The organism is Woronichinia naegeliana WA131, from assembly GCA_025370055.1.
GTDB classification, from domain to species: Bacteria; Cyanobacteriota; Cyanobacteriia; order Cyanobacteriales; family Microcystaceae; genus Woronichinia; species Woronichinia naegeliana.
On record CP073041.1, the window covers coordinates 5,823,913 to 5,881,583 of the forward strand.

The 57,671-nt window shown below is 40.1% G+C and carries 57 protein-coding genes, 1 other RNA gene and 14 pseudogenes (2 of these 72 only partly in view); 37 read left to right on the forward strand and 35 right to left on the reverse strand.

Translation table 11 applies throughout. The features are described from left to right. Nucleotides 1-196, forward strand: a pseudogene (locus KA717_29520) (ISKra4 family transposase) (it extends 413 nt beyond the left edge of the window). Nucleotides 197-206: 10 nt separating this feature from the next. Here the strand turns inward: KA717_29520 and KA717_29525 are convergent. After that, entirely contained in the window at nt 207-368 is a 162-nt protein-coding gene (locus KA717_29525) for a hypothetical protein (GenBank protein ID UXE59817.1), read from the reverse strand. Between the two features lie 141 nt (nt 369-509). On the opposite strand from KA717_29525, the gene KA717_29530 reads away from it, so the two are divergent. Beyond that, nucleotides 510-1,622 (forward strand): transposase, encoded by a 1,113-nt coding sequence (locus KA717_29530; GenBank protein UXE59818.1) that lies wholly within the window; start codon nt 510-512, stop codon nt 1,620-1,622. Here the strand turns inward: KA717_29530 and KA717_29535 are convergent. The 7 genes and pseudogenes from KA717_29535 to KA717_29565 form a co-directional block, all read right to left on the reverse strand. After that, on the reverse strand, nt 1,619-1,894 hold the full coding sequence (locus KA717_29535; GenBank protein UXE59819.1) for a transposase family protein: 276 nt from the start codon (nt 1,892-1,894) through the stop codon (nt 1,619-1,621). The two genes, KA717_29530 and KA717_29535, sit on opposite strands and share 4 nt — an antisense overlap. A gap of 70 nt (nt 1,895-1,964) precedes the next feature. Then, nucleotides 1,965-2,159 (reverse strand): annotated as a pseudogene (locus KA717_29540) (transposase). A gap of 227 nt (nt 2,160-2,386) precedes the next feature. Continuing rightward, nucleotides 2,387-3,724, reverse strand: a pseudogene (locus KA717_29545) (IS5 family transposase). A 102-nt stretch (nt 3,725-3,826) separates the two neighbouring features. Then, nucleotides 3,827-4,906, reverse strand: coding sequence for an ISL3 family transposase (locus tag KA717_29550; protein UXE59820.1), 1,080 nt, complete (start codon nt 4,904-4,906; stop codon nt 3,827-3,829). Between the two features lie 167 nt (nt 4,907-5,073). After that, nucleotides 5,074-5,691 carry a hypothetical protein gene (locus KA717_29555; GenBank protein UXE59821.1) on the reverse strand — a complete coding sequence of 206 codons (618 nt, stop codon included), beginning with the start codon at nt 5,689-5,691 and terminating at the stop codon, nt 5,074-5,076. A 209-nt stretch (nt 5,692-5,900) separates the two neighbouring features. Beyond that, nucleotides 5,901-6,652 (reverse strand): annotated as a pseudogene (locus tag KA717_29560) (IS1 family transposase). Nucleotides 6,653-6,890: 238 nt separating this feature from the next. Beyond that, nucleotides 6,891-7,286: pseudogene (locus tag KA717_29565) on the reverse strand (transposase). 124 nt (nt 7,287-7,410) lie between these two features. On the opposite strand from KA717_29565, the pseudogene KA717_29570 reads away from it, so the two are divergent. After that, a pseudogene (locus KA717_29570) lies at nt 7,411-8,747 on the forward strand (IS5 family transposase). A gap of 229 nt (nt 8,748-8,976) precedes the next feature. Here KA717_29570 and KA717_29575 read toward each other — a convergent pair. Continuing rightward, nucleotides 8,977-9,954 (reverse strand): annotated as a pseudogene (locus tag KA717_29575) (IS5 family transposase). Between the two features lie 176 nt (nt 9,955-10,130). On the opposite strand from KA717_29575, the gene KA717_29580 reads away from it, so the two are divergent. Beyond that, entirely contained in the window at nt 10,131-10,367 is a 237-nt protein-coding gene (locus KA717_29580; GenBank protein ID UXE59822.1) for a hypothetical protein, read from the forward strand. Between the two features lie 241 nt (nt 10,368-10,608). Here the strand turns inward: KA717_29580 and deoC are convergent, their stop codons facing one another. After that, complete coding sequence (gene deoC, locus KA717_29585) at nt 10,609-11,280, reverse strand: deoxyribose-phosphate aldolase (GenBank protein UXE59823.1); 672 nt, start codon at nt 11,278-11,280, stop codon at nt 10,609-10,611. A 6-nt stretch (nt 11,281-11,286) separates the two neighbouring features. Continuing rightward, nucleotides 11,287-11,544 (reverse strand): hypothetical protein, encoded by a 258-nt coding sequence (locus KA717_29590; protein UXE64812.1) that lies wholly within the window; start codon nt 11,542-11,544, stop codon nt 11,287-11,289. 210 nt (nt 11,545-11,754) lie between these two features. On the opposite strand from KA717_29590, the gene hypF reads away from it, so the two are divergent. Next, a complete protein-coding gene (gene hypF / locus KA717_29595; protein ID UXE59824.1) occupies nt 11,755-14,253 on the forward strand; it encodes a carbamoyltransferase HypF in 2,499 nt (832 codons plus the stop codon). Here the strand turns inward: hypF and KA717_29600 are convergent. Continuing rightward, entirely contained in the window at nt 14,201-15,655 is a 1,455-nt protein-coding gene (locus KA717_29600; protein ID UXE59825.1) for an aminotransferase class I/II-fold pyridoxal phosphate-dependent enzyme, read from the reverse strand. The two genes, hypF and KA717_29600, sit on opposite strands and share 53 nt — an antisense overlap. A gap of 156 nt (nt 15,656-15,811) precedes the next feature. Here KA717_29600 and KA717_29605 point away from each other — a divergent pair, with 156 nt between their 5' ends. Beyond that, nucleotides 15,812-16,513, forward strand: a complete 702-nt coding sequence (locus KA717_29605) for a response regulator transcription factor (protein UXE59826.1) — start codon at nt 15,812-15,814, stop codon at nt 16,511-16,513. Here the strand turns inward: KA717_29605 and KA717_29610 are convergent. Further along, on the reverse strand, nt 16,480-16,674 hold the full coding sequence (locus KA717_29610) for a hypothetical protein (protein UXE59827.1): 195 nt from the start codon (nt 16,672-16,674) through the stop codon (nt 16,480-16,482). The two genes, KA717_29605 and KA717_29610, sit on opposite strands and share 34 nt — an antisense overlap. A gap of 203 nt (nt 16,675-16,877) precedes the next feature. Between KA717_29610 and KA717_29615 the strand changes: the two genes are divergently transcribed. The 4 genes from KA717_29615 to rnhA all read left to right on the forward strand — a co-directional run bounded on the left by KA717_29615 (nt 16,878) and on the right by rnhA (nt 18,964). Beyond that, on the forward strand, nt 16,878-17,327 hold the full coding sequence (locus KA717_29615) for a barstar family protein (GenBank protein ID UXE59828.1): 450 nt from the start codon (nt 16,878-16,880) through the stop codon (nt 17,325-17,327). A gap of 130 nt (nt 17,328-17,457) precedes the next feature. Then, nucleotides 17,458-17,964 (forward strand): TIGR02652 family protein, encoded by a 507-nt coding sequence (locus tag KA717_29620; protein ID UXE59829.1) that lies wholly within the window; start codon nt 17,458-17,460, stop codon nt 17,962-17,964. A gap of 25 nt (nt 17,965-17,989) precedes the next feature. Beyond that, nucleotides 17,990-18,433 (forward strand): VOC family protein, encoded by a 444-nt coding sequence (locus KA717_29625; protein UXE59830.1) that lies wholly within the window; start codon nt 17,990-17,992, stop codon nt 18,431-18,433. A gap of 42 nt (nt 18,434-18,475) precedes the next feature. Continuing rightward, nucleotides 18,476-18,964, forward strand: a complete 489-nt coding sequence (gene rnhA / locus KA717_29630; protein ID UXE59831.1) for a ribonuclease HI — start codon at nt 18,476-18,478, stop codon at nt 18,962-18,964. 27 nt (nt 18,965-18,991) lie between these two features. Here rnhA and KA717_29635 read toward each other — a convergent pair whose 3' ends face one another. From KA717_29635 to KA717_29645, 3 genes are all read right to left on the reverse strand, one after another. Further along, on the reverse strand, nt 18,992-20,233 hold the full coding sequence (locus tag KA717_29635; protein ID UXE59832.1) for a DUF445 family protein: 1,242 nt from the start codon (nt 20,231-20,233) through the stop codon (nt 18,992-18,994). Nucleotides 20,234-20,321: 88 nt separating this feature from the next. Beyond that, on the reverse strand, nt 20,322-20,957 hold the full coding sequence (ubiE, locus tag KA717_29640) for a bifunctional demethylmenaquinone methyltransferase/2-methoxy-6-polyprenyl-1,4-benzoquinol methylase UbiE (protein ID UXE64813.1): 636 nt from the start codon (nt 20,955-20,957) through the stop codon (nt 20,322-20,324). A gap of 229 nt (nt 20,958-21,186) precedes the next feature. Further along, nucleotides 21,187-21,393, reverse strand: a complete 207-nt coding sequence (locus tag KA717_29645) for a hypothetical protein (GenBank protein ID UXE59833.1) — start codon at nt 21,391-21,393, stop codon at nt 21,187-21,189. A gap of 480 nt (nt 21,394-21,873) precedes the next feature. On the opposite strand from KA717_29645, the gene cobS reads away from it, so the two are divergent. After that, nucleotides 21,874-22,698, forward strand: coding sequence for an adenosylcobinamide-GDP ribazoletransferase (gene cobS / locus KA717_29650; protein ID UXE59834.1), 825 nt, complete (start codon nt 21,874-21,876; stop codon nt 22,696-22,698). A 5-nt stretch (nt 22,699-22,703) separates the two neighbouring features. Here the strand turns inward: cobS and KA717_29655 are convergent, their stop codons facing one another. The 3 genes from KA717_29655 to KA717_29665 are packed head-to-tail and all read right to left on the reverse strand — an operon-like array spanning nt 22,704 to nt 25,180. Further along, entirely contained in the window at nt 22,704-23,153 is a 450-nt protein-coding gene (locus KA717_29655) for a PPC domain-containing protein (protein ID UXE59835.1), read from the reverse strand. Nucleotides 23,154-23,202: 49 nt separating this feature from the next. Continuing rightward, entirely contained in the window at nt 23,203-24,018 is an 816-nt protein-coding gene (locus KA717_29660; GenBank protein UXE59836.1) for a DUF4276 family protein, read from the reverse strand. Next, on the reverse strand, nt 24,011-25,180 hold the full coding sequence (locus tag KA717_29665; GenBank protein UXE59837.1) for an AAA family ATPase: 1,170 nt from the start codon (nt 25,178-25,180) through the stop codon (nt 24,011-24,013). Before KA717_29665 ends, KA717_29660 begins: the two co-directional genes overlap by 8 nt. 374 nt (nt 25,181-25,554) lie before the next feature. Between KA717_29665 and ssrA the strand changes: the two genes are divergently transcribed. Then, nucleotides 25,555-25,937, forward strand: a transfer-messenger RNA (tmRNA) gene (ssrA, locus tag KA717_29670). A gap of 90 nt (nt 25,938-26,027) precedes the next feature. On the opposite strand, the gene KA717_29675 is transcribed toward ssrA, so the two are convergent. Together KA717_29675 and KA717_29680 are read right to left on the reverse strand one after the other, a co-directional pair. Then, nucleotides 26,028-26,189 (reverse strand): hypothetical protein, encoded by a 162-nt coding sequence (locus KA717_29675; protein ID UXE59838.1) that lies wholly within the window; start codon nt 26,187-26,189, stop codon nt 26,028-26,030. 230 nt (nt 26,190-26,419) lie between these two features. Continuing rightward, nucleotides 26,420-26,893 carry a hypothetical protein gene (locus KA717_29680; GenBank protein ID UXE59839.1) on the reverse strand — a complete coding sequence of 158 codons (474 nt, stop codon included), beginning with the start codon at nt 26,891-26,893 and terminating at the stop codon, nt 26,420-26,422. 261 nt (nt 26,894-27,154) lie between these two features. Here KA717_29680 and KA717_29685 point away from each other — a divergent pair. Then, nucleotides 27,155-28,480 (forward strand): annotated as a pseudogene (locus KA717_29685) (IS4 family transposase). Here KA717_29685 and KA717_29690 read toward each other — a convergent pair. Then, nucleotides 28,472-28,777: a hypothetical protein gene (locus tag KA717_29690; GenBank protein ID UXE59840.1), complete on the reverse strand. Its 306-nt coding sequence runs from the start codon at nt 28,775-28,777 to the stop codon at nt 28,472-28,474. The pseudogene KA717_29685 and the gene KA717_29690 sit on opposite strands and share 9 nt — an antisense overlap. A gap of 117 nt (nt 28,778-28,894) precedes the next feature. Here KA717_29690 and KA717_29695 point away from each other — a divergent pair, with 117 nt between their 5' ends. Then, nucleotides 28,895-29,284 carry a hypothetical protein gene (locus tag KA717_29695; protein ID UXE59841.1) on the forward strand — a complete coding sequence of 130 codons (390 nt, stop codon included), beginning with the start codon at nt 28,895-28,897 and terminating at the stop codon, nt 29,282-29,284. Nucleotides 29,285-29,353: 69 nt separating this feature from the next. Here the strand turns inward: KA717_29695 and KA717_29700 are convergent. Next, nucleotides 29,354-29,485 (reverse strand): annotated as a pseudogene (locus KA717_29700) (transposase). Nucleotides 29,486-29,641: 156 nt separating this feature from the next. Beyond that, a pseudogene (locus KA717_29705) lies at nt 29,642-29,782 on the reverse strand (transposase). Between the two features lie 443 nt (nt 29,783-30,225). Here KA717_29705 and KA717_29710 point away from each other — a divergent pair. Beyond that, nucleotides 30,226-31,269, forward strand: a complete 1,044-nt coding sequence (locus KA717_29710) for an IS630 family transposase (protein ID UXE59842.1) — start codon at nt 30,226-30,228, stop codon at nt 31,267-31,269. 419 nt (nt 31,270-31,688) lie between these two features. On the opposite strand, the pseudogene KA717_29715 reads toward KA717_29710, so the two are convergent. Next, a pseudogene (locus tag KA717_29715) lies at nt 31,689-32,381 on the reverse strand (transposase). Nucleotides 32,382-32,520: 139 nt separating this feature from the next. Between KA717_29715 and KA717_29720 the strand changes: the two are divergent. Both KA717_29720 and KA717_29725 read left to right on the forward strand, forming a co-directional pair. Then, nucleotides 32,521-32,676, forward strand: a complete 156-nt coding sequence (locus KA717_29720; protein UXE59843.1) for a hypothetical protein — start codon at nt 32,521-32,523, stop codon at nt 32,674-32,676. Between the two features lie 129 nt (nt 32,677-32,805). Then, on the forward strand, nt 32,806-33,948 hold the full coding sequence (locus KA717_29725; protein ID UXE59844.1) for a transposase: 1,143 nt from the start codon (nt 32,806-32,808) through the stop codon (nt 33,946-33,948). A gap of 45 nt (nt 33,949-33,993) precedes the next feature. Here KA717_29725 and KA717_29730 read toward each other — a convergent pair. Further along, nucleotides 33,994-34,654: pseudogene (locus KA717_29730) on the reverse strand (transposase). 102 nt (nt 34,655-34,756) lie between these two features. Next, nucleotides 34,757-35,290 carry a hypothetical protein gene (locus KA717_29735; protein UXE59845.1) on the reverse strand — a complete coding sequence of 178 codons (534 nt, stop codon included), beginning with the start codon at nt 35,288-35,290 and terminating at the stop codon, nt 34,757-34,759. 77 nt (nt 35,291-35,367) lie between these two features. Between KA717_29735 and KA717_29740 the strand changes: the two are divergent. The 5 genes and pseudogenes from KA717_29740 to KA717_29760 all read left to right on the forward strand — a co-directional run bounded on the left by KA717_29740 (nt 35,368) and on the right by KA717_29760 (nt 40,615). Continuing rightward, nucleotides 35,368-36,649: pseudogene (locus KA717_29740) on the forward strand (ISKra4 family transposase). 763 nt (nt 36,650-37,412) lie between these two features. Continuing rightward, complete coding sequence (locus KA717_29745; GenBank protein ID UXE59846.1) at nt 37,413-38,492, forward strand: IS1 family transposase; 1,080 nt, start codon at nt 37,413-37,415, stop codon at nt 38,490-38,492. Nucleotides 38,493-38,904: 412 nt separating this feature from the next. Continuing rightward, on the forward strand, nt 38,905-39,075 hold the full coding sequence (locus KA717_29750; GenBank protein UXE59847.1) for a DUF4160 domain-containing protein: 171 nt from the start codon (nt 38,905-38,907) through the stop codon (nt 39,073-39,075). Next, nucleotides 39,059-39,307, forward strand: a complete 249-nt coding sequence (locus KA717_29755) for a DUF2442 domain-containing protein (GenBank protein ID UXE59848.1) — start codon at nt 39,059-39,061, stop codon at nt 39,305-39,307. The genes KA717_29750 and KA717_29755 overlap by 17 nt, the downstream gene beginning before the upstream one ends. A gap of 264 nt (nt 39,308-39,571) precedes the next feature. Beyond that, a complete protein-coding gene (locus KA717_29760; GenBank protein ID UXE59849.1) occupies nt 39,572-40,615 on the forward strand; it encodes an IS630 family transposase in 1,044 nt (347 codons plus the stop codon). A gap of 211 nt (nt 40,616-40,826) precedes the next feature. On the opposite strand, the gene KA717_29765 is transcribed toward KA717_29760, so the two are convergent. Beyond that, nucleotides 40,827-41,201 (reverse strand): hypothetical protein, encoded by a 375-nt coding sequence (locus KA717_29765; protein UXE59850.1) that lies wholly within the window; start codon nt 41,199-41,201, stop codon nt 40,827-40,829. 331 nt (nt 41,202-41,532) lie between these two features. Next, nucleotides 41,533-41,688, reverse strand: a complete 156-nt coding sequence (locus KA717_29770; protein UXE59851.1) for a hypothetical protein — start codon at nt 41,686-41,688, stop codon at nt 41,533-41,535. A 415-nt stretch (nt 41,689-42,103) separates the two neighbouring features. Between KA717_29770 and KA717_29775 the strand changes: the two genes are divergently transcribed. Beyond that, entirely contained in the window at nt 42,104-43,210 is a 1,107-nt protein-coding gene (locus tag KA717_29775) for a radical SAM protein (GenBank protein ID UXE59852.1), read from the forward strand. Nucleotides 43,211-43,310: 100 nt separating this feature from the next. Here KA717_29775 and KA717_29780 read toward each other — a convergent pair whose 3' ends face one another. Then, on the reverse strand, nt 43,311-44,588 hold the full coding sequence (locus KA717_29780) for a glutamyl-tRNA reductase (protein UXE59853.1): 1,278 nt from the start codon (nt 44,586-44,588) through the stop codon (nt 43,311-43,313). Nucleotides 44,589-44,864: 276 nt separating this feature from the next. Then, nucleotides 44,865-45,344, reverse strand: a complete 480-nt coding sequence (locus tag KA717_29785; GenBank protein ID UXE59854.1) for a transposase — start codon at nt 45,342-45,344, stop codon at nt 44,865-44,867. A gap of 168 nt (nt 45,345-45,512) precedes the next feature. Here KA717_29785 and KA717_29790 point away from each other — a divergent pair, with 168 nt between their 5' ends. The 4 genes from KA717_29790 to KA717_29805 all read left to right on the forward strand — a co-directional run bounded on the left by KA717_29790 (nt 45,513) and on the right by KA717_29805 (nt 48,168). Then, nucleotides 45,513-45,707, forward strand: a complete 195-nt coding sequence (locus KA717_29790) for a transposase (protein UXE59855.1) — start codon at nt 45,513-45,515, stop codon at nt 45,705-45,707. A gap of 17 nt (nt 45,708-45,724) precedes the next feature. Continuing rightward, entirely contained in the window at nt 45,725-46,900 is a 1,176-nt protein-coding gene (locus KA717_29795; protein ID UXE59856.1) for an IS4 family transposase, read from the forward strand. A 159-nt stretch (nt 46,901-47,059) separates the two neighbouring features. Beyond that, nucleotides 47,060-47,302, forward strand: coding sequence for a hypothetical protein (locus KA717_29800; GenBank protein ID UXE59857.1), 243 nt, complete (start codon nt 47,060-47,062; stop codon nt 47,300-47,302). After that, nucleotides 47,290-48,168, forward strand: coding sequence for an ISKra4 family transposase (locus KA717_29805; GenBank protein UXE64814.1), 879 nt, complete (start codon nt 47,290-47,292; stop codon nt 48,166-48,168). Before KA717_29800 ends, KA717_29805 begins: the two co-directional genes overlap by 13 nt. Here the strand turns inward: KA717_29805 and KA717_29810 are convergent. From KA717_29810 to KA717_29825, 4 genes and pseudogenes are all read right to left on the reverse strand, one after another. Then, nucleotides 48,165-48,602: a hypothetical protein gene (locus KA717_29810; GenBank protein UXE59858.1), complete on the reverse strand. Its 438-nt coding sequence runs from the start codon at nt 48,600-48,602 to the stop codon at nt 48,165-48,167. The two genes, KA717_29805 and KA717_29810, sit on opposite strands and share 4 nt — an antisense overlap. Before the next feature lie 244 nt (nt 48,603-48,846). Continuing rightward, a complete protein-coding gene (locus KA717_29815; GenBank protein UXE59859.1) occupies nt 48,847-49,047 on the reverse strand; it encodes a hypothetical protein in 201 nt (66 codons plus the stop codon). Nucleotides 49,048-49,336: 289 nt separating this feature from the next. Beyond that, nucleotides 49,337-49,486 (reverse strand): annotated as a pseudogene (locus KA717_29820) (IS630 family transposase). A gap of 114 nt (nt 49,487-49,600) precedes the next feature. Next, the gene (locus tag KA717_29825; protein UXE59860.1) at nt 49,601-50,755 is read right to left on the reverse strand and encodes an ISL3 family transposase; all 1,155 of its coding nucleotides are present in this window, start codon (nt 50,753-50,755) and stop codon (nt 49,601-49,603) included. Nucleotides 50,756-51,009: 254 nt separating this feature from the next. Between KA717_29825 and KA717_29830 the strand changes: the two genes are divergently transcribed. From KA717_29830 to KA717_29875, 10 genes are all read left to right on the forward strand, one after another. Continuing rightward, nucleotides 51,010-51,498, forward strand: a complete 489-nt coding sequence (locus KA717_29830) for a glycine zipper domain-containing protein (GenBank protein UXE59861.1) — start codon at nt 51,010-51,012, stop codon at nt 51,496-51,498. Between the two features lie 5 nt (nt 51,499-51,503). Next, on the forward strand, nt 51,504-51,698 hold the full coding sequence (locus KA717_29835; protein UXE59862.1) for a hypothetical protein: 195 nt from the start codon (nt 51,504-51,506) through the stop codon (nt 51,696-51,698). Between the two features lie 92 nt (nt 51,699-51,790). Further along, nucleotides 51,791-52,030: a hypothetical protein gene (locus KA717_29840; GenBank protein ID UXE59863.1), complete on the forward strand. Its 240-nt coding sequence runs from the start codon at nt 51,791-51,793 to the stop codon at nt 52,028-52,030. Nucleotides 52,031-52,112: 82 nt separating this feature from the next. Continuing rightward, nucleotides 52,113-52,598 carry a hypothetical protein gene (locus tag KA717_29845; protein ID UXE59864.1) on the forward strand — a complete coding sequence of 162 codons (486 nt, stop codon included), beginning with the start codon at nt 52,113-52,115 and terminating at the stop codon, nt 52,596-52,598. A gap of 170 nt (nt 52,599-52,768) precedes the next feature. Next, nucleotides 52,769-54,385 (forward strand): alpha/beta hydrolase, encoded by a 1,617-nt coding sequence (locus KA717_29850; protein ID UXE59865.1) that lies wholly within the window; start codon nt 52,769-52,771, stop codon nt 54,383-54,385. Then, a complete protein-coding gene (locus tag KA717_29855; GenBank protein UXE59866.1) occupies nt 54,360-55,553 on the forward strand; it encodes a neuromedin U in 1,194 nt (397 codons plus the stop codon). The genes KA717_29850 and KA717_29855 overlap by 26 nt, the downstream gene beginning before the upstream one ends. A 123-nt stretch (nt 55,554-55,676) precedes the next feature. Continuing rightward, nucleotides 55,677-56,072 (forward strand): hypothetical protein, encoded by a 396-nt coding sequence (locus KA717_29860; protein UXE59867.1) that lies wholly within the window; start codon nt 55,677-55,679, stop codon nt 56,070-56,072. Between the two features lie 82 nt (nt 56,073-56,154). Further along, nucleotides 56,155-56,406, forward strand: coding sequence for an energy transducer TonB (locus tag KA717_29865; protein UXE59868.1), 252 nt, complete (start codon nt 56,155-56,157; stop codon nt 56,404-56,406). A 42-nt stretch (nt 56,407-56,448) separates the two neighbouring features. Beyond that, on the forward strand, nt 56,449-56,937 hold the full coding sequence (locus KA717_29870) for a DUF1269 domain-containing protein (protein ID UXE59869.1): 489 nt from the start codon (nt 56,449-56,451) through the stop codon (nt 56,935-56,937). 142 nt (nt 56,938-57,079) lie between these two features. Further along, nucleotides 57,080-57,671, forward strand: partial view of an NAAT family transporter gene (locus KA717_29875; protein UXE59870.1) — the 5' portion only. It continues 89 nt past the right edge of the window; only the first 592 of its 681 coding nucleotides appear in the window; the start codon lies at nt 57,080-57,082; its stop codon lies off the right edge, out of view.

A 57,671-nucleotide genomic window follows, 5' to 3' on the forward strand; every position in this document is an offset into this window, starting at 1 on the left:
GAAGAAACATGAAAGCAGAATGCCAGATTATGGACTCTATCAAGACTTAGGTATCTGCATTGGCTCAGGAAGTGTAGAGTCAAAAATCAAACAAATTGGCAAGAGAATACAAATAGCAGGGGCTTGTTGGAAGTCAGAAAACGTTCCTCAAATATTGAGATTACGCTGTGCTTATCTCAATGAAGCTATTGCCTGAGTACTTTTACTCATTGCAAATCTGGGATGCTCCCCGCATTTAGTCCTTTTTCCCTATCATAAGAACCTCTTTTCGTTTTTCCATCTATCTGTATCAGCTCTATGTCCATTTTCTCCGTTAGACTGCTTATCCAGCTCAGAAAACTTTTTTCTAGTTCTTCTGTTTCCAACATTCCAAATACTCTTCCAAAGGTATCGTGAGAGGGAATTCCCTTTGGTAACTCTACTTACATCTTGCAGCAGAACAAAAGAACGACTGGCGGAAAGGGTCAAGAAAGTGGAAAAAGGAGTAGAAGTGAAAAAACAGCAAAACAATGGAAACCATTCTTATACAAGCCCAGACCCTAGTTTATACATTGCTAGGTTTGATGCCGACCTCCTATCAACGCGATAGTTTGCAGGCAATGTTGGGGCTATTCCTAGAAGCTCAAGGTCATCCTCTACCCCAACATAGTCAAACAAAATCACCCTCGGCCTTAAGCCGATTTTTGAATCAGTATGATTGGGGTACTCGCCAAATTATCCGAGCAGTGCGAAAAGCAATTCTCAAAGAACTACTTACCTATGCTCCAAGAGGAAGACGACCTTGGTTGCAGGTGATTGTGGACTTAACGACACTGGAGAAATGCGGAAAATTTAAGGCTTTTGAGCATTTAATTCATGTTCTTCACGGGAAGAGGGGTTTACATCTTTTGGTGATTTATCTGGTGATAGGAGAATTTCGAGTCCCCTGGGGATTTCGAGTTTGGAGAGGTAAAGAAACAAGAAGTCCCGCTCAACTCGCGGTGCGATTAGTGGATAGCCTACCTAAAGAACTCCTGAGTGCTTTTCGGGTTGTCATTTTAGCCGATACCGCCTTTAGTAGTGTGCAATTCCTTCAAGCGATGAAAAAACGCCGTCTTGCGGTTATCGTCGGTGTGCGTTGTGACCGTAAATTAGCTGATGGTCGTCAGCTTCGTGATTTGCTCAAAAAAGGACAACAGGTCACTCTTGATGGATTATCTTTCCCTGTTACTATCTCTTGGTTCTACCTCAAACGTAACGGCAAACTCGAAAAACGCTTCGTCTTATCGACTCGTCCTCTTAAGTCCAGTACCATTATCTGGTGGGGACGGCGAAGATGGAGTATTGAGGGCTTTTTCAAGACCGTAAAACATCGTTTTGGTTTACATCGTTTTGGTCAACAAACTCTTCTGGGGGTTTATCGCTGGTTGCTTCTTTCGATGATTAGTTTTCTTCTTGCCCATTGGGTTTATCTTTCTACTGACTCCTCTAAACCACCTGATTGGGGTCAAGCTTCTGCTTCTGCTCTTCAGACACTTTTTCCTGATGTTGCTCTTTGTTCCCTTTTTTCTCAAGTCGAGCGATTACGTCCACTTTTGCAATCTTTTGGACTCCAACTTCAGTTAGTTGCTGTCACAACTTAGAACATGAGTTTTGGTGCAAGATGTAAGTCTAGAAACATTTCTAGCCATTCTCGTTTGGCTTTGCCATAGGCTTCAATTGCTACGAAGCCATCTGCCCCTGACAATACTGCCAATATTCCTATGGTGACAATTGCTGTTAAGTTATGGTCTTGCCTTCTCCCTGTTCTCGGTTCTTTTAGGCACTGAAAATGTTTCAGTATGCTTCTTTTGATAATTTTGACTTCTTTTTCTTGTTGTGGGGTTAGAACTCTTGCGCCGAAGCCTTTTGCCATCTTTGACCTCACTCACTTACTTTTTTTAAATAATAGCCTTTTCTGGTTCTACCAGAGTTGCTAGGTAAAATTAATAAACAGAAGCAAAACTTAGCTCACATCGTAGCACAAAGTTGTCGAAGTTTCTAAACCCATAACTGCGTCTCTTAATTACCTTTAGCTTATTATTTATTCCTTCTACAACCCCTTGAGTTGTTCTATTATCAAAATAAGCCACTATCTCCCCTAACCATCTTCTTATTACCCCACAACTCTTCGGTAAATAGGGCTTGCTGAAAAAGTCAAAAAACGAAAGAAATGTGGGTTAGGGAAGTATGGACTGAAAAAGCATAGATAACTTATCCTTATGGAAACAAATCAAAATACAGATTTTGTTTAATCTATTGTTCCTTTCTGTCTAAAAAGGTCAACACAAATCACTCCTCACAAAAGAGAGGAAAATTAACACCATTTTTCACAAGAAAAACGACTCTACAACTTTTTACTTTTTGTCTTCTGAAGTAGAGTAGAAAGATTCATTACCAAAAAGTTCATCGCAATTACCGTTTCCGAGGTCTCAGGTAGTTTGGCCATCACTCGACCAAGACTAAATTTCCTCTTTCCCTGTCCGAATTTACCCTCAATGGCATTACGCACTCTTTCATCTGAGCGTGCCTCTTTCTTTTTTTCTTTGCTCACCTCTTTCGGCGGTCTTCCCAATCGGGGACCACTCATTCTTATATCCCTTTCTTTACAATAAGCTCGATTCGCTTTTGTTCGATAGATTTTATCCACATGAACCGATTCCGGATAACATCCTGTTTCCCTTTTATATTCTTCTATTCGCGCTTGTAAATCTCCCGATTCGTTGTAATTATCCCAACTTAATTTGTCTAAGAAGACAAAGCCATTCACATTACTTGCCGATATTTTAGCTCCAAACTCTACTGCTTTTCCCGCTTTTCCACGCACTATTGGACGCACGTGAGGTTGGCTTACACTCACAATTCTGTTTTCTACTTTATTTGTCTTTTTTTCATACATTTCTAACTGTTGCTCATACACTTTTCCTATCGTTACAAGCTCTTCTTGCTCTTTTTTCGTTAGTTTTTCTAACTTTGCTCCCTCTTCTATCATTTTTTCTATATCAGACAAGTTTCTTTTTATATATCCTAGTTGTTTTTTTGTTCCTTTTCTTCTTTCTTTTTTTGACACACGACGTTTTTTTGCTATGGCTAAGTACTCTTTTCTTGCCACTTCCCTATAAGTCCTCGGCTTTTCTTTCCTTTTCTCTTTTATTTCTTCATACAGCTTATCTATTATTTTTTCTGTTTTTTCTCTGGCATCATTCAATATTCCTATATCCGTTGGATATTTTATATCTGCTGGTGTACAAGTCGCATCTAACAATAACTTTCCTTCATTTTCTTTTTTTTCTGACGCTACACCCGTCGCTTTTTTTTCTATTTCTTTATTAATTTTATTTATTAATTCCATTCCTATTTTTTTACGAAAATGAACCATCATTGACGCATTAAATGCTTCTTTGCTACTATAGCTTTCCATTCCTATAAAGTACTGTAAATAAGGGTTCTCTTTTATTTGTTCTACTGTTTCTCTGTCACTTTTTCCTGAAATTTCTTTGATAATTAATGCTCCTAATGCCATTCTAAATGATTTGGCTGGGGCTCCTTTTTTTTCTGTGAAGTTTTTTGCATATTCTTCCTCATATTCTTCCCAAAGAATCATTTTTGACATTTCTATCCAACGATTTTCTTCGTCTAACTGCCCGCCGAACAGATTTTTCAAGTTTTCTGGTGTTTCAATTGAGTACTGTTGCTTTCGGTACATCTGCTTTCTCTCTTCTTAATGCAATGGTTTTGAGGCATTCTACCCTATTTTCGTGCATTCTAGCGGTTCTTAATTCGCCTACTATTTTTCTCCGTAAAGGTTTCAGCTTTTTTCAGCAAGCCCTAAATAGTATATCGCTTTTCGCATCCAGTTGGTTATTCTTAATAAACCATCCGCCCAGTTTTCACAGGTGTTAAATATCTGTCTTAGCTTTTCTTTTAGGCGATACGTACTCCCCAGCTCCTCATAATTTTTGAGGATATCATCCATTTTTTTCACCTCTTCTTCTTCCAAGTCTTCCCGATTTTTCAGTAAGACATATTTGCTATTTTTAAGTATTTCTAACTGGCTTTTTAATTCCTGTTTCTTCTTTTTGTTTTTTGCTTTTTTGATCCTTAATTCCATTTCTCTTTTCGCACTTCTTCTCGCTTTATCTAACTCCTCATTAATCTGCTTCATTACATGAAATCTATCCACCACTACCTCCGCTTCTGGCATCATTTCTTCCGCCACTTTTTGATAGGGTCTCCACATATCTATGCTTACCTCCTCAATACCTAAAAGCACTTCTTCCCCCCATTCTTTCATGTATTTTATCAATTCTTCCTTGTTTCGCTTTTCTAATATCCCTAACAGCTCCCCCGTTTCTATATTTACTAATACTGCACAATAATTCTGCTTACCTTTTTCTAACGCTATTTCATCTATCCCTAACTTTTTCAGCCCTACTGGCTTCCCCTTTTTTAGTTCTTCTCCTTTGTCTTTTAGCATTGTTTGAATTTCTTGCTCACTCACTTCATTATTGAGCGCTGTATTTTTTATGTCACTATTGATGACTTCTTTGATAATCTTCTCTACCATTCTATTGGTAAATTTTCTGTTTTTCTTCACATAGCTTAATTCTTCGACAAATTTATGACCGCACTTTTGACATCTCATTTGACGACGATTAATATTTAAATGAACCATTTTACCCATCATCGGTAAATCTCTAATCAACTGGCTATCATTTCTATTTACTCTACCCGTTTTGCTTTGACATTTAGGGCATTCTACTATTGGACATTTATTCTCCACTGAAATGACTAGACCGAACTCAGGTATGAATCCAAAATTGATGACTTTTACATCATCTAAGTCTAAACATTTAGTTAAAAGGCTTAATTCACTATTAGAAGGCATAGGTTAACTTTATTAAAATACAATGATAACTGAAAGGCAATAAAATGCTTTTGGAGAAAATCCAAAACTTTATATTATGCTTTAAAACCATTTCTGAGAAAGGATTACAGCAATTATAGCATAAACTTCCCATGAACTTTATTGAAGTTTTATAATCTAGTTTTACCTCATAAGTTCGGTAGAGCCCCTTTTCTTCTCTTAGATGACTGCTTCTTTTTTACACTATATTTCTCTCTTTTTGTCTGTATTTTTTGTAACAAATAAGATGCGATTACCCTGAGACCAGCACCAGCGAGACCTTTGTGAATATGCTGAGGACTATGTTCAAATAAAACAAAGAGGGGACAAATTTCCTCGGCTCCCTCACTAAACATATGCTGTTCCTGGGGAGGCATTAACCATTCGTAGTCTTTACCCAAGTAAATCTGGCTTTTGCGCCAACGGATTAATAGATCGGAAAGGGTTTCATCCGGCCGGTGAATAAAAACTAAAATCTCGGCTCCGAGCTTAATTTGCCATTCTGGATCACACATCAAAATTGCCAGATCACAGGGGAGAGATTGGGACTCTGAGTCAGCATTAGAAGGGCCAAAATTATCTTCTGAACTTTTAGAAGAACGAATACGGACAATGGGGAAGGGGATAGGAATAATGCTTTGTTCAGGATGGCGCAGACTGGGTAATTTTTCGAGATAAGGTAGATGTTGACGCAATAGTGCGATCGCCCCTTCTCGTCCACAATATTCCGCCAATAAGGATTCATAATCTGACTGCTTAACCGACACGGCAACCCCCTCGATTCAAGTAGTATATAGCCTGCAAAATATCAATGCTACAGTTATTTTATCTTGAGTGCTTGATCCTTCCTATTGCATGAGCAAGTTCTTGTTGAATCTCTATCGTATTTAAAATTCCTAAAATTTTCAATCTTGTCTTATTAGATTACACCAAGGATAGGGAAAAGCGGTAGTGTTCTGAATCTGTGGAAGCACATCTAAATAAGACATCCAAATTCAAAGCGATTGATAAATAATCCAAGGACAATATCGTGCATCACAATAGATTTGGAGAAACAAATCGTTTTTCTCGCTAATCTCTTTATTCGAGTTCTCAATGTCAAGTGCTTTCGTTCGATTTTTTGAGTATTATACTTACCCACCTCATGCAATGCTGGCTCAATATGTCGTTCGTAAGCCCCCCATCCATCTGTATAATATTGAGTAATACCAAAAGGTTCTAACAACTCTTTTAGCCTTAGAAATGCTTCGTCTTTGTGACCAGACAAAACATAAGCTAATATCTCACCTGTCTTATGAGCAATAGCGTGCCATAACCATCTTTGCTCTTTTTTGCTCTTCACAAAACCCCACATTTCGTCGAGTTCTGCTTCCACGTCATTCCATTGGCAGAGCGTTACAATACTCTGACTGGGTTCCAGTTCTGCTAGTTTTTTTTCGTTGACGAATACTAAACTAGACTCTTTTTTTTTAGTTCACTAATCACTGTTGGTGGACTAATCCTCAGCACACGGGCTGTATCCCTTATGCCACTACCATTCATTGCCATTTCGGCAATCTTTTCCTTTACTTCTGGCAAATAACCTTTATAAGTATAGTTTAAGATAAATGTGCAACGCTTACATTCTGTATTACGACATCTGTAACGCTCTTTCCCCTCCCCAGAGGGGCCGTGTTTCACAATATCCGTACTTTGACAACTTGGGCAAACAATTGCTTTGAATAGCATGGCACACCAATTTTAAGATTTACATTTATTTAGGGCTTGCTGAAAAAGTCAAAAAACGAAAGAAATGTGGGTTAGGGAAGTATGGACTGAAAAAGCATAGATAACTTATCCTTATGGAAACAAATCAAAATACAGATTTTGTTTAATCTATTGTTCCTTTCTGTCTAAAAAGGTCAACACAAATCACTCCTCACAAAAGAGAGGAAAATTAACACCATTTTTCACAAGAAAAACGACTCTACAACTTTTTACTTTTTGTTTTCTTTTTTGTCTTCTGAAGTAGAGTAGAAAGATTCATTACCAAAAAGTTCATCGCAATTACCGTTTCCGAGGTCTCAGGTAGTTTGGCCATCACTCGACCAAGACTAAATTTCCTCTTTCCCTGTCCGAATTTACCCTCAATGGCATTACGCACTCTTTCATCTGAGCGTGCCTCTTTCTTTTTTTCTTTGCTCACCTCTTTCGGCGGTCTTCCCAATCGGGGACCACTCATTCTTATATCCCTTTCTTTACAATAAGCTCGATTCGCTTTTGTTCGATAGATTTTATCCACATGAACCGATTCCGGATAACATCCTGTTTCCCTTTTATATTCTTCTATTCGCGCTTGTAAATCTCCCGATTCGTTGTAATTAGGGCTTGCTGAAAAAAGCTGAAACCTTTACGGAGAAAAATAGTAGGCGAATTAAGAACCGCTAGAATGCACGAAAATAGGGTAGAATGCCTCAAAACCATTGCATTAAGAAGAGAGAAAGCAGATGTACCGAAAGCAACAGTACTCAATTGAAACACCAGAAAACTTGAAAAATCTGTTCGGCGGGCAGTTAGACGAAGAAAATCGTTGGATAGAAATGTCAAAAATGATTCTTTGGGAAGAATATGAGGAAGAATATGCAAAAAACTTCACAGAAAAAAAAGGAGCCCCAGCCAAATCATTTAGAATGGCATTAGGAGCATTAATTATCAAAGAAATTTCAGGAAAAAGTGACAGAGAAACAGTAGAACAAATAAAAGAGAACCCTTATTTACAGTACTTTATAGGAATGGAAAGCTATAGTAGCAAAGAAGCATTTAATGCGTCAATGATGGTTCATTTTCGTAAAAAAATAGGAATGGAATTAATAAATAAAATTAATAAAGAAATAGAAAAAAAGCGACGGGTGTAGCGTCAGAAAAAAAAGAAAATGAAGGAAAGTTATTGTTAGATGCGACTTGTACACCAGCAGATATAAAATATCCAACGGATATAGGAATATTGAATGATGCCAGAGAAAAAACAGAAAAAATAATAGATAAGCTGTATGAAGAAATAAAAGAGAAAAGGAAAGAAAAGCCGAGGACTTATAGGGAAGTGGCAAGAAAAGAGTACTTAGCCATAGCAAAAAAACGTCGTGTGTCAAAAAAAGAAAGAAGAAAAGGAACAAAAAAACAACTAGGATATATAAAAAGAAACTTGTCTGATATAGAAAAAATGATAGAAGAGGGAGCAAAGTTAGAAAAACTAACGAAAAAAGAGCAAGAAGAGCTTGTAACGATAGGAAAAGTGTATGAGCAACAGTTAGAAATGTATGAAAAAAAGACAAATAAAGTAGAAAACAGAATTGTGAGTGTAAGCCAACCTCACGTGCGTCCAATAGTGCGTGGAAAAGCGGGAAAAGCAGTAGAGTTTGGAGCTAAAATATCGGCAAGTAATGTGAATGGCTTTGTCTTCTTAGACAAATTAAGTTGGGATAATTACAACGAATCGGGAGATTTACAAGCGCGAATAGAAGAATATAAAAGGGAAACAGGATGTTATCCGGAATCGGTTCATGTGGATAAAATCTATCGAACAAAAGCGAATCGAGCTTATTGTAAAGAAAGGGATATAAGAATGAGTGGTCCCCGATTGGGAAGACCGCCGAAAGAGGTGAGCAAAGAAAAAAAGAAAGAGGCACGCTCAGATGAAAGAGTGCGTAATGCCATTGAGGGTAAATTCGGACAGGGAAAGAGGAAATTTAGTCTTGGTCGAGTGATGGCCAAACTACCTGAGACCTCGGAAACGGTAATTGCGATGAACTTTTTGGTAATGAATCTTTCTACTCTACTTCAGAAGACAAAAAGTAAAAAGTTGTAGAGTCGTTTTTCTTGTGAAAAATGGTGTTAATTTTCCTCTCTTTTGTGAGGAGTGATTTGTGTTGACCTTTTTAGACAGAAAGGAACAATAGATTAAACAAAATCTGTATTTTGATTTGTTTCCATAAGGATAAGTTATCTATGCTTTTTCAGTCCATACTTCCCTAACCCACATTTCTTTCGTTTTTTGACTTTTTCAGCAAGCCCTAATTATCCCAACTTAATTTGTCTAAGAAGACAAAGCCATTCACATTACTTGCCGATATTTTAGCTCCAAACTCTACTGCTTTTCCCGCTTTTCCACGCACTATTGGACGCACGTGAGGTTGGCTTACACTCACAATTCTGTTTTCTACTTTATTTGTCTTTTTTTCATACATTTCTAACTGTTGCTCATACACTTTTCCTATCGTTACAAGCTCTTCTTGCTCTTTTTTCGTTAGTTTTTCTAACTTTGCTCCCTCTTCTATCATTTTTTCTATATCAGACAAGTTTCTTTTTATATATCCTAGTTGTTTTTTTGTTCCTTTTCTTCTTTCTTTTTTTGACACACGACGTTTTTTTACTATGGCTAAGTACTCTTTTCTTGCCACTTCCCTATAAGTCCTCGGCTTTTCTTTCCTTTTCTCTTTTATTTCTTCATACAGCTTATCTATTATTTTTTCTGTTTTTTCTCTGGCATCATTCAATATTCCTATATCCGTTGGATATTTTATATCTGCTGGTGTACAAGTCGCATCTAACAATAACTTTCCTTCATTTTCTTTTTTTTCTGACGCTACACCCGTCGCTTTTTTTTCTATTTCTTTATTAATTTTATTTATTAATTCCATTCCTATTTTTTTACGAAAATGAACCATCATTGACGCATTAAATGCTTCTTTGCTACTATAGCTTTCCATTCCTATAAAGTACTGTAAATAAGGGTTCTCTTTTATTTGTTCTACTGTTTCTCTGTCACTTTTTCCTGAAATTTCTTTGATAATTAATGCTCCTAATGCCATTCTAAATGATTTGGCTGGGGCTCCTTTTTTTTCTGTGAAGTTTTTTGCATATTCTTCCTCATATTCTTCCCAAAGAATCATTTTTGACATTTCTATCCAACGATTTTCTTCGTCTAACTGCCCGCCGAACAGATTTTTCAAGTTTTCTGGTGTTTCAATTGAGTACTGTTGCTTTCGGTACATCTGCTTTCTCTCTTCTTAATGCAATGGTTTTGAGGCATTCTACCCTATTTTCGTGCATTCTAGCGGTTCTTAATTCGCCTACTATTTTTCTCCGTAAAGGTTTCAGCTTTTTTCAGCAAGCCCTATTTATTATTACTCTTTTCCACAGGTTTAGAACACGACAGGGAAAAGCAGCCATGGTGAGAGCCGCCTTCTTTAATTATTTAACGTCCTGGTTTCAACGCCAGACTCGTTTACGCAATGTACTTCTCGTTCCCTTCACCGTTCAATTGGTGGGAGCGGTTTCCCTGGTGGGTTTTCTCTGGTTTCTAACCGGCAATCAGGCCGTCAATGATTTAGCGGTACAACTTCAGGGGAGAGCTAGTAAGCAGGTAGAAGAACATCTCAATAAGGGTTTCCGAGATCATGATTGATTTTTTATGAAACGCTGAAAGTTTTATCAGATAAGGAGTCTAGAATTTAGATGCGTTTGCCATGGGGTTTCAGACCCAAATTTTTGATGATCTGGATGATGACATTTTCCTAGAAACGATTGGTATCAGTTTACCGATAAAAGCCCTTTGTGCTGGCATTAATTTAATTTAGAGTGACGATCGCCCCTGGAAAGCTAACATCGAGACCGTATTGAAACTAACCTTGACAAGCAGGGTAAAGTTACACCGATTCATTTTGTTGTTTCACTAAATCAACTCCTCGTGATGTTCCCAAACGAGTTGCACCCGCCTCGATTAAGGCTAATGCCTGTTCAATTGTCCGAATGCCTCCACTGGCTTTAATACCAACTCGTCCCTTAGTAATTTTTTGCAGGAAACTCACATCGGCGATCGCGGCTCCCCCAAACCATCCAGTACTAGTCTTCAGATAACTGGCTCCGGCATCCATACAAATTTCGGCAGCTAAACGGGTTTCGGCATCGCTTAAGCGCGAGATTTCGAGAATCGTTTTAACCGTTTGACCGGTTTCTTCACAGATTTGGGCTACTTCTCGATAGATTGCGTCTGTTTGTCCGGCTTTCACCCAACCTAAATTAATCATCACATCTAATTCTGTTGCTCCCCATTCAACCGCTTCCTGGGCTTCGTAGAGTTTAACCGCAGAAGTGGTGGCTCCGGCTGGAAAACCAATGACAGTACAAATTGGAATCCGTTTACCCCGTAGGAGTTCGGCAGCTTGGCGCACGGCAGAAGGATAGATGCAGGCACTGGCAAAACCATACTGTTCGGCTTGGCTACAGCATTGCTCTAACTGTTCCGGCGTGGCGGTGGGATCAAGCAGGGCATGATCAATGTAGGTGGCAATATCAATTTCACGATTGCTGGAAGTCATAATTAATTAGCTTTCATTGTCTTTAGGTGATCTTAGGTCAGAAGGCGGGCGATCGCTGCTCCATCCCCACCAACTTTGCCCACATTCACACTGATAAAACTCTTGCCATTTACGCCGATAATCTTCACTGATCACCGGCGATCGACGATTAATCCAAACTTTTTGGGCTTTTCGAGGCGTTTCGCGGCAATGGGGACAGCAAAAATGACGAGCGTGGGTAGCCGAATTGATCCAATCGGGGGGAGTGGGGCTAAAAGCTTCTATATTCATGGGCAGGAAGAATCATTCTCTAGTTGGTAATTAACGTTGCTGCTTTTCTGCTCTCTAGCCTACCTTAAAATCTTTTGAAATTCTTTACATTTCTCCTGCTCTTGGGGATTGGACAGCAGACACGGCGGGTTTAGGTTACAGTGGTGGCGCAATGATTTTTAGCTTCATCTTAATGGCCTTTTACTTTGTTTGACACTTAATTTGATGAAAAGATTATCAATTCTGGTGCAAGGTGCGGTGCAGGGCGTAGGTTTTCGTCCCTTTGTTTTTCGATTGGCAGAATCTTGGCAATTAAAAGGTTGGGTGAATAATTCTTCCCAGGGAGTCACCATTGAAATTGAAGGTGAGTCAGACATTTTACAGTTATTTCTCATCGCTTTAGAACAAGATAAACCACCGCGATCGCAGATTGATCAAATAATAGTTACAGAATTAGAATTAATTGGTTATCAAAGCTTTGAAATTCGAGCTAGTAGTGGCGGTGAAAAAACGGTGACAGTTTTGCCAGATTTATCCACCTGTAATGATTGTTTAGCAGAAATTTTTGATCCTCAAAATCGTCGTTATCATTATCCTTTTACCAATTGTACAAACTGTGGGCCAAGGTATAGCATTATTGAAGCTTTACCCTACGATCGCCCCTTGACCACGATGAAAGGATTTCAGATGTGTGCAGTGTGCTTGGCTGAATATGATAATCCCCGCGATCGCCGTTTTCATGCTCAACCCAATGCTTGTCCTCACTGTGGCCCTCAATTAGAATATTGGGATCAAAAGGGAAAGATTTATAGCATCGGAGAAGCGGCTTTATTAGCAACAGTTAAAGCGATTAAAACAGGAAAAATTTTAGCAATTAAGGGTTTAGGTGGCTTTCATTTAGTGGTTGATGCGAGCAATTTTGAGGCGGTACAAAAATTACGCGGTCGCAAACAAAGACCCCATAAACCGTTAGCCTTGATGTATCCTAATCTAGAGCAAATTAAGCAGGATTGTTGGGTCAATGATCAAGAAGAGAAATTGTTATTGTCGGCAGCATCTCCCATTGTTTTGTTGAAAAGAAAATTTGATCCTTCTCAATCCTCCTCGGAAAGTTTAAATTCCTCTCAATGCCCCTTAAAAAGCTTAAAGCCCCCTCATTCCTCCTTAGAAAGGTTAGAGCCCCCTCAATCCCCCTTAAAAAGGGGGAAGAATAAGAGTTTGGCGGAGAATATTGCGGTTGATAATAGTTATTTAGGCGTGATGTTACCCTATACCCCTTTGCATCATTTATTGTTAAAAGTATTAGATTTTCCGATTGTGGCTACAAGTGCTAATTTATCCGATGAATCACTCTGTACTGATGAGCAGACAGCTTTAAGTAAACTCAACAGGATTGCAGATAATTTTCTGGTTCATAATCGCCCGATTTTTCGTCCTATTGATGATTCGATTGTACGTGTTATTGCTGATCAAACAATGGTGATTCGTCGTGCGAGGGGTTATGCTCCCTATCCAGTGAAATTAGATGATCGTGATGCTATTTCTCAACCGATCTTAGCTGTTGGAGGACATTTAAAAAATACGATTGCGATCACCCGTCAAAATCAAGTTTATCTGAGTCAACATATTGGCGACTTATCCAATGCTTTAACTTATCAATCTTTTTTAAAGACGATTGAGAGCCTGACCAATTTATACGATTTTCAGCCAGAAATGATTGCTCAGGATGCTCACCCAGAATATCGTTCTAGCCAATATGCCCAATCTCAACCTTTACCCTGTTATCGCGTTCAACATCACTATGCTCATATTTTGTCTGTTGTTGCAGAACACCGCTTAAAATCACCCATTTTAGGTATTGCCTGGGATGGCACTGGTTATGGTTTAGATAACACACTATGGGGTGGAGAATTTATCCAAATTCATGATAATCATTGGCGGAGAATTGCCCACTTTGAAACCTTTCCTCTGATTGGTGGAGAAATGGCGGTCAAGGAACCCCGTCGTATTGCCCTATCCCTATTAACAACAGCAAATTTAGAGCTACCTCAATCTTTAAAACAAGCCTTTTCTGAAGATGAATTAAAGCTATTCACTCAAATGTTAAACCGTCGTTTAAACTGTCCCCTGACCTCTAGTGTGGGTCGTCTTTTTGATGGCATTGTGGCCCTGTTAAATCTTTACCCTACTGTTACCTTTGAAGGCCAAGCCGCGATCGCGTTAGAAAACCAAGCCATGATTCAACAACAACGCCTTTCCAGGGAGGATTTAGGGAAATTAAACTCCAAGGGAAACTTAGGAGAATCCAATGATTTATTAAGCTATCCTTTCACCCTAAAACCCAATAGCAAATCAGAACCCATCATCATTCAGTGGCAGCCCCTATTAATCTCCGTTTTACAAGACCTAAAAGAAGCTCTGCCCATTTCTCAAATTGCCACTAAATTTCACCATACTCTAGTCGAAATTGCGATCGCGATCGCTCATCAAGTCGGAATCCAGCAAGTTGTCTTAACGGGTGGTTGTTTTCAAAATGCCTATCTCCTTGAAGCCACCGTTTCTAAACTAAAAGCAGAAAAATTTTTTCCTTACTGGCCGCAAAATGTGCCTCCTAACGACGGTGGATTAGCTCTAGGTCAGGTTGTAGCAACTTTACGAGCAATTAAAATGACTACTCAACAATCACCTGAAATTGTTCCAAACTATCATCCTGACAACCACTAATCATGCCCCCCAGTTTCATCACCTGCTGTAAATAATTAATAGCCTCTTCTGTAATCACTTCCCCTGGAATTAAGACTGGAATCCCTGGCGGATAGGGACAAATTAACTCGGCACTGATGCGAGCGATCGCCGCTTTTTGACTCACGGTTTCTGTCTCAGCAAAAAAGGCAGCACGGGGAGATAACAAACTAGGCGAATGGGGTAAGGGTGGCAACGTTAACAAAGGATTGGAGAGGAGAGAATAGCGATCACCTAAAATGGTAAAGGCTTGCCATAAAGCCTCTAGATCCTGAACTGTATTACCAAAAGTAATGATAAAAGTTAACTGTCTAAGGGTGGGTAACTCTGCTGTCACCTGAAATTCTTGACGTAGGATCTCATCTACTTCAAAACCCGTTAGCCCCCATTGACTCACATCGACGGTTAAACGAGTCGGATCTAAATACTGAAAACCAGGCAAAGCTTGAACAGGATGAGTTAATAACCTTAGACCAGAAATTTTGCTCAACTTGTCTCGAACGGTGTAGGATAATTCGAGGGTTTGGCTTAACAAAATATTCCCTTCCGTCACCATTTGATAACGGGCCACATCCAAAGAAGCTAATAGTAAATAGTTTGGGCTAGTGGATTGCACTAATTGCAATGCTTGGCTGATGCGTTCCGGTTTAACTCTTGAACCTTGACAATGGAGCATTGAAGCTTGACTCAAAGCCCCTAACAATTTATGGGTTGATTGAATAGTCAGATCGGCTCCCAAACTCAAGGCCGAAGGGGGTAAATCGGGATGAAAATGAAAATGGGCAGCGTGGGCTTCATCTACAATGACGGGCAGATGATGAGCCTGGGCAATCTTAATTAACTGGGCTAAATTCCCCCCCACCCCGTGATAGGTGGGATACAGTAAAAGCACTGCTTTAGCATCAGGATGACGTTGTAAGCTACAAGTTAATGTCTCTGGGGTAATGCTATAGGCCAAATCCCAAACTGGATCGTAGGCTGGCTCTATAAAAATGGGAATCACTCCGGCATGAATTACTCCCGCGATCGCCGATTGGTGGCAATTTCGAGGCAACAATAACTTATCCCCTTCTCCACAGGTCGCTAAAATAGCGGCAATTAATCCGCAAGTGGAACCATTCACTAAAAACCAGGTTTGATCCGCTCCCCAGGCCTCAGCCGCTAAAGATTGAGCCGTTTGGATCACGCCCCTCGGTGCAAACAGATTATCCAATTCCGGCAATTCCGGCAGATCTGCTTGAAAAGTACGGTTTCCTAAAAAATCTGCTAATATCCTAGAGATCCCTTGACCTCGTTTATGACCAGGTGCGTAAAAAGCCGCATCCGGTTGGCTGACTAATTGTTTCAGAACTTGAAGAATAGGAATTTGCTGTTGTTGATACATTTTGTCTTGGGTAGCACGATATTTGATTTCTAGGTAACATTAACCGCTAGAATCGAAGCTTAAGTCTTACTGATGATTTCAGGGCAAATTTATAGGGACATCACCGTTTAATGAATCCTCATGGTCTTCAATCCCTCTCAACAAAAAATTCTTGTCGTGGACGATGACCCAGCCATTCGTCACCTGGTATCACGTTTTTTAAGTTTTAATCAATATAAGGTTGAAGTTGCAGAGGATGCGAAGACAGCAAGAGTTCTATTTGAACGTTTTCAGCCAGACCTAGTAATTTTAGATGTTAATCTACCTGATGATAGCGGCTTTAATCTTTGTCGGGAGATGCGGAAACCTCAGACTATAATTTTAATGCTGACTTGTCTTTCTGGTACTGATTATGTTCTGGAGGGATTTGAGCAGGGGGCTGATGAATACCTAACCAAGCCCTTTAATTTAGAAATTCTCAAAGCTAAAATTGGTGCATTATTTAAACGTCAAGTTCCCCTAGAAAACCCGCCGTCAACGCTTCAAAAAGGGCTAACCTTTGGACGGATGGTCATTGATAATGAACGCTGTGAGGTGACAGTGGCTGGACAATTAATTCCTCTGACTCTATTGGAATTTGAATTGTTGTATTTTTTAGCAACGCATCCTGAAAAAGTGTGGGGCCGAGCCGAGCTAATTTCGGCCGTTTGGGGAACTACTGATGATGTGAAAGCCGAGCGGAAAGTGGATGTTCACATTGGTCAGATTCGCCGCAAAATTGGGGATCCTGAAGGAGATTGTATTAAAACCATTCGCAGTAAAGGTTACGTTTTTGAATTACCCAGTTACCTTTCGGAGCCAAAGGGATCGAGCCATTGACGGGCTAGGGCAAAATCTAGACAGGAACGAGCGATCGCAAAACCAATGAAACTTTCCATGAGTCCGAGTAAGAGAGAGAATCCTTCATTGAGGGACGATTCCAGTCCCTCTAGAAGACCACGACGGTAGTGATTCGATGGTAGTGGTGGTCTAAAGAGCATATAGAGCAAAGCTCATGTAGAATATCAACTAATATAAATATTTGTCAAATCTAGCCCCTAAATTAACTTTTTTATGACTCCCCTTTTTGCACTCTACCGACCTCAGGTGCGCGCGATCGCGGTGCTAGGCGAATTATTACGGGAGAAAAACGAGAAATTTATTACACTCAAGATCATTACCGCAGTTTCTATCGCGTAAAACCATGACGACAAACTCTCTACTGGCACTCTTGCAACGCCAATGTCCGCCTAGACTTTATCGGATTGATATCGCGATCGCCCTTGAAGAAAGCTTAACCCTTTGTGAACAAATGAGATGGCAGGGCTTTGTTGTTGATGGCAAAAATGCAGACAATAAAGAAAATTTTCTCAAAGCTTGGGCGGACGGCCTAGATTTTCCTCATTACTTTGGTTATAACTGGGATGCCTTTGAAGATTGTTTATTAGACTTGGGATGGTGCGATCGCAAACCACGACTGGTAATTTATACTAACCCTGAAAACTTAGCCAATCATGATCCTAAAACTTGGAAAACGGCTCAAGAAATTCTCGAAGTTGCCATTAAGTATTGGCAGTCAAGATTAACCCCATTGAGTATTTTATTGGTTACCCAGGATATCAGCTTTCAAGCTATCCCTCTATTGGCATCCTAATCTCCCTTGCCAGTCTCAGTTTTGTTTCTCAAAATTGCTCAAAAATTCCAATCTAGTCTGACTGCTTTAAATTTAACCGATATAATATAGCCACAATGTCCGCCCGATCTTCAACGTAAACGAAGCCTCCATGCTGAATTCCAGTTTACAGTATCCTATTTTTGGCCCCGAAATTCATTGTCCCCATTGCCAGCAGACGATTCCTGCCTTAACGCTGACCGATACCTATCTCTGTAATCGACATGGTGCGTTTGAGGTCAATCCTGAAACCAAGGATTTAGTGCATCTGCAATCAGGACGACATTGGCGTTTTTGGAAAGGAGAATGGTATCGGCAACATACTCACCCCGATGGTATCCGCTTTGAAATTCATGAAGCCCTAGATCGACTCTATACCCAAGGCTATCGGGCTACCAAAGTCATTATTGCTAATCGCTATCAAAGTTTAGTCAGTGCTTATTTAGAACGCAATACTTCCTGGCGAGGTAATGGAGAAAGTAGTACTCCTCATCTCTATGGTTTACCGGTCGAATTCAGTGCGGAAACCCAGGAAGATCGCTGGGAAGTGATTAATTTTGATCTGGAAAAGGAAGCGGGTGTGCCAAAACGTTATCCCTACTTTCGCTTATTTGAATAATTTTCGCCAAAAATTTTCCTTTCCTATGCACCATGCCTCTATCCGTACTGCTAATATTCATCGTGCGATCGCCTTTTATGAAATGCTAGGCTTTACAGTACAGGAACGTTTTACGACCGGATATACCCTGGCCTGTTGGTTAGAAGGATTAGGCGGCAGAATCGAGTTGATCCAAATTCCTGAACCCAAACCGGCTCCCGATGCCTTTGCCGATGAACATTATGTCGGTTATTATCATCTCTCCTTTGATTTGACCGCGATCGCGCCAAGTTTATCCAGTTGGTTGCAATCTCTCCAGACAATGCTAGAACAAGTGAGTCAGGATCACCCTGGCCAATCTGACCAACATCCCCCCCTCAAAATTCTCTTAGAACCCTGTCAACAAATGATCGGCGATCGCGTTTATGAGGTAATGTTTTTAGCAGATACAGATGGGTTGCCTTTAGAATTTTTGCGAATTTTAAAATAATAATAGGTAATTCCTTGGAAAAATTTAGAGGAGTGATTTTGTATGACTGATTCCCCCAACGCTGTCACTATCTATACAGATGGTGCTTGTTTAGGCAATCCTGGCCCAGGGGGCTATGGTGTAGTGTTACTCAATCAGCAGCAGCGTCTGGAACTCTCTGGGGGGTATCGTCTCACCACCAATAATCGTATGGAAATGATGGCGGCGATCGTGGGATTAGAAGCTCTTGAAAGCAGTAGCTTAGTGACTTTGTATAGTGACTCTCAATATTTAGTGGATGCAGTGACCAAAGGATGGGCCAAACGTTGGCAGGCTAATAATTGGCGACGCAATGCGAAGGAAATGGCCAAAAATCCCGATCTCTGGGAAAAAATACTATCCCTTTGTCGAAAACACGAAGTCAAGTTTGTTTGGGTACGAGGTCATTCTGGTAATCGAGAAAATGAACGCTGCGATCGCCTGGCTGTGGCGGCGGCCAATAGCAAAAATTTACTCGTCGATGAAGGCTATGTCGGAACACTCCAAAAATAGGATAATCGACAGGCGATCGCCGTTTGCCTAATTCAGATTAGAAAACCAGAGAAAGAGAGTTTGTATTAATCCCACCATAAATCCTAAAACACCACCTAGATTGACGATCGCCTGTAGCTCGCTCTTAACGATACCATTGACTCCAGCCTCTAAATCTGCGGGAGAAGTACTGCTAATGCGGGCAATAATGACCTGATCCAGGGATAGAATCGGAATAATTTTTTGGACAAGTTTTTCCAAGTCTTCCTCAACATAGCGTTCTAGAATAAGAGCCAGTTCCTGACTAACCACCGTCAAAGAATCCGTAAAAGCAGTTGAATTTTGTAACCGATTAACGATGACAATCGCTAAATTATCCCAATCGATTGATTGTCCAAAATCCTGTAAAAATTGAGTGCCACTTTCTCGAATATACATTCGCACCACATCGCCTGTGGTTTTGCGGAGTTGTCGCACGGTAGAAAGGGGTAAATTCTGTAAGGACAACCGATGCAGCCAATCTCGTAGTCGGCCGCGAACTTCTAAGGAAAGGAATAATTCCCGGAGACGAGTATTCGCAACTTCTTTTTCTTGTACACAAAACTCCCGTAAGTGAGTCAGCGCATTTTTTACTCCAAATAAATTAGCCACAACCCAATAAGTGCCAATGGTTTTTTCTCGAAAGCCTTCATCAATAACTTGAATATTGCGATCGCTGAGAAAATCAATCAGAGCTAATCGGAGAGTATCGGGTGGTAAAACAGTTTCCAATAACCAATCCGCAAATTGACGAGCTTGTAGTTCAGTAAGTTGAAACTCTAAAAGAATTTGATCAAAAATTCTATTAATTTGCTCCTCTAAAAAATCCTCTCGCCGTGAAAGGGCCTTCAGTAAACGAGGCAAAGATTCACTAAAGAGATCTCGTAGAATATTGGCTAAAATCTTAGAGGTTTTTTGATCCTTGTCACTGCGAACCTGTTTCAAAGCCGCCGTTAATAACCAACGTAGAGCCGCTTCAACCCGTTCTGTTTCTAGTAATTTTTGGGCTAGTTTTTGTAATTCCTCTGGCGTTAATAAAGATCCCATAATGGTATCAGAAACCCGTTTAGCCAGACGCTCTTGATTGCGGGGAATGAGACCTGGGGTAAAGGGAATCTGGTACGGGCCAATAAAACGAGCTTTGTAGGGACGAAAGAGCATTTGAATGGCAATATCATTGGTAAAATAGCCAATCACGGCTCCGGCGATCGGAGGGAGAACGAAGGTCAATAAATTTGATAATTCGATCATGCTTGGCGGCTCAGATCAAAGGTGTTGATTTGGTATTGGCTTGGCATTTTTAGGGGAATTTCTCTCTGTTTTGCTGAATTAGTAAATTTTACTTTTGGGCCACTAAAACCCCCATTAATCCACCGGCGATCGCATAATGAACAGCTTGGGAGAAACCGGCTTGATAGGCTAATTGGACTTGTTGAGAGCCAGACGGAAAGCGTTCTAGACTGGGATAAATATAAGCATACTCTTCGGTTACTTGGAAATAACGAGCCGTTGCCACCACAATATTATCTAAATACCAGGATTGGAATCCCTTTAAACAAGTACTACTCGGATGATTAAAATCAAGAATAGCAACTTTTTTGCCAACTTTTAGCACCCGTTGCAATTCTGTCAAGGCCGCTGGAATATCAGGAACATTTCGCAGCCCATAGCCCATCGTAACACAGTCAAATGTCTGATCTGGGAAGGGTAAGTCTAAAGCATTGCCCTGTAGCCATTGGATCGATAAAGGGCGGCTGAGAGCTTGATTGCGTTGGGCAGCGATCGCCAATTGTTGAGTCGAAAAATCTAAGCCAAAAACTTGCCCTTGGGGGCCGACCCGTTTCCCTAACTGTTGGGTCAAATCGCCGCTACCACAACAGACATCCAAAGCTTGATCCCCCGCTTGACAACCACTCCATTTAACCGTCATCGCTTTCCAGATATGATGTTGCCCCAAACTGAGCCAGTGATTCATGGAGTCATAAACAGGGGCAATGCGATCAAAAATGGCTTGTACATCGGTGATCGTAGTGGTAGTCGTAAAAGACACTTCAGGCATGATGGCAATCAGCATTAAAATTAAGAGGGGATATTTCCATTATGCGATCGCCGCAAACCAAAATTACTTCTCAACAGTAGTCAATAAACCATCCCTTAACAGATTGGGCTAGGTTGCAGCTTTCGCAAACAATTGATGACACAAACTAATAAACATAAGTATTTGTACGACGACGGAAGGCAGCTAAATAGCGTCGGATAGCACTATTAAATGCCTCAACGTGGTTGGCATGGATATCCTTTTCTTCTGGTTTTTCTGTTGTCTCTGGATGTTCTGGTTTGGGAGTTTCTACTTTCTTTCGTTTACCTTCAGCATCTCGACGTTTACTACTCTTATTTTTTAGTCTTACCACAAGATCCTTCGGTAATACCTTGGTGGGACGACCTCGCTTTCCAGTCCTTAATACTTCGTGACAAATATTAAATAGCAGTTGACTATATCGTTTTTCTCCATCTGTAAATAACTAGAGAGATTCTGTTTTTCTGGAATAAGGCTTCCTTTTTCTCTTGGCATAAGCCTACCTCATTCAGGACTTCCATCGAGCGTTTGTTCAATGTTGACATTGCTTTCTTTCCCTTATCTTTGATATTATGACAATAATAATAGTATAATAAGAAGAGAGTGATGTCTAGTCTTTAATTGAGGATAAAAATCTTGCTGTCTCGCACGCAGGATTTGTTCTTCTCGATCAGCTATACTCATCGCTAGAATCCTTTCTAATCTTTTTTATTCTCTTGTTTTACACCTTTTCATCCCCTTGTTTACCTGCGCGAATAAATAAAGACACTAACGTTCAATTATTTTGGCGATCGCTCTAACTTAACTAAGAGTAATGCTGAATCATTTTGCCCGATCGGAAGTATTAGGTTCACCCGTGCGCTTTAATCTGCTTAAACGTAGTCAATCCTGGCTGGCTTCATTCTTGGGGGCCATTTTGTTCTATACTATTATCCCCTTGCCCCCTTTTTTAACCGTTCAACTAGAACACATTGCTCGCTGGGTTCCCCTCGTGGGAATGTTGCTGGGTCTAATGTTGGGTTGTCTTGATTGGATCTTGGGCTGGCTCGGATTTCCCCCGTTAGTCCGTAGTGCCTTAGTGATATCTAATTGGGTGGCTCTGACTGGGGGTCTTCATCTAGATGGGGCCAGTGATACTGCCGATGGCTTGGCCGTTACTGATCCCGAACGTCGTTTAACTGTCATGCAGGATAGTACTACCGGCGCATTTGGCGCAATGGCGATCGCCGTAATTCTGTTGCTGAAAACGTTGGCCTTGGCAGAATTAAGAGATTATCGTTGGTTTTGTTTAATCTTGGCGGCGGGTTGGAGTCGTTGGGGACAAGTGGCCGCGATCGCGTTTTATCCTTATCTGAAACCCACTGGCAAGGGAGCGAGACATCGCCAAAATTTTCAGTTTCCCCAGGATTTGCTGTTGGGAGTCAGTATTCTTCTTGCTTATTCAGGATTTTTTAGCTATCAACATCCTCAACAAAGTCTAGTAATTCTGGGAATGACTTGTGGTGCGGCGGCGATCGCTCTTTTAAGTGGTTGGTGGTTTGCCCGTCAGTTGGGAGGTCATACAGGAGACAGTTACGGCGCGATCGTGGAATGGAGTGAAGCCTTGATTCTTTGTCTGCTCACCTGGGGTTTTCATTAAGTAATTTAATTAACAGGTCGCAAGCGATCAACCTTGAGCGTAAATTCACCGCCTCCCGTCACCCCAAAGGTTCTGACCCGCACAATATAATTGCCTGTTTCTTTCATCCGTGCAAAGAGCAGGGAGTTTGTCCCCCCCTCTGGCCCATCGTCATTGGAACCTACCGTTGAACCATCACTAGCAATCAGCACAACAACAGTATCAAATTCATCGGACGTTAGATCAATTGCCACCTGATCGCCTTTTTCTAGCTCAACTTGATAATCCCTCGCAAAACCGCCCTCTCCCGTCGGAATATCTTGATCGGTTAAGCGATCGCTAATGTCAGTATTGAGACTTAAAGGGATGGGATTATATAAGCGATTTTCTGCCTGGGAGGGGGAAGAAATTACGAGAGATAAAATAAAAATTAATAAAGCTGTGAAGCGAGAAGAAAATGTATAATTAATAAACATGATATTTTAAAATTGTTATTTACCCTTTTTTTATTTTGCAAATCTCCTCTTAGAGATTGATTCCTAGCAAAAGTTTTTCTGATATGGTAAGGATGCTTTGCAACTGAATTTTGGAGTGATTATTAAAAACTTCACCATTTAATAATGTCAACAAAATTAACCGAATTCCAGCCATCAACAAATATTCTGAAAAAACTTTAAGAGATTCATTTCTTGCGAGAGTTCGCTGGTTAATTTCAATATATTTAGCAACTTCAGGTGAATTACTTTTATTGTAGCGTTCATTTTTTAAGTTTTTTCTTTTTTGTTTTAAGTCAGGATTGATTTTGCAATTAATTTTGTCAGAAAGTATTTTTTCTAAATATTCGCCGGCTCCTTTTCCTCCTGATACAGCTTCAACAATTAAGTCTGTGCTTCCATGTTGATTTTTGTTTGCAAAATTTATCCAATCTTGTTTATATCTAGTATTTTCATCTTTTTTGTTGTTAAAATAACAGCAAATTCCTAAGCAATCTACTAATAACCATGCTTCAAGCTCTTGCCTGATATAAATTAGGATCGCGTTATCAATAGAATTAACAACTTTTGTGATTCTGTTAGCCAAAGAATTTGGCTCCCCACGACGCTTAAAATTAGATTGAATGCCATCGTAATCAATCAAGAAAATAACTAGATCACTGGTTTGTAAATAGATATTAACTGCTTTATCTAGCATTTTTTTTTGTACAGCTTTGTTATAAGCTTCTTTCGATGCTTCTTTTATTTCAATATCACTGCCATAAAATGCAATAATTTTTTCGGCGATACAGCGAACCGCTTTACTATCATAATCTGATTCAGGAGTCCAAATACGAATACTATGCATATTGAGGTTCTAATAACTCCTGTAATAAATTACTGTGATAGACGGCACTGCCAACACCGAAATCTCTCATCCATTCTGCGAGATCTTCTCTTTTTTTACTCAATTCATCTAATCTAAAAACTTGAGTTCCAGAAGCATCTTTTTTACTTAATAAAAGAACAGAAATATCCGAATTAATTTCATCAGAACTAAAACAATCTAGTAGCTGTGAACTGTGAGTTGTAATAATAATTTGAGTTCTCTGTGAAAGTTTTTGCAAAATAGAGGCAACGCTACTTAGAATAGCTGGATGTAAATTGCGTTCAGGCTCCTCAATTCCTATCAATGGTGGTAGATCATCTTGGTGTAGTAACACATAATAACCAATAATTCTAAGTGTCCCATCAGATAAGCCAGATAATTTAATTTTTTGTCCATCCACTTCTTTCACTCGAAGTTCTTCATTTCCAGATACTTCTAAAGATATTCCTAAGCACCTGTATAGTTCTTGGTTAATTTCTTGAAATTTATCTGAATGCTTTAATTTCCAATATAATAAAACCTGTTCTAGATATTCACCATCAATATCCAAGGAGGGAATTTCTTCTTGTGTTTCTTTTAATATTAGCGAAAAAGATCTTCTTTTTCCTCTCATTACTCGCGGCTCAAAATCATAAAACTGCCATGTTCTCATGAATTCAGACAATTGAGATGTTAGAGGTTTACTGCCATAGTCACCTGCCGTTTTCAATGCTAAATTACCTTGTTTAGACTTATAATCTTGAGGATTTTTCCCATCTTCATCATCTTCATCATAGACTTTACCCTGATTTTCATGAACATTGATTACAGTTATTTCTCCTATTTGTAATAATTCTCTAGAAAAAATCACTTTTTCATCATTTGTTGAAATAGAAACTTGATAATTTATATCTTGATTATCTGCCTTTGTAATAATTTCTAAAGTTAATGCTTGACTAGAACTATTTCTAACTATTCCTTGGAGCCATTCAGAAGGTGGTGGAGAACCTGCTTTGACAATCTGGCCAAATCTGCGAAGAGCTTCTAGGCAATTAGATTTTCCTGTCGCATTAGCCCCGACAATAATTGTTAAATCTCGAAAGTTTAGTGTTACATCTTCCAAACTCTTAAAATTTCTAATTCTGGCAGATATAAGTTTCATAAAACTGGTTTTTAAGTGCTTAGACAAAATTATTTACACATAGCGATCCTTGTACACCAAGGTTTTTAGCTTTATCTAAAGGGTAATTTATTTTGCATGACTACTTATAGAGATAATTTAAAGCAATTACACGACTGGAGAGTGCGAAGTTCTCTGTCAGACATTTTGATAAAATGCCTAAAAGCCTTGCATTGAAAGGGTTTCAGCGATTGTGAATCTGGAAGAGGGTTGAAGGGCGTTGGGGGCTGAAATCCTAGTAAACTCGTTGATTTTCCTAGAACTTCGCACTGTCCAGTTACACGAGATTATATCACATTTTTTCCTTTCCCCCCTTGCCAATTCTTCAATAGACAGGCTACCATAGGGCTAGACAAGGGGCCGCAACGGTTTCGACAGGTTGGCGAACGCTTCTCTGTGATACAGGTCGAGAGTGAGTCTCCTCTCGTGAATCCAAGACTCAAACAAAATGTAACTGCGAATAACATCGTTAGCTTCAAGCGCGTGGCAGTAGCTGCCTAATTCTCGTCAGAGACCGCTTACTTCTAATTTGACTCCGTTAAGGATTAGAGGTAAACCCCAACGGATGCACTTGATGGCTTTTCTCTGGTTGGCTATTCAGTAAAGACCTAACCAAAGCATCCCACCATCTGGGATAAGAGATGGTTCTCGCCCTGAGGATTAGAGGGGCTAAACCTGTGAATGAACGGAAAGTAAATACCCAATTTGGACAGCAGTTCGACTCTGCTCGGCTCCATAAAACACCATCGTTTGGTATATTAGGCTCAGTAAAAAAAATTACTGGGCTTTAGCGTTGTTGGCTATTCTTGGTATCTCAGGAAATTATCAATCAGTGGAAAGACGGTACAAAGAGACGACGTTGGCAGCTATAGCGACAATTGTAGGAATTGCTGGCGGGACGAAAGCGATCGCGGCTCCATCCCCACCAACCTTGCCCACATTCACACTGATAAAACTCTTGCCATTTGCGTCGATAATCTTCACTGATCACCGGCGATCGGCGATTAATCCAAACTTTTTGGGCTTTTCAGGGCGTTTCTCGACAATGGGGGCAGCAAAAATGACGAGCGTGGGTAGCCGTATTGATCCAATCGGGGGGAGTGGGGCTAAAAGCTTCTATATTCATGGGCCGGAATGATTGTTCTCTGGTTGTTAGTTAACTTTGCTACTTTTCTGCTCTCTAGCCTACCTTAAAATCTTTTCAAGTTCTTTAATAATAAATTATTTAGATCGGGTATAGTCGGGAGCGAGGATCATTAGTTGCCCTTCTTTATCTTGGTTAATAGCTAATACGGGTGGACGTTCATCGTCTTTAGACGTAGCGAATAAAGCAGAAAATACATAAGTCCATTTACTATTTTCAGGTTTAGCGGACAAAGTGGGGAATACATAAGTCCATTTATTATTTTCTAGCAATAATCGCCAAACCCTGGGAGGCTTGGTTCCACTATCATTGTTTTCTTTTCCTCGCAAATAATAGAATAAACCTTGATCGCCAATAATACGATAGCCTTTCAGAGAGGGATTGAAAGGATTATCACGATCAAGATTCTGTCCTAACGCGATTTGTTTTTCGGGTAAAACAAGGGTAATCACGGGCAAAGTAGAAGTTTCATTAACAGCATCTCTACGGGCATCAGTGGTTCCTTGAATTCTTGCTAACCAAAAGAGAATAAGTAGCAGCCAGATAACCACCGTTAGGTCTTTACGCAGGGATGGGGGAATGATGTCAGTAAAAAAGCGAGGAATGGCTAATAATTGATGAAAATTGGAGCGGAAGGAATGTTTTTTTTCGGCAATACCTTGTACTGACCAAAGGGTTGGTTTAGTGGGTGAGGGTTCATTGGTGTCAACTTAAGCCAAAATGCCTACTCACAAAAGATTAGCCTAAAAGCAGGCGGAAGTAAGAGTAGGCTGAAAAAAAGGTTAGTATATAAAAAAGTGAGCAAAAAACAAATGGCAAGACAACATCCTCGGAGAAAAGGAAACCCAGACTTACGTCGTAAGACAAATCAGCCAGGGGTAGAAATCCCTGAAATAACAAAAGAGTTGTTTGAATTACTAGAACCCACAATGTTTACACCATTAAAATATTTACAGGGAACTCATGAGAAGATGATGAGAGATAGGGTGTTAAATTTACCAGTAATGGTGGCATTAGTGTTAAGTATAGTGTATCGTCAAATAGCGGGTATAAGTGAAGCGGTAAGACTGTTAGAGGAAGAGGGATTGCTATGGGTAGCATCATTAAAAGTAAGCAAACAGGCAGTATCAAAAAGAATGATGAATGTGCCAGCCGAAATATTTGCAATATTACTAAAAGAAGTGTTAGAAAAAGCAGCCGAAAAAGGGAAGAAGCTCCAAGTAGGAGAAAAATGGGAAAAAATAAGAGAAAAGTTTAGTGCAGTGTGGATAGCAGATGGCTAAACGCTAGAGCAGATAAGGAAAAATATGAAAATAAGTAAAGAAGAAAAGAGTAAATTGGGGGGTAAAATAATGATGGTAGTGGAAGCCTTTACCCAAAGACCCGTTACTTTATGGTACACAGAAAATGATAAATCAAATGATAAAATATGGTGTGAAGAATTGGCAGCTAAATTACCAGAAAATGGTTTAATTCTCGTAGATATGGGATTTTTTAGCTTTGTGTGGTTTGATTTGTTAACAGAAGCTAAAAAGTTTTTTCTAACCAGATTTAGAGCGGGTACATCTTACAAAACCAAACAAGTATTGTCTCAAGGTAGTCATTACAGAGATGAGATTATCATTATGGGAAATTACCGTTCTAATCCTTGCAAGCATCCGGTGAGATTAGTCTCAGTATTATGGGGAACAATCTGGTATCAGTATTTAACAAATGTGTTGTCTCCCGAACAACTGTCCGCCGAAGAGGTCTGTGATTTATATCGAAGACGATGGACAATCGAAGAAGCCTTTTTATTAACGAAAAGACTTTTAGGACTAGCCTATTTATGGGTAGGGAATAAGAATGGTGTCCAAATCCAGATTATTTGCACTTTGATTTTCTATACGGTCTTAAATCAATTGGTAGGGGAAGTGGCGATTGCTCTAAATCAACCGAAAGAAAAAATCTCAGTAGAGATGGTGTTTCGGAGTCTATACTATGTAGCGAAGGCTATTGCTAGAGGAGAAAAGCCTGATACAGTAACCTATCTGGCTGAACGTGCTAAGTTATTTGGTTTGGTCAAAGCTGAGAGAAAGCGACATCGAGAAAAGGCCGCTCTCAATCAACAAATTTGGGAACCCATTCCTTTAAGTTGACACGGATGGTGAGGGTTGCACTAACCAAAGGGTAAACTTGATGCAAATTGCCCCAAGAACAATGGCGATCAGGGTTCGTACAAAGGCGGAAAGGCTGCCACAGAAGACTTGAATGGGGACAAAGAGAAAGGAGCGTAGGGGTAAGTCTAGACGATTGAGTTCGAGATGAAACCAGCCAAAGTAGGCCCAACGGTAAATCCAACCGATGAAATAGAGAAAAATCCCCAATACGCCTAGAATACTGGCAAACGCGCTTAAAATCTGAGTGTTCTGAGAGGATGAGTTAGAATCAGCCACCGATAAATCCTGAAGATGAAACTTTTTTAACTTTTTTGATTATAATCATCCTAGCTAGAAAATTTTTCTCGTTTTGCAGGAATAACGTTTTTTTTCAACAACTAAGGAGTTTCAAGTATGACGATTGATAATCCCCAAGAAGTCAAGTCTTTAATTAAAAAAATGGAAGCAATTTTGCCCATTCCCGTTCGAGGGACTCCTGAATTGTTAAAGACTTTGGCAAATCAAGGTGATAAATATAAACCTGATCATGAGTTTCTGATTGAGAAGATTCTCTATGCGGGAGATGAAGGAGGAATTTCCTGTGTGCTTAAGCTTGCTCCTACTGCCAAAAGTCTTGTTTGTGCTTCTTTAACTCATTTAAAAATTGCGAATAATCATCCTTTAGCAGATGAGATTCAGGTTTATCAAAAAAAACGGGCAATGCTTTTGGCTCTAGAGGATGGGAAAAAGGGAAAGGCCAAGCGTTTGGCTCAACAAAGTCGTCCAAAAAAGGGTTTTGGTTAATCATTTTGCATTTTGTAAGTGGCTAGTTTCAAATGAACTACCCCGCTGCAAGCAGACGGGGTATCAGAATCAAAAAAGAGTAAGCTGTTCATTTCGATGGAGCTTGAGATATTCTTTACCCTGATTTTTCACGTATTTTGCAATCATCCCTTCATCCCCGTGTTTGCCTACTGTACTCGCAAAATAACCATCACTCCAAAACCTGGTTGACTGACAAAACATGGATTACTAACCCCTGAAACCCTTAGCTGACAAGGATTACAGGCGAGACAAAGCCATAAAACGATCTTGATCACCTAAAACCCTTGCTAGAAGGGGCTTTGAGTGGCATCAAGGCAAACTTTTGTCAGTCAATCAGCTCCAAAACTCTCCGCCCCATAGTTTTTGTTTTACCTGAGGACAGCGTCGAAACACTTCCTTGGCTGTCAAACTCTTGATCATCTTGACCAACTTCGTCACACTATACGTCGGCACCGATTGCACTAAAAAATGCACATGCTAGGGCGTGTCATCAATCAGCAATTCCAAATTCAGAATGTAGCTAAAGATACAAAATCCCTGAAGTGCTTACGGTCAAGGGGTTTAATGCCAATATTTAGAATCAATGTAATGCTCTATTTAGTGATTGATCAAGTTTGTTTGCAGGTTACTGACTCTCTAAGAGACCGAGATTCGAGGAGGGAATGCAAAAAAACTCAGAGATTAGGTTAATATCTCTTACATCCATAAAAACAAGATCGTGTCTGTATCCTATGTTACCGTTTGAATTTGGAATTGCTGGTCATCAATTCAGCAATTCTAAATTTGAAAAATCAGGAGGAATTAGTGGCGGGCAGAGAGTCAAATGGCTCAAGCATATACTGAACACGGTCACAAGTTGCGAATTTAAAAAATAAGAGATAATATAGTAAAAATAGAAAAAGTAGTCAAGAGGCTGAGAAATGATTAAGTTAGAATTTACGGAAGAAGACAAAAGACTGTTGTCTTACGGTCGGTTTAATCACCCGCATCCTAGAGTACAGCTAAAGATGGAAGTTTTATGGTTAAAAAGTCAGGGATTATCTCATCAAAAAATTGCTCAATTCGCAGGAGTTTCAGTAAATACGGTGACAAGCTATATCTGTGATTATCAAGAGGGCGGGATAGAAAAACTAAAAGAAATAAAATTTAATCGCCCGAAAAGCGAGTTAACAGAGCATCAAGGGAAAATTGAGGCATATTTTGAGTCAAATCCACCAGCAAAAATAAATGAAGCAGTAAAAAGAATAGAAGAATTAACGGGAATAAAAAGAAGTCCAACGCAAGTCAGAAAATTTTTAAAGTCAATAGGAATGAGGTGTCTAAAGGTGGGAACAATTGCATCAAAAGCAGATGTAGAAGCTCAGGATAGCTATAGAGAAAAAGAGCTAGAACCAAGGCTAGAAGAGGCAAAAGCAGGAAAAAGGGCAGTTTTCTTTGTAGATGCCTCTCATTTTGTAATGGGAGCATTTGTAAATTTTATATGGTGCTTCAAGAGGATTTTTATTAAGTCACCATCAGGGAGAAAACGTTTTAATGTGTTAGGAGCATTAAATGCAATTACCCATGAAGTAATTATGGTAACGAACAGTTCTTATATTACGGGAACTCAGGTTTGTGAACTCCTAGAAAAGATAGCAGAATTAGGACTATTAATACCGATTACGTTGGTATTAGACAATGCTCGTTATCAAAAATGCCGAATTGTGCAGGAGTTGGCAGAATCATTAGGAATAGAGTTACTGTACTTACCTCCTTATTCTCCTAACTTGAATTTAATTGAAAGACTGTGGAAGTTTGTGAAGAAGAAGTGTTTATACGCAAAATATTATGAAGATTTTACGCAGTTTTCTGCAGCAATTTCAGGATGTCTTGAGGATGCTAACGTAAAATATAAGGAGGAGCTTGATTCTTTGCTCACCTTACGATTTCAACGCTTTGATAAATCTCAGATTATGAACGTTTGAAGTATAAAACAGCAATTCCAAATTCAAATGGTATAAATAGAGACAGAAAAACTTTGACCTATAGGAAGTTATGAATAAAGAGAAAAGTGTCTACTGATTTTGCAGAGAGAAAGATGGAAGTAAACGACCTAAGTTTTGACGGAATCGTTCACTGTTTAAACGAGGTCATTGGGAAGATAGATGACCCCCGTTCGGTTAGTAATGCAACGAAATAGGGCTTGCTGAAAAAGTCAAAAACGAAAGAAATGTGGGTTAGGGAAGTATGGACTGAAAAAGCATAGATAACTTATCCTTATGGAAACAAATCAAAATACAGATTTTGTTTAATCTATTGTTCCTTTCTGTCTAAAAAGGTCAACACAAATCACTCCTCACAAAAGAGAGGAAAATTAACACCATTTTTCACAAGAAAAACGACTCTACAACTTTTTACTTTTTGTCTTCTGAAGTAGAGTAGAAAGATGCATTACCAAAAAGTTCATCGCAATTACCGTTTCCGAGGTCTCAGGTAGTTTGGCCATCACTCGACCAAGACTAAATTTCCTCTTTCCCTGTCCGAATTTACCCTCAATGGCATTACGCACTCTTTCATCTGAGCGTGCCTCTTTCTTTTTTTCTTTGCTCACCTCTTTCGGCGGTCTTCCCAATCGGGGACCACTCATTCTTATATCCCTTTCTTTACAATAAGCTCGATTCGCTTTTGTTCGATAGATTTTATCCACATGAACCGATTCCGGATAACATCCTGTTTCCCTTTTATATTCTTCTATTCGCGCTTGTAAATCTCCCGATTCGTTGTAATTATCCCAACTTAATTTGTCTAAGAAGACAAAGCCATTCACATTACTTGCCGATATTTTAGCTCCAAACTCTACTGCTTTTCCCGCTTTTCCACGCACTATTGGACGCACGTGAGGTTGGCTTACACTCACAATTCTGTTTTCTACTTTATTTGTCTTTTTTTCATACATTTCTAACTGTTGCTCATACACTTTTCCTGTCGTTACAAGCTCTTCTTGCTCTTTTTTCGTTAGTTTTTCTAACTTTGCTCCCTCTTCTATCATTTTTTCTATATGAGACAAGTTTCTTTTTATATATCCTAGTTGTTTTTTTGTTCCTTTTCTGGACAGTGGGAAGTTCTCGAGGCGTGTAAGTGGAGAAAAGAAAATCGGACATCCGATACAAAAGAGTGCCGTTATGTCCGAAACTGGCTGATATAAGAAAATCGATAGCCAGTGCTATCTATCAATTATGCAACTATGTCAGCGACTAGAGCAAATCCTCAATAATCTCCGTCCAGCCTTTAGCCGAGAAGCAACGTTCCAATGGTTTATCCTGTTAGTCTGGGGAGTAGTGCTCAACAGCCAACCCAGCGCAATAACTAGCTATGTCAATGCCATTGGCTGAACAGAGAGCTACTACAATCAGGCTCTACATTGGTTTGATTCCAAGGCGTTTAGCGTCGAAGGACTAACTTTACAATGGTCAAAGTGGCTAAGTCAGCATGAAAGTCTATACAGAATTAAAGGGAAACGGGTGTATGTGGGTGATGGCATCAAAGTGGGGAAAGAAGGACGCAAGATGCCAGGTGTAAAACGACTACACCAAGAATCGGAAGATGTGTCCAAGCCAGAGTGGATAAGGGGTCATTACTTCAATGCCTTGAGTATTTTGGTGGGAGTAGGGAAAGCCTGCTTTGCCTTGCCCTTAGTGTTGCGGCTAGACGATGGCATCAAGTCCAAAGCAACCGAGAAGGGGGAGGGAAAAGGCAAAAAAAAGGTGAAGACGAGCCTGGTGACAAAAATGGCTGACCTTTGTGTTACTTACGCAGAGGCAGGGAGTTATGTAATTTTGGATGCTTATTTTGCTTGCGAACCAGTGCTCAAAAGTTTTCGCCAGAACGCCTTGCATCTAATCACAAGAGTGCGTTGCTCCACCGTCGCCTATGCCCCCTTTTGTTCCGTGCCGACGCTGACGGGGAGAGGACGACCACGGATTTGGGGGAGTTCGATAAAACTAGAAAAGCTGTTCGCTCTGGCGGCGGACTTTCCGACAGCTAAAGTCTGGCTCTATGGTCAACAAGTCACGGTTTCTTATCAGTGCTTTGAGTTCCACTGGGATAGTCCCCATCAGCTCGTCAAGTTTGTTCTGACCCAATTGCCTAACGGACGACGACTGATTCTGCTTTCTACTGATCTCTGTTTGACTGGACCTGAGATTATTGCCGCTTACGGTCTCCGATTGAAGATTGAAGTCACTTTTCGTCAATTAGTCCATCTTTTGGGCAGCTTTGCCTATCGTTTTTGGCTTAAGAGTCTTCCTACTTTACCTACCTGGCCCAGCAATCTTATCCTCAGTGACTATCCACAAGCTGTTCAGACTCAGATTTTAAACAAGGTAGAAGCCTTTGAGCGTTTTGTTAACCTTAATGCCATTGCTTTAGGGCTACTTCAAATTCTCGCCTTAGAGTTACCCCAGGGGATTTGGGCTAATTTTCCTCGATGGTTTCGGACATTACCATCCCATGGCTACCCTAGTGAACGGATTGCTCAACTAGCCCTTCAACATCAAGCCCAAATGATTTTTCCTCAAAGTCCACCCAGTCTGCTTTTGCCTAAATTCCTTACCGCTAAACTTGCCTCTTCCTCAAGCCCTGATATGCTTACTTTCGTCGCATAGTCATTACCTTATCTGGCATCCATAAACTTCCCACTGTCCAGTTCCTTTTCTTCTTTCTTTTTTTGACACACGACGTTTTTTTGCTATGGCTAAGTACTCTTTTCTTGCCACTTCCCTATAAGTCCTCGGCTTTTCTTTCCTTTTCTCTTTTATTTCTTCATACAGCTTATCTATTATTTTTTCTGTTTTTTCTCTGGCATCATTCAATATTCCTATATCCGTTGGATATTTTATATCTGCTGGTGTACAAGTCGCATCTAACAATAACTTTCCTTCATTTTCTTTTTTTTCTGACGCTACACCCGTCGCTTTTTTTTCTATTTCTTTATTAATTTTATTTATTAATTCCATTCCTATTTTTTTACGAAAATGAACCATCATTGACGCATTAAATGCTTCTTTGCTACTATAGCTTTCCATTCCTATAAAGTACTGTAAATAAGGGTTCTCTTTTATTTGTTCTACTGTTTCTCTGTCACTTTTTCCTGAAATTTCTTTGATAATTAATGCTCCTAATGCCATTCTAAATGACTTGGCTGGGGCTCCTTTTTTTTTCTGTGAAGTTTTTTGCATATTCTTCCTCATATTCTTCCCAGGGAATCATTTTTGACATTTCTATCCAACGATTTTCTTCGTCTAACTGCCCGCCGAACAGATTTTTCAAGTTTTCTGGTGTTTCAATTGAGTACTGTTGCTTTCGGTACATCTGCTTTCTCTCTTCTTAATGCAATGGTTTTGAGGCATTCTACCCTATTTTCGTGCATTCTAGCGGTTCTTAATTCGCCTACTATTTTTCTCCGTAAAGGTTTCAGCTTTTTTCAGCAAGCCCGAAGTAAGCATCCAAAATCACATAGCTTCCCGCCTCTGCGTAGGTAGTGCAAAGCTCCCCCATTTTCGTGACTAGAGTAGTCTTCTCTTTTTTGCTGCCTTTTTTCCCTTCCTTTGCCGTTGCTTTGGACTTGATGCCATCGTCTAGCCGCAACACTAAGGGCAAGGCAAAGCAGGCTTTTCCTGCTCCCACCAAAACACTCAAGGCATTGAAGTAATGCCCCCTTATCCATTCTGGCTTCGCCACATTTCCGGATTCTTGGTGTAGTCGTTTTACCCCTGGCATCTTGCGCCCTTCTTTCCCCACTTTGATTCCATCCCCCACATACACTCGTTTTTCCTTGATTCGATATAGATTTTCATGCTGACTTACCCACTTCGACCATCCCAAGGTCAGTCCTTTGACGTTAAATGCCTTGGATTCAAACCAATGTAGTGCCTGATGGTAGTAGCTCTCTGTTAACCCTAAGGCATTGACATAGCTTGTTATTGCGCTCGGTTGGCTGTTGAGCACTACGGGTGTGACCTTTAGTTGATGAAGGAAAAGAAAAGTGTTAACATGGGATGAAAAGTGACAAAGAGGAAACAATGATGACAGCAAAACTAATTAATGTAGAGGGTTCAAAGATAAAAATAGAACTAACATTAGAACTCAGTCGTTCAATGTTGGATACAGAAATAAATATTCAAAAAGGCTTAAACGAAGTAGGTTGCATCGCCAGCAAAGAAGCCTTGAAATATTTAGATACAGATGGTTCACCCTTAAAAATCGGTGAAGAAATCTGGAAGAGTAAGGGAGAGCAACCGAAAGAATATCAAACACCTTATGGTGAGGTTATAGTGAATCGTCATGTATATCAGCGTTCACCTTTGAGGAAAAACGTATTGCCCCTTAGAAAGAGAAGCAAGGATAATCATAACATCAACGCCATTATTGGCAAAACAGGTATCCTCAAAAATGTCAGGGATGGCAGGCAAAGAGGTGAAAAATGATTTATTAGAAAATCATGGTAGAAAAGTAGCGCTATCCTATATCCAAAGATTGAGTGAAGCAGTAGGAAGTGTGGTACAGGCAAAAGAAGAAGCGTGGAGTTATGCCCCGCCCAAGGAGGATAGCCAAATTGCAACAGTGGGAATAGGATTAGATGGAACCTGTATGCTGATGTGTGAGGATGGCTACCGTGAAGCAATGGTGGGAACCGTTTCCCTATACGATAGTGAAGGCGAACGTCAACCTACAATCTATCTAGGTGCGGCACCAGAGTATGGAAAAAAGAGTTTTCTAGAAAGATTAGAAAGAGAAATTGAGCGAGCGAAAAACCGTTATCCAGAGGCAACATTGGTCGGGATAGCAGACGGGGCAGAATCAAATTGGAAGTTTTTAGAAAAGCAAACGGAAGAACAGATATTAGATTTCTATCATGCCTCTGGTTACTTAGGTGCCTTGGCAGAAGCGTTGCATCCGAATACCGTGTCAAAACAAAAAGAATGGTTGACTGAAAATTGTCGAGAACTCAAGCATGAAAAAGGAAAAGCAGGAGAACTGCTAAATCTGATGAAAGAAGTCAAAGAAGAAAAAAGTCATTCTAAGAATCTTACCGAGAAACTACAAGCGGCGATTACTTATTACGAGAATCATCAGCATCAAATGGATTATGCTGAATACATAGAGAAAAAGTATCCGATTGGTTCAGGTGTTACGGAAGCAGCTTGTAAGACGTTGGTCAAACAACGATTATGTTGTTCAGGGATGCGATGGAAGGAAAAAGGAGCAGGAATTATTTTGAGCCTACGAGCTTTGGTATTGACCAAGGAACGATGGAGTCAATTTTGGGCAAAACTTGATCAATATGGGTTCCCTGTAGAACCCTGATTACAACAGCTTTTATCAACTAAAGGTCGCACCCAGCACTACTCCCCAGGCTAATAGGATAAACCATTGGTACGTTGCTTCTCGGCTAAAGGCGGGACGGAGATTCTCTAGGATTTGCTCTAGTCGCTGACATAGTTGCATAATTGATAGATAGCACTGGCTATCGATTTTCTATATCAGCCAGTTTCGGACATAACGGCACTCTTGGGTATCGCATGTCCGATTTTCTTTTCTCACTTACCCTGCTCGAGAACTTCCCACTGTCCAGTTAGATGACTGCTTCTTTTTTACACTATATTTCTCTCTTTTTGTCTGTATTTTTTGTAACAAATAAGATGCGATTACCCTGGCTAGACGATGGCATTAAGTCCAAACCCACCCCAAAGGAAGGGAAAAAAGGCACAAAAAAAGAGAAGACTACTCTGGTCACCAAAATGGCGGACCTTTGCGTTACCTACGCGGAGGCAGGGAGCTATATAATTTTGGATGCTTATTTCGCTTGCAAACCAGTGCTCAAAAGTTTTCGCCAGAACGCCTTGCATCTAATCACAAGTCACAAGGGGTGTGACCTTTAGTTGATGAAGGAAAAGAAAAGTGTTAACATGAGATGAAAAGTGGGTACTGGTATCGTGTGATCAAAGCTAGAAAAAGTTATGGTGTAAGAGTTTGAGAAAATAGAAAATAACTTACGACTGGACATATTCCCGTTTTTGTTATACTATTATTATTGTCATTATATTAAAGAAAGGGAAAACAGGAAGCAATGTCAACATTGAATAAAAGCTCAATTGACCTCCTAAGTGATATTGGCTTACCCCAAGAGAAAGAGGAAGCCTTATTTCAGAAAAACTGCCCTCATTGCTATAGTGAAAAAGTAAAAATACATTCTCATTACCAAACGAAAGGTAACGGGGAACGTAAAATGTTCATCTGTCAAGAATGTGGTTCTTGTTTTGCTGAGACTTATGGTAGCGTAATCGCTGGCTTAGAAACCCCATTAAGTGAAATTGTAAAAGTATTAAAAGCCAGAATGGAAGGAATAGGATTAAATGCAGCAGCCCGAGTATTCGGCTACGCGAAAACAACAATATTGAATTGGGAAAAGAAATTATCAGGATTACAAGAGACATTATTTTTATACGCCTTAGTGAATGAATTTGTTAAATTAGTAATAGAAGGGGATGAACTATACACAAAAGTTGGAAAAAATAAAGAAGCAAGTGCCTCTGAGGGGTGGACAATCGTGCTCATGGACAGGGCTAGCCGCTTTATTTGGCATTTAAAATGTGGTCGAAAAGAGCAGAAATTATTTCTAGAAGCAATGATGACGGTAGCGGAATTATTTGAAAGGAGTGCAGAATCTCTCCAGTTATTTACAGATGGAGAAAAGCGATATAGTCAACTGCTATTTAATATTTGTCACGAAGTATTAAGGACTGGAAAGCGAGGTCGTCCCACCAAAGTATTACCGAAGGGTATGGTGATAAGATTAAAAAATAAGAGTAGTAAACGTCGAGATTCTGAGGGTAAACTAGAGAAAGTAGAAACTCCGAAACCAGAACATCCAGAGACAACAGAAAAACCAGAAGACAAGGATGTTCATGCCAACCACGTTGAGGCATTTAATAGTTCTCTACGACGCTATTTAGCCGCCTTTCGTCGTCGAACAAATACTTATGCTAAATCTGTTGTGGGATTACAGCGAGTGCTAGATATTTTCTGGATGGTTCATAACTTTGTTCGCAGCCATTTTACTACTAGAGAAGTTCCTGCTGTAGCTCTCGGTATAATTGAAAAAGGGTTAACTTGGGAGGACTTACTCCAAATTCGCCTGATTTGTTGAACCTCTTGTATTGCAACGTTTATAGCTTCTAGCTAGACGATACCAGTGCCGTAACGCACGCTACAGCTATAAATAGTCAACCTTAATGGGCTTATCGGTTTCGGTATAATCGTTTAGTGTTGGCTAAATCCTTTGGGTTTCGTGTCTCAATTCAATCTACGCGACCAGCGATCTAAAAAAGTCTTGTGGTGTAATTATTTTGAGAATTGAAGTGCGATCGCGTTTTGGGGAAGTGTAGTCAGAATGCGATCGCGTTTTTGGAAAAATAGTTTTACGAAACTGGATAAACTTAGAGCAGGTTTTCGTTGCGATCGCAGAAATTCAGGAAAATAAAAGTTTCATAATCATGCCAGAAATTTTTAGACTTGAAGGATATGTTTTCTTCTTCTACGCCAATGAAGGCAACGAACCCATGCACGTTCACGTTCGACGAGGTGGGGGATATGCTAAATTTTGGATAGAACCGCTAGAATTAGATTACGCCAAAGGTCTAAAAACCAAAGAAATTGTTCGGGCTGAAATTCTCATCACAGAAAATCTAGAAACAATACGGAGGAAATGGAATAATGTATTTAGTACATGAAAAGACAATCAAAGCCCAAAAAGCTTGGGTTGAAAATGAATGGATTTGTATTCGTTTGGATGATGATAGAGAAATTCGTTTTCCTGCCGCTAAAAATAGACGATTAGCCAAAGCAACGCCTGAACAATTAGCGAATGTTGAACTAATTTGTAATGGAACAGGACTGCACTGGGAAGAATTAGATGAAGATTTATCGGTAATGGGAATTTTGGAGGGAAGGCTAGGAATTTGAATATTTAAACACTATCTATTGCGATCGCAATTCGGCTTCTTTAGACCTCTCTATCATACCTTGCAGGTTAGTGAGATTGATCTTCTTCAGGATCTTCATCGCCAGTGTCAGGTTGGGTTTCGCATCTTAAACCCAACCCAACCTAAGCGATCAGTGATCACACTAAGTTGCCGCCGAGATATACTAAACACGGTCACAGGTTGCGAATTCTAAAAATAAGAGATAATATAATAAAAATAGAAAAATTAGTCAAGAGGCTGAGAAATGATTAAGTTAGAATTTACAGAAGAAGACAAAAGACTGTTGTCTTACGGTCGGTTTAATCACCCGCATCCTAGAGTGCAGCTAAAGATGGAAGTTTTATGGCTAAAAAGTCAGGGATTGTCTCATCAAAAAATTGCTCAATTCGCAGGAGTTTCAGTAAATACGGTGACAAGCTATATCCGTGATTATCAAGAGGGCGGGATAGAAAAACTAAAAGAAATAAAATTTAATCGCCCGAAAAGCGAGTTAACAGAGCATCAAGGGACAATTGAGGCATATTTTGAGTCAAATCCACCAGCAACAATAAATGAAGCAGTAAAAAGAATAGAAGAATTAACAGGAATAAAAAGAAGTCCGACGCAAGTCAGAAAATTTTTAAAGTCAATAGGAATGAGGTGTCTAAAGGTGGGAACAATTCCATCAAAAGCAGATGTAGAAGCTCAGGATAGCTATAGAGAAAAAGAGCTAGAACCAAGGCTAGAAGAGGCAAAAGCAGGAAAAAGGGCAGTTTTCTTTGTAGATGCCTCTCATTTTGTAATGGGAGCATTTGTAAATTTTATATGGTGCTTCAAGAGGATTTTTATTAAGTCACCATCAGGGAGAAAACGTTTTAATGTGTTAGGAGCATTAAATGCAATTACCCATGAAGTAATTATGGTAACGAACAGTTCTTATATTACGGGAACTCAGGTTTGTGAACTCCTAGAAAAGATAGCAGAATTAGGACTATTAATACCGATTACGTTGGTATTAGACAATGCTCGTTATCAAAAATGCCGAATTGTGCAGGAGTTGGCAGAATCATTAGGAATAGAGTTACTGTACTTACCTCCTTATTCTCCTAACTTGAATTTAATTGAAAGACTGTGGAAGTTTGTGAAGAAGAAGTGTTTATACGCAAAATATTATGAAGATTTTACGCAGTTTTCTGCAGCAATTTCAGGATGTCTTGAGGATGCTAACGTAAAATATAAGGAGGAGCTTGATTCTCTGCTCACCTTACGATTTCAACGCTTTGATAAATCTCAGATTATGAACGTTTGAAGTATAGACGCGGTCAACTGGAGCGTTGAGTTAGGCGAGTTTCGATGGGTGCGACCTTCATATGATACCTTCTCGACTCTGGAAAATTCTTGCCTAGCAAAGCTTTCATCGAATCCACTCAAAAATCATGTTGTGAATTAGCAACAACCAGAATCCTTACGCAGCAATAGTTTATCAATCAGAGGTCGCACCCGTTTCGATTCAATGTCAATTAATTACGACAGTTCAAAGTATGGGTTATATTCGACGATGGATTTAAGAGAAAAGCTCCCCGCAGAATAATTTGACCTGTAGTAGGATCCAAACTAACAGATGTAAATCTGGTACTCACTTGACCATCTTGAGCACGAAAAATAAGATTGCCATCTTCAATTGCCCAAGAAAATTCGTTTGGATTAGAGTAGCCCGTTACTCGACCAGTTGGAGTTAGTTTTATAGCGTTCGCAATGACTGAGCCGTCGGTGCGCCCGAACCTCCATGTACATGTAGTGGCAATATCGTAGACATTACCTGCATTGGCAGGTAATGGTACGCCACTTAAAAAAGCGGACGTTAACACAATTAAGAAACCTAACTGCTTTTTCATAAGCATAACCTCGTAGTCGACATTCGCAAAAAGTAAGGCATTTGTACGGACTTAAACGCTTAACTGTGAATTGTAAGCGAATCCTCCATACATTAACAGCAATTCCAAATTCAGAACGTAGTCCAAGATACAAAAGTCTTGAAGTGCTTACGGTCAAGGGGTTTTGTATCAATATGTGGAATCAGCGTAATGCTCTATTTGGTGATTGATCAAGTTTGTTTGCAGGTTGCTGACTCTCTAAGAGACCGAGATTCGAGGAGGGAATGCAAAAAAACTCAGAGATTAGGTTAATATCTCTTAATATCCATAAAAACAAGATCGTGTCTGTATTCTATGTTGCCGTTTGAATTTGGAATTGCTGTAATTCCTGCCAGCCTGACTCTTGATTGGTTACTTGCAAAACCTTATTCGCTGGACGTAAAGCTATGTCCAACTTGGCTTTGCTGACGTCTATGCCAACCCATTGGCTTGCTACTTGAGTTTCCATGCTTTTACCCCTTTACTTTGAGTTTTTATCTTCATCACTCGACCTTGTTCACTACGGGTTCGAGACCCTCTCGATTTTTCGAGTTTTTGAAGGATTGATGAGTGGCGACCTAGACTAAATCTCGGCTTTTATAACCAAGGGGGAATCGGTCTACCACTCTTCCTTTAAGATACAAGGGGGCTACATAAGGTTAAAACGAAAATCAAAAACTTATGTGTACACAGTAGCCAAAGTTGGGGGGCTAGGGGGGCTAAACTAAAAAACGAAAATTATCACCGTGCAAGGTATAAATTAAAATCTTTGAAACTAAGACAAGCAGTAAAAGATTGTCTTTTTTGCGCCTTTAATGATTTTAGATTTAATGTTATAGTTTGAGCGGTCATCCTTTAAGCTCTCTGATTGCATAAGCACCTCTATGGCAACCACCACTTCAACCCAACGACGCTCAATTTGGCAACTAGCCTGGGAAAGTTTACAAACTGGCGGCCCTTCCATGTGTCAATTTGCTGTCACCAGTGCTTGTAATGCCCGTTGTGGTTTCTGTAATTTTGCAGTGGATAAAATGCCCAAGGAACAACAGCGTTTTGTCACCTTAGAGCAAGCAAAAGAAGCTGCCGAAATTCTTTATAAAAATGGCATTTATTTTATGATTTATGTCGGGGGAGAACCGTTATTGCATCCCCAAATTGATGAAATGATTCGTCATTCCGCGAGTATTGGTATGGCTCCGATGATTGTTACTAATGCGGGTTTATTAACTGTCGATCGCGTCAGAAAATTGGCCAAAGCGGGGGTGGTCAGTGTAATTATTTCCATTGATGCGGCAGAAGTGGGAAAACATGAAGATAATCGCGGTTTGAAAGGAGTCTGTGATCGCATTCGTCAGGCCAATCAAGAATTCAAAAAATATAATATTGGTACAACGGCTTCCGTTACCATGAGTCGCTTAGTGGATGATTATCAGGCCTTACCTGATTTCTTAAAGTCTTTAGGCTTTGATAGCGTTACTTTTTCCTATCCTTTAACCACCTTGGCTTCTTCCTATTTGGGTTATGCCGAATCAAATTTAGTGAATTATACCCCTGAAGAATTAGACCAACGTTTTGAAGCAGTCAAGACATTGAAAAAAGATTTTCATGTGGTCAATCCGACATCCTCCATTGAAGATATGCAGCGTCATTTAAAGGGTGAACCAGAGAAATTTGGCTGTTTAGGGGGCTGGAAATTTTTCTATTTGGATTGGGAATTAAATTTATTTCGCTGTCACAATTGGGCAAAACCTTTGTGCCATGTAAGTGAATTTGACGGTTCCCAACGGGTGCGGGATAATTGTACAGCTTGTATGATGGATTGTTACCGCGATTCCAGTGTGATGCAACATATTGCAGTTTCCGTCAGTGATGGTTTTAAATCCTTACAAGCAGGGAAAATAAATCAGGCTTTTCAGTATTGGTTTAATGAAAAAAACTGGCTTTCTTTACAATCAGTGATTGAAGAAGCAAAATGGCTGCCTCGTCTCTAAAATGACTTGGTTTTGACTTATTTTGACTATATCTTGCTAAACAAAAAAATCAGGAGGATCATTCCCCCTGAAGACAACTTTTAAAGCGTTGGATCTGTCCTTAACCGAATTGTTCTTCGACTTCCAAATCAAATAACATCTTTAATGATTGCAAACATTGCTTGCGAGCTTCAATGTCCTGTTGGGCGCGAAGTTGTACCATCGGCTCATGGAGGATTTTGTTAACAATGCCCCTGGTCAATGCCTCAATCACTTCTTGGTGTTTTTCTGCAAATTCTGTGCCGAGGCGCGAAAGGGCTTTTTCGAGTTCCTGTTCCCGAATGTCCTCTACCTTATTCCGCAAAGAACTAATGGTTGGAACGGTATCCAGCGATCGCCACCAGAGTTCAAAGGCTTCTACTTCTTCTTCTAATAATCCCTCTGCTTCCTGGGCCATTTTGCGACGGCTGGCCTGATTTTGCGCCACCACTGCTTTCAGGTCATCCACATTGTAGGCCACAATATTTTCCAGGCCGTGAACATCAGAATCCACATTACGGGGAACTGAAATATCCACTAACATGACCGATTGACTAACACAAGTAACTAAGTTAGTTCTATTGAGGATCGGCTCGGTGGCTCCTGTGCTGGTAAAAACAATGTCAGAGCATCCGACCACGTTTAACATCTCCGTCAGGGCCAATAATTTGAGATTGGCCTGAGGAAATTGGGCTGCCAACTCTTCAGAACGACGATTAGAACGATTAACAATGGTGATATCTGTTGCTCCTTTCGCCAAGAGGTGTTTTACCAACAGACAGGACATTTTCCCCGCACCAATAATGGCAACTCTTTGAGCCGTTAAATCGACTTTGGTATGCACTAACTCAACGGCGGCAGAACTGATGGAAACGGCTCCTGTGCCAATGCTAGTTTCTGTGCGAACTCGTCGTCCGGCGGTAATGGCCTGTTTAAAGAGCCGATCTAAAAGACGACCGACGGCCTGATATTTCTGGCCAAGTTTATGGGTATTGCGAACCTGGGCCAAGATCTGTCCTTCTCCCAGCACTAAACTTTCCAATCCTGCCGAAACTCTGAGCAGATGGCGAACTGCATCCTGATGCAAGAGGGTAAATAAATAACGACGCAGTTGGGTCAGGGGAATATGGCCAATCTCTGACAAGAATTGAGTAATCTCAATCACCCCTTTTTCTGTTTCCGTCACTACTGCATAAATTTCTAGACGGTTACAGGTGCTAATAATGGCAACCTCTTGAATGTGGGGATAGCCGCGCAGATGGGTGAGGGCTTCTTGGAGTTTGGCTTCTTGAATACTGAGCTTTTCACGAATTTCTACGGGGGCTGTTTTATGGCTCAGTCCCACAACGGCAATATTCATGGGTTCTCCTAAAGGATTCTTATCGTCGGGATATAACGATAGGGTAAAAAAATTTTCTCTAATCTTTGCAATTTAGTCTGAATTGGGCTTGAGGACAAGAGCATTGCCCCCTAATCTATATGAAATTTTGTTAAGTAGTCTGAATCGGTTAACGAGGCACACAGAAAACGGGGTTAACCGAAGTTAAACAGCGTCAACTGCTTTTATTCGCTCTCTGATTGACCAATGGAGGCTTACGCTTCAGCAAAAATAAATTCAGAACGATTTTGCGTCGTTTCAGCGATTCACCAAATTGTCAAGAATTGTAAAGTCCTCTTGGTGTAAGGTTTTCAGAGCCATCAAGTTTTGAATTTGGAATTGCTGCTTACGCTTCCTTAGTTCTAGGGTCTGGGACTTGCCTTTGTCCGTTTTCGCCTCGAATAATTGACTCTGCAAGGGAGCCAAGCTATTCAGAAACTTCCGAGTCCGTTCTAACAATATTTCTTTAACCCGCTTATGGTCAAGGAAACGAGGGATTTCAACATCCCCCAGTCTTGCTAGAATGTTGTCAGCAGCGTTGATGTCAGAGTGTAATACGACCCCATCATGTCCGATAAACCGCTCCCCCGAACGAGTCCCTGTGAGAGTCCCGAACCGAGAATCGAGTTGTGACGTATAGGCACTGTTAACAGCAACAATCGCGCAACCTACGCGAGTTGAAACCTGATTAAGAGCATCAGCGACCTGACTTTTCCCGTTAAGTCCAAAATCCAGCAATGCAAACTTCTAGAGGCTTTATCTGGCAAGGGTTTGAGTAATGATTCTCTTGACAGGAAAAAAATATTCTGAAGCCATCATCCCGCTTATCGTTCAAATTTCAAAAACAAAGGATGAAGGGAGTATGAGACTGTAAAATGGAGAAAATCTTAAAGGGCAGGTCAAAAAATGTTGGAATGGTGGACAAAAAACTTTGCCAGTTGTGAATTGGGAGACGAGAGGCTAAACAATCGTGCCTTCTCGATTGGGAAAAAGTTAAGTGAGGGGTTTGGAAAAGCCTTATCAGAAGTGTTTAAGGGAGGAAACGAGTTAAAGAGGGCCTATGAATTTTTGGGAATCCGAAAACAGACTTTGTCAAGATAATAGAGCCGCACTGTGAAATGACAACTGCCGCCGTAGAAGAATATAAGATAATGCTATCAGTCGGAGATACGACCTTCTTAGATTATCGCAATATCAAGGAAAAAAGGGAAGGGTATGGGCCGACTGGAAAAGGAGGGAATGGATTAATACTGCATAGTGCTTTAGCAATTGAGCCAGAAAAAGGACAAGTATTAGGTTTATTATGGCAAAAACTGTGGAATAGGGAGGTAAAAGAAAAGCCCCCAACAGATGAAACGGCGAAGCAGAAAAAAGAAAGACAGAAAGAACAAAGAAAAGCAGCTCGTCAAAGACCATTTGAGGAAAAAGAATCCTACAAATGGGTAGAGGCTCTAAACACCTGTGAGAAACAGGTAGAAAGTTCAACGAGGGTAATTCATGTATTTGACAGAGAAGGAGATGTTTCAGAAGTCTTTGACTCAGTGCGTCAACTCAAGCATACAGGAGTGCTGGTCAGAGCGTCTCATAATCGTAGTTTAGACAAAAATAGTGAACGACTTTGGCAACATTTGGAATCAGAACCGATTCGTTTTCATCAAGAAATCGAGATTCCGAGTACAGGAAAAAGAAAAGCACGGAAGGTTAAGCTTGCCGTCCGATTTTGCTCAGTTAATCTACGAACTCCCTATCGTTTTGATAATCGTGACCCGTTGAATGTCTATGCTGTTTATGCGACAGAAATCGATTGTCCCGAAGGCGAAACTCCTTTATCTTGGATGCTTCTGACTACAGAAGTTGTTGAGACTATTGAGATGGCTGTCACTATTCTTCGTTGGTACACCTACCGATGGCGGGTTGAAGAATTTCATAAAGTCCTTAAGTCTGGTTGTCAGAGTGAGCGTTATCGACTTGCCTCTGATGGAATGAAAACTCTTTTGGGTTTTTTAAGTGTCATTGCTGTTGAACTTTTACACGTTACTTATCTTCATCGTACCCAGCCCGATGCTCTCGCGATTGAAATTCTTAATCCTCTTCAACTTCAGGTGTTAAAAGCAGCCGCCTCTCAAAAACTTCCCCCTATTTTGACTGTTGCTTGGGCTGTCGAGTCTGTTGCTTTTCTTGGTGGTTATCTTGAACATCGTCGTAAAACTCCTCTCGGTATCCAAGTCCTTTGGCGCGGTTGGTTGAAGTTGCATGACCTTTGCCAAGGCTGGCAGCTTGCAATCCGCACTTAACGGGAAAAGTCAGCATCAGCGACCACGTCTTTACACCAAGAAGAAACGTTTCTTTTTATGCGTTTTGTTCTTGGTTTTTTGTTGCGAATTTGCTCTGTTAAATGGGTACATCCCGGATAAAGTAGTACATAGAATCTGGGGTAAAATGGAAAAAAACTGATGAGCGAAAAAAGTATGTTACCGATTCCCCCAGAAGAAAAAGCACTGTTAAAACAGCATCTCACCGAATCAGCCCGTATCCTGCGCAAATATACGGAACCAGAGAAACAGAAGGACTTTGGAAGCATCGAAGTAGAAGTCAGAACCCAGATGTTAGAAATTGTGGGGCCAACAATGGGGGAGTTTTTTTTTCAGAAGGGGGAAAAAAACGGTCTGGAAACAAGCGAAAAATCAAAACCCTAGTCGGAGAAGTGGAAATAAGCCAAAAACAAGCCAGAAAACTAAAGGTGTCGCCAAAAATCGTCTTAAGTCCAGGTTTAGAGAAATGCTGTCTAAGAGCCAGTGCGAAAACATCCTACCAACAAGCAGAAGAAGATATAGAGGAGTTGATGGGGATAAAAGTAGGACATAGCAGTTTACATCGCTTGGTAGAACGGACAGAACTGCCCTTAGCTCAAGCTCAGTCAGAGAGTGCGGGGGTCAGTATAGATGGGGGAAAGATTTGTCTGCGGGGCGAGGAGAAGGAAGGGGGACAGTGGCGAGATTATAAACTGGTGAGTCTTCATGGCAATGTCTGTGAAGCCTTTTTCCAAGACCCAGAGGGCTTAAAGAATTGGAGCAATGTTCAACCTTTGTCCCCAATAGTGACCTTTTTGGGAGATGGTCATCCCGCAATCTGGAATGCGGTAGAGAGTTTCGCCACTCAATCGTGGCTGATACGACGAGAGGTGTTGGATTGGTATCATCTCAAGGAGAATCTGTTCAAAGTGGGTGGCTCTCTCAAACGGCTAGAAGCAGTGGAGCATTTACTGTGGCGGGGTTTTGTGAACAAGGCAATAGATGCGTTTGATGGAGTCAAAAGCAAGAGGGCAAAGAATTTTCAAGCCTATTTGACGAAGCATTATCAGCGTATCCCTGATTACCAATACTATCAACAGCTTGGTATTGTGATTGGTTCTGGTGATGTGGAGTCTAAGATTAAACAGGTGGGAGCTAGGGTTAAATTGTCGGGAGCACGTTGGCATCTTCATAATGTTTCTCGTATTCTTCGGCTACGATGTGCTTATCTCAATCACTCTCCTCTTTTGAGTGTCAATGTATTATCTTAAGTGGGATGCACCCCTGTTAAATCTTCAAAAGCTACCTTAATCGCATTTTGCATAAGTTGATGGGTAGCGGTAAACACAAGGGTTTTAATTTGTCCCTTGAAACGGGATTCTCGTTTATCCCATTTCTGTTTACCCAAGTTATTGCGATTAATTCTATCTGCTTTGGCAGTATCACCTTTTTGGATAGCTTTATTAGCGACAGATTTTAGCTTGTTCCACTTAACCTGTTTAGCTGTACGATAGTCGGTTTCTTTTGTTTGTAAAGAACCAAAATCATTACCAATAAATCTAGCACCGTCATTAGAAGATGTGGCATAAACTTCTGTGTAGCCTCTATCACAACCAATGGTTAAACCGTCTATTTTAGGTTCTGCTTTTTGAATATCAGTTGTGTAATGGATTTCCCATCTATCAGCACGTTTAATCAAGCGCAACTGACAGGTAACTTCGTGAGGTAAGGTGGTCAGAACTTTTATGGTTTTTCCTTTTTCGAGTCCACCAAAACGAAGCCAAACGACTCCATTCTTGTCAGTCTGTGTATCAAAGGCTCTGAGGATAATTTGATTGTTAACCCTTGTATGACCACGATGCCAATATTTACGAACAAGAGAGCATAACTTAGGGTGATTAAGCCAATCACGACTTTCTAAGGTTAATTGTAATGTGTGCGACCTCTAATTAATAAAGGACGGTGTAATCAGGGTTGGGTTCTACAGGGAATCCATACTGATCAAGTTTTGCCCAAAATTGACTCCATCTTTCCTTCGTCAATACCAAAGCTCGTAGGCTCAAAATAATTCTTGCTGTAAAATTTTCGTTGATTACATCTGACGCGAGCTCGAAAGCCCTATCGTACCGTTTCACAGGATAATCTATCAACGAATTATTTACAGGTCCTATTTTCTTGACTTTCTAGACATTCCTATTTTCTTGACTTTCTAGACGTTGTTGAATAGATTGGAGAGCTAAATCATTCTTATCTTCAATCCAGTTGCCGATGATGATTAATTGAGAGGGAGAAACCTTTAATTTTTTGTGTCCTCCTTGGGGCTTGGGATTTATACTCTAAACGGCTAAGAAATTGACTTCTTGGAAAAAGGGCTAAAACCATCATCTGATAAAGATTTTAGGCATTTTCAAAAAGTTAAGCTCCAACCCGTTCAGAGTATAAGTCTCCTGTTTCACGCCATTGCTTCAATAGTTTTTGGACAAAGCTTTTAGCCACATTAAAGCATTTAGCGAGTTTTTCCTGAGAAATGTTCTCATTCTCATAGGTTTGAACTATCTTGTGTCTAAAGTCGAGGGAATAGGCTCTCATTTTCAAGTTTTAGCTAAATTATTAATTTCATTTCTTTTACACCTCATTTTAATGAAAAATGCTATAACAGAATCTCAAAATGCGGCTCTCCCCTTGTCTGTGTGTAATGTTATGTTACGAGTTAAAGCAAGCTAACAATTTAAGCCGTAGATGCTCAAAATTAGCAAATCCATAACTTTTCCTTTTTATTAATTTAATTTTTGTATTCATCCCTTCCGTTAATCCATTAGTTGTATGGTTTTCAAAATAATTGCATATACCTGTCAAATGAGTTTTCAGCATACCCACACTTTTTTTATAGAGTAGGCTCGCTGTTCTCATCCATTTTTCAAATTTTCTCCTTGCACCATTTGTCGTTCTTGAATGCTCATAAATATCTCTAATCTCTTCCTTCATTTCATACGCTATTCCTAAACAAGGATACATTTTCAATATCTCTTCTAACTCTTCTCTTTTTTCTTCTTTTAACTCTTCTTTATTTTTCCATAATAGGTATGTTAAACCCTTTTTATGGATATTCATTTTCTTTCTCAATTTATTCAATTCTTCATTTATATTTTTCATTACATGAAATCTATCATAGACGATTTTAGCATTTACAAATAACTCCTTTATTGCTGACGTAAATCCCTCCCACATATCCACACTTACTTCCTTTACATTCTCTCTAACCCTTGCTGGCTGCACTTTTAGGGCTTCTATTATCTCTTCTTTTTTGTGTCCTTTTATTACTTCTAACAATTCCTTTTTATTTATATCTATCACTGTTGTAATAAAGTCTTTTTTTCCTTTTCTATTACTAAATTCGTCTAAACTTATCTTTTCTGGTAATTCCCATTCCTTCTTTTCTGCCTGCTTTGCATACTCTTCAAATATTGATTCCAATGTTCCCCAACTTATTTCTTCTTCTTGCCTTACCTCTTCTACATTTTTCTTTTTTACTTGCTCATAAATCTTTTCTTCATAACGAATTGTATAATGTTTTCTTAGCCGCATAAAGTCCAGTCTTTCTGTTATGTATTTCTGACATTTTTCACAATGGAACTGGCGGCGGGGCACTTCCAGATATACTTTCTTTCCCAATAGGGATAAATCCCGAACCAAATTATATTCTATTTGATTTATATCTTCCAATTCTTTATGACAATTTGGACATTCCATTACTTCGTTTTTCATTTTTAATTTTAAGAACAAAGCACCATCTATTTCTCGATAGTTTACGACTGTTACCTTTGGCAAACCTAGTAGCTCATCCAAGTTTATCCACATACTCCACCTCCTACTGTGATATTACTATTATACACTTTCCACACAGTTGGGGGAAGAGCCAAAATGCTTTCAAGGAACAAATCGCAACTCAATTCGTCAGTATTTTTCAACGATTACTGCAAGATGTTCCATCCTCTCCAGAAATTTTTCGTCAAACTTCTTCACTGATGTTGAATAAATTATCTGAGTGTGCCTTAAACAGTCCTCAATATTAACCTTGGTGACTTGTCAACTATTTTATCTAATCTCAATTTATGGCTCCCAAAATCCAAAGAATTAGCCTAGGGCTTTTAAGTTCTATTTTATTACCGACGAATTTAGTGTTAGCTCAACAGCAATTCCCTGAACCTTTTGCCTACCCGACCAAAGGGCAAACCCCAGAACAACAACAACAGGATCATTTTGCTTGCTATAGTTGGGCAAAACAACAAACAGGGGTTGATCCTTCCCAATTGTCCACTGCTACCACTACTCAATCTTCCCAACAAGGTCAAGTGGTACAAGGAGCCGCAAAAGGTTCTCTCCTCGGTGTCGTTGGTGGGGCGATCGGCGGAAATGTGGGAGAAGGCGCAGCGATCGGTGCAGGCGTGGGAGCTTTAGCTGGATTATTTCGGAAGCGGGAAGAACAACAGCAACAGGCTCAAGTTCAAGCCCAGACAACTAAAGCAGAACAACAACAATTGCAAACCTACTATAGTGCATGGACAGCTTGTATGCAGGGACGCGGTTATACCGTTAATTAATCATTATGGAAGCTCTAAAACACGAACTCAAGAAAATTGGCTCTCTTAGTCTTTTTTTCTTTATTGGCTATGGGTATATTCTCATTCTGATGAAGCTTTTTCTGAAGGAGTTTTCGGTTGATGTCAGTATTTTTGCCAAGGTTGTGATTTATGCCTTTGCGGTTTTTGCAGGGCGAACGCATCTTATTTTTGAAAGGTAGGCTGGATAAGGGTTTCCGAGATCATGATTGATTTTTTATGAAACGCTGAAAGTTTTACCAGATAAGGAGTCTAGAATTTAGATGCGTTTGCCATGGCGGTTTTTGTGTTGAGCTTGATTGAAAATCTTTTCCATGCTTATCACGAAGCGAAAGCCTTAGCTCCTGCCCTGACTTTATTCTTAGAAACACGCAGTTTTGATCGTTTCTTAGCCATTCTTCTCTGTGTTCCAACGGTATTTTTAATCCATAATATTTTCCATGAACTTGACTACTATTTAGGCAAAGGTAATCTCAGTAAATTTTTCTTTAAACCACCGCAATCAATTGAATAAATAAGCTTTATGAGTGTCATAAATTGTGCTAACATTTTCTAAGTTTTATTCAGTTGTACGAAATCCAAACAATCTACCAATAATGATGCTTAACATTTTTCAGAAAACTGCCCTAATCTCTGTTGCCACTGCGATCGCTGTTCCCTTGTTTGGAGTTCATCCTGCTTTGTCTGAGCTTCCCAGCATTAATGACGGAATTATGTGTGTTGCCAAGGGAAAATCGGAGAAAGGAGGCAAGATCTATCTCTATACTTCTTTGATCGACAATTCATCAGTTAAACAGAAACAACCGGTGACCGTCACCATTAATGAATCCATGATTGATGTTATCGAAGGGGAAGTAATGGTTATTAATAAGAAACAGCAAACTGTGACAATTGACGCATTTGGTGCGGCTATGCCTCCAGAAATGCAACCCGTTGGAGTGGCGACCACAACCTATCAGGGAGACTATACTTTTACTGGTAAAACACAAGCAGGTACGCCCGTCAGTTTTACTTTAGAAAAGAATTATCGTATTTTTAAAATCAAGCATGACAATCAAAGCTTTACTGGCTCCTGCCATTAAATAGACTGATTAAGTCATGGGGACAGCCACAAGGTATCGTCCCCACAATTTAGGACAATTAAGCTTGAATGAACATTAAAAACCGCATACGTTTTTCTCTGAATTTCTTTAGTGGTTATCTCTGCCACTTTACCACGATTACTCAATTCGATTTAATGTTACCAAATCCTATGATCAATCTAAGCCAAAAAATATTACTAACATTAGGATTTGGATTACTTGCTCTTTTTCCCTCTTTTCCTATTTCAGCCGCAGAAAAAATCAAATTTTCAATTTTTCCACTGGGAGATTTTGCTCTTTCTGTTAAGAGCTTAGAAACTTTTGCCGAGGATGGTAAAATTACTCCCGAACTTGCTTTTTATGCAAATCATCTTACTCCCGAAGAATTAACAAAATTTCGTAACTTACTCAATAAATCTTTCCCCTTAAGTTCCATAGAAGCTTTTCAATTTTTTAATACTAGTTTTGGCAAAGAAATTATTAAACAATTAAGTTTAGCGATTAATAGTCCAGCCGATCAAAGTCAACCTTTTTTACAGGGTGCAATTATTTCCGCCGCCGTCAATCCTAATGGGTTTAAAATTATTGATGTTCTTAAAAATTATGGTAGTCCAATCCTCGCTCTTGATCTAGAAACGATTCGCAATACAATCAATGAAGCGGATAATTTGTACCAAATAGGAAATCGAGTTTTTGAGTGGTTAGATCGTCAAGCTTCAACTGAAACATTACCGAATAATTCTATTAATTTATCTGATTTATCCCAAGCGGGAAAAAATACCTGGACATCGGAAACTTTGACAATTCCTAGACCGAACAAAGATCCTATAACTGCCTTTGTTTATCTTCCTCAAAAGTTAGCAAAACTGGCTCCCATTGTGGTTATTGCGCCTGGGTTAAATTCTGATTTTCAAGCCTTAAGTTATGTCGCCCAACATTTAGCTTCTCATGGCTTTGCTACCGTCGGCATTGACTTTCCTGAAAGTGACAATCAAAGAATGCTGGATGCCCTACAAGGTTTGGATACTTTTCCCAATCCTAATGCCTGGATGGATCAACCTAAAGATGTAAGTTTGGTGTTAAATACTTTAGAACAAAAAATGGAATCCGATCCCAATTGGCGGAGCAAATTAGACCTTAAAAATGTGGGAATTCTGGGTCACTCCTTGGGGGGATACACGGCAACGGCGATCGGTGGGGCTAGGGTTCAATGGTCAGATATTGTAAAAAAATGTGCCACTTTGGATGATCCCAATCAAATTAACCTAAATCCCGCCTTACTCTGGCAATGTCAAGGAATCGACGGTGCGCCTCCGATGGGAGATCTTCAAGATCCTAGAATTAAGGCCGTGATTGCCATTAATCCTGTCACCAATCCCGCCTTTGGAAAGCAGGGAGTTAATCAACTGTCTGTGCCAATGATGTTTATTGCAGGAAGTTCCGATATTTTCGCGCCTCCTTTACCTGAACAAATTGCGCCTTTTGCCGCTCTGAATAAACAGGATAAATATTTACTTTTAGTGAAAAATTCAACTCATTTATCATTCACTCAAGGAACCGATAAGTTACCTGATTTTATTGTAGGGCCAGGACAAAAATTAGCCTATGATTATCTCAAAAGTATTGGTTTAGCTTTCTTTAATCTTTATTTAAATCAACAACCAGAATTCCAGCCCTATTTAACCGATGCGGTGATCCAAAAAATGGGAAAAGAACCTCTTCCATTGCATTTAATTAAATCCTTAACTCAGGAACAACTTGATGAAGCAATTAAGCCCACTAATTAAACTCTACCCTCGGTTAATATTTGTCGGATTCTGTTTCGGCGCGATCGCCCAATCCGTTTCCGCAACCTCTCCTCCGAATACTGATGTCGTCGATCCCCCGCCAACGATTTATTTACCCATTGATTCGACTGTTATTGAGACAAGTCCAGAAATATTTATTTCATCAATAACTGAAATTGACACAAACCCCCAAAGAGATCTCGCTATCCTGTCAGGAATTGTTTTACCGTCTATTCCTATTGAAAGTTCGAGTTTTCAATCTGGAATTAGCACCTATGCCAAGGACTCATTTCCTGATGAAATTCAAACAAGGGAGTTCATCACTGCTCAGACAGAAACTCTTCCAGAGGACTCAACAACTCCTGAGCAAAGCAATCCTGCTGAATCAACAGAATCCCCAGAGGAGCCACCCCAGAAGGACTCTACTAAGGCGGCTGAATCGGTAGAAGAATTAGCTAGGAAGGCACAAAACCCGATCGCTAACTTGATCAGTGTACCCTTTCAAAACAATACGAATTTTGGCGTTGGGCCGCTAGACAGAACCCAGAATGTCTTGAATATCCAACCCGTTATTCCCGTTTCTCTCAGCGATGATTTACTGCTGATTACCCGTACCATCGTGCCAATTATTTACCAGCCCGAACCACCGACTGGGGGAGGAGGAACTTTTGGTTTGGGAGACATGAATCCCCAATTCTATTTCAGTCCTAAAACATCCAGTAACATTACCTGGGGGGTGGGGCCAACTTTTCTTCTGCCCACAGCAACCAGTCAAGTTTTAGGGCAGGGAAAATGGGGAATTGGCCCTGCTGCTGTCATTGTGGTCACGACTAAACAATTTGTTTTCGGGGCAGTTGCCAACAATATCTGGTCTGTTGCAGGAGATAGCGATCGCCCTGATGTTAGCCAATTAACCTTTCAGCCTTTTATTAATTACAACATGAAAGACGGTTGGTATTTGGTCAGTGCGCCCATTTTAACGGCGAATTGGGAGGCTTCGGGGGGGAATCAGTGGACTGTCCCCTTGGGAGGTGGCTTTGGTCGCGTCTTTGCGATTGGTGAACAAAAGGTTAATGCACAGCTACAGGCGTTTTGGAATGTGGTCAAACCCGACGCTGGGCCTGATTGGACTTTGCGAGGGCAGTTTCAGTTACTTTTCCCTAAATAAAATAAAGTTAGATCGCACTATGAGATCAGCGGTCGCTACTGGTTGACAAAGTAAGATGTTCTGTTCTAGACTACCTAACTGTATGTCAACGTATGTCAAAAACTTAAAATAAGGAACAACATCATGAGTCAAACAATTGACAATCTTCGCACTAAACTCCAGACCAAATTGAATGCAATTTCTAGTCACTTAAACACAGTCAAAACCCACTTAGAAACTTCTTCTAAGGAGGTCGAGAGTTCCATTCATACTAAACTGGATGAAGCTAAAACTAAACTAGAATCTAAAAAGCAAGAAATTATTAATGCTAAAGCTAAGTTGGCAGAGCGCGTCGAAGCTAAGAAAACAGAGATTGAGGAATGGAAAGCTAAGCGAGAACATGAAAAACTAGTCGCCCATGCTGACCGTGCGGAAGATTTTGCGGCGACTGCGATCATTATTGCCTTAGCTGCTGTTGAGGAAGCAGAGGTAGCCATCCTAGAAGCAGTAGCGGCTCGGATAGATGCGGAAGCCGAGTGAACCATTTAAAGATTATCAATGACGGCCTTAGCTCTCATTGTTATGGTATAGTTGTCAACTGAGATTCAAGGAGCAAATTTAAATGCAAGGAAAATTTCAAGAAATCTTAGCGCAAATAGGTATGGTTGTCAGCCCTGAAGTTTCCAACGAGTCAACCCTCCAATCAACCCTCCTACAAGAAACAACTGAAGGTTACGTCAAAACCTATCTAGAATTGCTTCCTGATGGGACAGCTAAAGTTATCATCGAAAGTGGATTTCCTCTATTTGAAGAATCAACCGAGGAAATAGCTTCTCGAATCATTAATGCACAACAATCTTTATTAACCGAATAGTAAGTATTCAGTCTCGGAATACACACAAAAAGGAGAAAAATCATGGCCGACCTAACAGTATGGAAATTTAATTCCTCGGATGAGGCGCGTAACGTCCTTAACAAACTCGCAGACCTCCAAAAACAGCACTTGATTGAAATTCAAGATGCAGCGATCGTGACTTGGCCTGAAGGGAAAAAGAAACCCAAGACTGAGCAATCAGTTCCTTTAGTTGGCTTGGGAGCCTTAGATGGAGCTTTTTGGGGGATGCTGTTTGGTCTCATTTTCTTTGTCCCCATTTTTGGGGCAGCCGTCGGGGCGATCGCTGGAGCAGTATCGGGACACTTCAAAGACTACGGCATTGATGATGATTTCATCAAAGAAGTTCGCGACAAGGTAACGGAAGGCTCCTCCGCCCTATTTTTACTCACGGGGAAAGTTACCCTCGATAAGGTGGAAGACTCGCTAAAAGGAGAAACTGCCGAACTGATCCGCTCCAATCTTTCCAATGAACAGGAAGCGAAGTTACGCGAGCATTTTAGCGTAGCTTAGGAGCTTTTTTCCTTTAGCAAGTGCGATCGCTGATGAGTGTAGGGTGCTTCGTTAATCCACCAAATTGATTGTTATTCACCGTAATCATCTGATTTTTGGGATTTTTATTAATGCGATCGCTTGAATCATTAACTTGAAAGGTATGGAATTTTCATTTTTAAGTAACTTTGCCATTACGCTTTTTGCGCTCCTAAATCCGATAGGAATGTTACCTGTTTTTATTAGTTATACAGCCAATGAACGAAAGGAAGTACAACGTCTAGTAGCTCTTTTTGTTTCTCTTACGGTAATGGCTTTGCTATTGGTTTTTCTGCTGATTGGTGCGCCCATTCTTCAGTTTTTTGGTGTTAGCTTAAATTCCTTTCGGATTGCTGGGGGAATATTACTATTGATTATTGGGATTGGTATTGTTAACGGGAAATCATCGGATAACAAAGAAGAAATTGTTACCACAGCCGCGAGTAATTATTTAACTCAAGCTAAGTCAATTTATAGTCAAATTGTCATTCCAATGGCCATGCCTTTATTAGTCGGGCCTGGGGTAATTGCTAATGTTATTCTTTATTCCAGCGAAGCATCTTCAAAAATCGGTACTGGCCTCGCCATTGAACTAATTTTGATGATAGTTTTGGTTAGTTTTTTAGTATTTGCTATTCTTGCGGCGGGTAAATTCTTACAAAAAATGATAGGTAACATTGGACTAAATATTACTCAACGAATTATGGGACTGTTTG

Coding starts and splice junctions, on each gene's coding strand:
- KA717_29525 (UXE59817.1), bottom strand. CDS start 368: ATGTTGGAAACAGAAGAACTAGAAAAAAGTTTTCTGAGCTGGATAAGC.
- KA717_29530 (UXE59818.1), top strand. CDS start 510: ATGGAAACCATTCTTATACAAGCCCAGACCCTAGTTTATACATTGCTA.
- KA717_29535 (UXE59819.1), bottom strand. CDS start 1,894: ATGGCAAAAGGCTTCGGCGCAAGAGTTCTAACCCCACAACAAGAAAAA.
- KA717_29550 (UXE59820.1), bottom strand. CDS start 4,906: ATGCCTTCTAATAGTGAATTAAGCCTTTTAACTAAATGTTTAGACTTA.
- KA717_29580 (UXE59822.1), top strand. CDS start 10,131: ATGGTGAGAGCCGCCTTCTTTAATTATTTAACGTCCTGGTTTCAACGC.
- deoC (UXE59823.1), bottom strand. CDS start 11,280: ATGACTTCCAGCAATCGTGAAATTGATATTGCCACCTACATTGATCAT.
- hypF (UXE59824.1), top strand. CDS start 11,755: ATGAAAAGATTATCAATTCTGGTGCAAGGTGCGGTGCAGGGCGTAGGT.
- KA717_29600 (UXE59825.1), bottom strand. CDS start 15,655: ATGTATCAACAACAGCAAATTCCTATTCTTCAAGTTCTGAAACAATTA.
- KA717_29610 (UXE59827.1), bottom strand. CDS start 16,674: ATGCTCTTTAGACCACCACTACCATCGAATCACTACCGTCGTGGTCTT.
- KA717_29615 (UXE59828.1), top strand. CDS start 16,878: ATGACGACAAACTCTCTACTGGCACTCTTGCAACGCCAATGTCCGCCT.
- KA717_29620 (UXE59829.1), top strand. CDS start 17,458: ATGCTGAATTCCAGTTTACAGTATCCTATTTTTGGCCCCGAAATTCAT.
- KA717_29625 (UXE59830.1), top strand. CDS start 17,990: ATGCACCATGCCTCTATCCGTACTGCTAATATTCATCGTGCGATCGCC.
- rnhA (UXE59831.1), top strand. CDS start 18,476: ATGACTGATTCCCCCAACGCTGTCACTATCTATACAGATGGTGCTTGT.
- KA717_29635 (UXE59832.1), bottom strand. CDS start 20,233: ATGATCGAATTATCAAATTTATTGACCTTCGTTCTCCCTCCGATCGCC.
- ubiE (UXE64813.1), bottom strand. CDS start 20,957: ATGAATCACTGGCTCAGTTTGGGGCAACATCATATCTGGAAAGCGATG.
- cobS (UXE59834.1), top strand. CDS start 21,874: ATGCTGAATCATTTTGCCCGATCGGAAGTATTAGGTTCACCCGTGCGC.
- KA717_29655 (UXE59835.1), bottom strand. CDS start 23,153: ATGTTTATTAATTATACATTTTCTTCTCGCTTCACAGCTTTATTAATT.
- KA717_29660 (UXE59836.1), bottom strand. CDS start 24,018: ATGCATAGTATTCGTATTTGGACTCCTGAATCAGATTATGATAGTAAA.
- KA717_29665 (UXE59837.1), bottom strand. CDS start 25,180: ATGAAACTTATATCTGCCAGAATTAGAAATTTTAAGAGTTTGGAAGAT.
- KA717_29695 (UXE59841.1), top strand. CDS start 28,895: ATGACGATTGATAATCCCCAAGAAGTCAAGTCTTTAATTAAAAAAATG.
- KA717_29710 (UXE59842.1), top strand. CDS start 30,226: ATGATTAAGTTAGAATTTACGGAAGAAGACAAAAGACTGTTGTCTTAC.
- KA717_29720 (UXE59843.1), top strand. CDS start 32,521: ATGCAACTATGTCAGCGACTAGAGCAAATCCTCAATAATCTCCGTCCA.
- KA717_29745 (UXE59846.1), top strand. CDS start 37,413: ATGTCAACATTGAATAAAAGCTCAATTGACCTCCTAAGTGATATTGGC.
- KA717_29750 (UXE59847.1), top strand. CDS start 38,905: ATGCACGTTCACGTTCGACGAGGTGGGGGATATGCTAAATTTTGGATA.
- KA717_29755 (UXE59848.1), top strand. CDS start 39,059: ATGTATTTAGTACATGAAAAGACAATCAAAGCCCAAAAAGCTTGGGTT.
- KA717_29760 (UXE59849.1), top strand. CDS start 39,572: ATGATTAAGTTAGAATTTACAGAAGAAGACAAAAGACTGTTGTCTTAC.
- KA717_29765 (UXE59850.1), bottom strand. CDS start 41,201: ATGAAAAAGCAGTTAGGTTTCTTAATTGTGTTAACGTCCGCTTTTTTA.
- KA717_29770 (UXE59851.1), bottom strand. CDS start 41,688: ATGGAAACTCAAGTAGCAAGCCAATGGGTTGGCATAGACGTCAGCAAA.
- KA717_29775 (UXE59852.1), top strand. CDS start 42,104: ATGGCAACCACCACTTCAACCCAACGACGCTCAATTTGGCAACTAGCC.
- KA717_29780 (UXE59853.1), bottom strand. CDS start 44,588: ATGAATATTGCCGTTGTGGGACTGAGCCATAAAACAGCCCCCGTAGAA.
- KA717_29790 (UXE59855.1), top strand. CDS start 45,513: ATGTTGGAATGGTGGACAAAAAACTTTGCCAGTTGTGAATTGGGAGAC.
- KA717_29795 (UXE59856.1), top strand. CDS start 45,725: ATGACAACTGCCGCCGTAGAAGAATATAAGATAATGCTATCAGTCGGA.
- KA717_29800 (UXE59857.1), top strand. CDS start 47,060: ATGAGCGAAAAAAGTATGTTACCGATTCCCCCAGAAGAAAAAGCACTG.
- KA717_29825 (UXE59860.1), bottom strand. CDS start 50,755: ATGTGGATAAACTTGGATGAGCTACTAGGTTTGCCAAAGGTAACAGTC.
- KA717_29830 (UXE59861.1), top strand. CDS start 51,010: ATGGCTCCCAAAATCCAAAGAATTAGCCTAGGGCTTTTAAGTTCTATT.
- KA717_29835 (UXE59862.1), top strand. CDS start 51,504: ATGGAAGCTCTAAAACACGAACTCAAGAAAATTGGCTCTCTTAGTCTT.
- KA717_29840 (UXE59863.1), top strand. CDS start 51,791: ATGGCGGTTTTTGTGTTGAGCTTGATTGAAAATCTTTTCCATGCTTAT.
- KA717_29845 (UXE59864.1), top strand. CDS start 52,113: ATGATGCTTAACATTTTTCAGAAAACTGCCCTAATCTCTGTTGCCACT.
- KA717_29850 (UXE59865.1), top strand. CDS start 52,769: ATGATCAATCTAAGCCAAAAAATATTACTAACATTAGGATTTGGATTA.
- KA717_29855 (UXE59866.1), top strand. CDS start 54,360: ATGAAGCAATTAAGCCCACTAATTAAACTCTACCCTCGGTTAATATTT.
- KA717_29860 (UXE59867.1), top strand. CDS start 55,677: ATGAGTCAAACAATTGACAATCTTCGCACTAAACTCCAGACCAAATTG.
- KA717_29865 (UXE59868.1), top strand. CDS start 56,155: ATGCAAGGAAAATTTCAAGAAATCTTAGCGCAAATAGGTATGGTTGTC.
- KA717_29870 (UXE59869.1), top strand. CDS start 56,449: ATGGCCGACCTAACAGTATGGAAATTTAATTCCTCGGATGAGGCGCGT.